This window comes from Pseudophaeobacter sp. 1A09344, from assembly GCF_041008745.1.
Taxonomy (GTDB): domain Bacteria; phylum Pseudomonadota; class Alphaproteobacteria; order Rhodobacterales; family Rhodobacteraceae; genus Phycobacter; species Phycobacter gallaeciensis_A.
Genome location: NZ_JAXGFS010000020.1, coordinates 1 through 44,023, shown reverse-complemented (window position 1 = coordinate 44,023; position 44,023 = coordinate 1). Strand labels below are relative to the sequence as shown.

Annotated in this window: 44 protein-coding genes; 22 read left to right on the top strand and 22 right to left on the bottom strand. The window is 61.3% G+C overall.

Features of this window, described 5'->3' with window-relative positions:
* On the top strand, positions 1-308 hold a 308-nt coding region (locus tag SM765_RS22215; RefSeq protein ID WP_368981900.1), incomplete at its 5' end, for a hypothetical protein.
* A gap of 89 nt (positions 309-397) precedes the next feature.
* Here the strand turns inward: SM765_RS22215 and SM765_RS22210 are convergent.
* The 10 genes from SM765_RS22210 to SM765_RS22165 all read right to left on the bottom strand — a co-directional run bounded on the left by SM765_RS22210 (position 398) and on the right by SM765_RS22165 (position 9,749).
* Positions 398-748, bottom strand: coding sequence for a RidA family protein (locus tag SM765_RS22210; RefSeq protein WP_065271736.1), 351 nt, complete (start codon positions 746-748; stop codon positions 398-400).
* 55 nt (positions 749-803) lie between these two features.
* Positions 804-1,907 carry an NAD(P)/FAD-dependent oxidoreductase gene (locus SM765_RS22205; RefSeq protein WP_274838796.1) on the bottom strand — a complete coding sequence of 368 codons (1,104 nt, stop codon included), beginning with the start codon at positions 1,905-1,907 and terminating at the stop codon, positions 804-806.
* Positions 1,904-2,929, bottom strand: coding sequence for a histone deacetylase family protein (locus tag SM765_RS22200; RefSeq protein WP_065271738.1), 1,026 nt, complete (start codon positions 2,927-2,929; stop codon positions 1,904-1,906). Before SM765_RS22200 ends, SM765_RS22205 begins: the two co-directional genes overlap by 4 nt.
* A complete protein-coding gene (locus SM765_RS22195; protein ID WP_274838795.1) occupies positions 2,926-3,417 on the bottom strand; it encodes a GNAT family N-acetyltransferase in 492 nt (163 codons plus the stop codon). The genes SM765_RS22200 and SM765_RS22195 overlap by 4 nt, the downstream gene beginning before the upstream one ends.
* Positions 3,417-4,343, bottom strand: coding sequence for a 3,5-dioxohexanoate:acetyl-CoA acetone transferase (kce, locus tag SM765_RS22190; RefSeq protein ID WP_065271740.1), 927 nt, complete (start codon positions 4,341-4,343; stop codon positions 3,417-3,419). The genes SM765_RS22195 and kce overlap by 1 nt, the downstream gene beginning before the upstream one ends.
* A 3-nt stretch (positions 4,344-4,346) precedes the next feature.
* On the bottom strand, positions 4,347-5,684 hold the full coding sequence (locus SM765_RS22185; RefSeq protein WP_274838794.1) for an aminotransferase family protein: 1,338 nt from the start codon (positions 5,682-5,684) through the stop codon (positions 4,347-4,349).
* 39 nt (positions 5,685-5,723) lie between these two features.
* Positions 5,724-6,803: an ABC transporter ATP-binding protein gene (locus SM765_RS22180; RefSeq protein WP_065271742.1), complete on the bottom strand. Its 1,080-nt coding sequence runs from the start codon at positions 6,801-6,803 to the stop codon at positions 5,724-5,726.
* Positions 6,804-6,868: 65 nt separating this feature from the next.
* The gene (locus SM765_RS22175; RefSeq protein WP_065273615.1) at positions 6,869-8,011 is read right to left on the bottom strand and encodes an extracellular solute-binding protein; all 1,143 of its coding nucleotides are present in this window, start codon (positions 8,009-8,011) and stop codon (positions 6,869-6,871) included.
* Between the two features lie 68 nt (positions 8,012-8,079).
* A complete protein-coding gene (locus SM765_RS22170; RefSeq protein ID WP_342455910.1) occupies positions 8,080-8,865 on the bottom strand; it encodes an ABC transporter permease in 786 nt (261 codons plus the stop codon).
* Positions 8,866-8,882: 17 nt separating this feature from the next.
* On the bottom strand, positions 8,883-9,749 hold the full coding sequence (locus SM765_RS22165; protein ID WP_065271743.1) for an ABC transporter permease: 867 nt from the start codon (positions 9,747-9,749) through the stop codon (positions 8,883-8,885).
* A gap of 98 nt (positions 9,750-9,847) precedes the next feature.
* Between SM765_RS22165 and SM765_RS22160 the strand changes: the two genes are divergently transcribed.
* Positions 9,848-10,822: a LysR family transcriptional regulator gene (locus SM765_RS22160; RefSeq protein WP_274838793.1), complete on the top strand. Its 975-nt coding sequence runs from the start codon at positions 9,848-9,850 to the stop codon at positions 10,820-10,822.
* Between the two features lie 24 nt (positions 10,823-10,846).
* On the opposite strand, the gene SM765_RS22155 is transcribed toward SM765_RS22160, so the two are convergent.
* The gene (locus tag SM765_RS22155) at positions 10,847-11,203 is read right to left on the bottom strand and encodes a hypothetical protein (protein ID WP_274833860.1); all 357 of its coding nucleotides are present in this window, start codon (positions 11,201-11,203) and stop codon (positions 10,847-10,849) included.
* A 128-nt stretch (positions 11,204-11,331) separates the two neighbouring features.
* Positions 11,332-12,204, bottom strand: coding sequence for a MurR/RpiR family transcriptional regulator (locus SM765_RS22150; protein WP_065271746.1), 873 nt, complete (start codon positions 12,202-12,204; stop codon positions 11,332-11,334).
* Between the two features lie 150 nt (positions 12,205-12,354).
* Here SM765_RS22150 and SM765_RS22145 point away from each other — a divergent pair, with 150 nt between their 5' ends.
* The 7 genes from SM765_RS22145 to SM765_RS22115 all read left to right on the top strand — a co-directional run bounded on the left by SM765_RS22145 (position 12,355) and on the right by SM765_RS22115 (position 20,543).
* Positions 12,355-13,140, top strand: coding sequence for an N-formylglutamate amidohydrolase (locus SM765_RS22145; protein ID WP_274838792.1), 786 nt, complete (start codon positions 12,355-12,357; stop codon positions 13,138-13,140).
* On the top strand, positions 13,133-13,729 hold the full coding sequence (locus SM765_RS22140; RefSeq protein WP_274830970.1) for a TRAP transporter small permease subunit: 597 nt from the start codon (positions 13,133-13,135) through the stop codon (positions 13,727-13,729). The genes SM765_RS22145 and SM765_RS22140 overlap by 8 nt, the downstream gene beginning before the upstream one ends.
* On the top strand, positions 13,729-15,231 hold the full coding sequence (locus SM765_RS22135) for a TRAP transporter large permease (RefSeq protein ID WP_368981899.1): 1,503 nt from the start codon (positions 13,729-13,731) through the stop codon (positions 15,229-15,231). The genes SM765_RS22140 and SM765_RS22135 overlap by 1 nt, the downstream gene beginning before the upstream one ends.
* Positions 15,232-15,279: 48 nt before the next feature.
* Complete coding sequence (locus SM765_RS22130) at positions 15,280-16,314, top strand: TRAP transporter substrate-binding protein (protein WP_065271750.1); 1,035 nt, start codon at positions 15,280-15,282, stop codon at positions 16,312-16,314.
* 132 nt (positions 16,315-16,446) lie between these two features.
* The gene (locus SM765_RS22125; protein WP_065271751.1) at positions 16,447-17,799 is read left to right on the top strand and encodes a glutamine synthetase family protein; all 1,353 of its coding nucleotides are present in this window, start codon (positions 16,447-16,449) and stop codon (positions 17,797-17,799) included.
* Positions 17,800-17,879: 80 nt separating this feature from the next.
* Positions 17,880-19,262, top strand: coding sequence for an aldehyde dehydrogenase family protein (locus SM765_RS22120; protein WP_274830972.1), 1,383 nt, complete (start codon positions 17,880-17,882; stop codon positions 19,260-19,262).
* A gap of 135 nt (positions 19,263-19,397) precedes the next feature.
* A complete protein-coding gene (locus SM765_RS22115) occupies positions 19,398-20,543 on the top strand; it encodes an iron-containing alcohol dehydrogenase (RefSeq protein WP_274838790.1) in 1,146 nt (381 codons plus the stop codon).
* An 87-nt stretch (positions 20,544-20,630) separates the two neighbouring features.
* Here SM765_RS22115 and SM765_RS22110 read toward each other — a convergent pair whose 3' ends face one another.
* From SM765_RS22110 to SM765_RS22070, 9 genes are all read right to left on the bottom strand, one after another.
* Complete coding sequence (locus SM765_RS22110; RefSeq protein ID WP_368981898.1) at positions 20,631-22,361, bottom strand: ABC transporter ATP-binding protein; 1,731 nt, start codon at positions 22,359-22,361, stop codon at positions 20,631-20,633.
* Positions 22,358-23,299: an acetamidase/formamidase family protein gene (locus SM765_RS22105; RefSeq protein ID WP_274838789.1), complete on the bottom strand. Its 942-nt coding sequence runs from the start codon at positions 23,297-23,299 to the stop codon at positions 22,358-22,360. The genes SM765_RS22110 and SM765_RS22105 overlap by 4 nt, the downstream gene beginning before the upstream one ends.
* Before the next feature lie 2 nt (positions 23,300-23,301).
* The gene (locus tag SM765_RS22100; RefSeq protein ID WP_274838788.1) at positions 23,302-24,927 is read right to left on the bottom strand and encodes an ABC transporter substrate-binding protein; all 1,626 of its coding nucleotides are present in this window, start codon (positions 24,925-24,927) and stop codon (positions 23,302-23,304) included.
* A gap of 30 nt (positions 24,928-24,957) precedes the next feature.
* Positions 24,958-25,878 (bottom strand): ABC transporter permease, encoded by a 921-nt coding sequence (locus SM765_RS22095; RefSeq protein ID WP_065271757.1) that lies wholly within the window; start codon positions 25,876-25,878, stop codon positions 24,958-24,960.
* The gene (locus SM765_RS22090) at positions 25,878-26,783 is read right to left on the bottom strand and encodes an ABC transporter permease (protein ID WP_425537325.1); all 906 of its coding nucleotides are present in this window, start codon (positions 26,781-26,783) and stop codon (positions 25,878-25,880) included. Before SM765_RS22090 ends, SM765_RS22095 begins: the two co-directional genes overlap by 1 nt.
* Positions 26,780-27,352, bottom strand: coding sequence for an ANTAR domain-containing response regulator (locus tag SM765_RS22085; protein ID WP_065271759.1), 573 nt, complete (start codon positions 27,350-27,352; stop codon positions 26,780-26,782). The genes SM765_RS22090 and SM765_RS22085 overlap by 4 nt, the downstream gene beginning before the upstream one ends.
* A complete protein-coding gene (locus tag SM765_RS22080; RefSeq protein WP_274838787.1) occupies positions 27,349-28,452 on the bottom strand; it encodes a transporter substrate-binding protein in 1,104 nt (367 codons plus the stop codon). The genes SM765_RS22085 and SM765_RS22080 overlap by 4 nt, the downstream gene beginning before the upstream one ends.
* A gap of 275 nt (positions 28,453-28,727) precedes the next feature.
* Positions 28,728-29,135 (bottom strand): diacylglycerol kinase, encoded by a 408-nt coding sequence (locus SM765_RS22075; protein WP_274836440.1) that lies wholly within the window; start codon positions 29,133-29,135, stop codon positions 28,728-28,730.
* Entirely contained in the window at positions 29,132-30,778 is a 1,647-nt protein-coding gene (locus SM765_RS22070; protein ID WP_274869702.1) for a phosphoethanolamine transferase, read from the bottom strand. Before SM765_RS22070 ends, SM765_RS22075 begins: the two co-directional genes overlap by 4 nt.
* A gap of 311 nt (positions 30,779-31,089) precedes the next feature.
* Here SM765_RS22070 and SM765_RS22065 point away from each other — a divergent pair, with 311 nt between their 5' ends.
* From SM765_RS22065 to SM765_RS22040, 6 genes are all read left to right on the top strand, one after another.
* Positions 31,090-31,905: a UDP-2,3-diacylglucosamine diphosphatase gene (locus tag SM765_RS22065; RefSeq protein ID WP_274838785.1), complete on the top strand. Its 816-nt coding sequence runs from the start codon at positions 31,090-31,092 to the stop codon at positions 31,903-31,905.
* A gap of 12 nt (positions 31,906-31,917) precedes the next feature.
* Entirely contained in the window at positions 31,918-33,147 is a 1,230-nt protein-coding gene (locus tag SM765_RS22060; RefSeq protein WP_274833888.1) for a BtaA family protein, read from the top strand.
* Positions 33,140-33,787, top strand: a complete 648-nt coding sequence (locus SM765_RS22055; protein WP_274838784.1) for a class I SAM-dependent methyltransferase — start codon at positions 33,140-33,142, stop codon at positions 33,785-33,787. Before SM765_RS22060 ends, SM765_RS22055 begins: the two co-directional genes overlap by 8 nt.
* Positions 33,788-34,041: 254 nt before the next feature.
* Positions 34,042-34,329: an ArsR/SmtB family transcription factor gene (locus SM765_RS22050; protein WP_274838783.1), complete on the top strand. Its 288-nt coding sequence runs from the start codon at positions 34,042-34,044 to the stop codon at positions 34,327-34,329.
* Complete coding sequence (locus tag SM765_RS22045) at positions 34,326-35,384, top strand: permease (RefSeq protein ID WP_274838782.1); 1,059 nt, start codon at positions 34,326-34,328, stop codon at positions 35,382-35,384. Before SM765_RS22050 ends, SM765_RS22045 begins: the two co-directional genes overlap by 4 nt.
* A 35-nt stretch (positions 35,385-35,419) precedes the next feature.
* Entirely contained in the window at positions 35,420-35,656 is a 237-nt protein-coding gene (locus SM765_RS22040; protein ID WP_065271767.1) for a thioredoxin family protein, read from the top strand.
* A 296-nt stretch (positions 35,657-35,952) separates the two neighbouring features.
* Here SM765_RS22040 and SM765_RS22035 read toward each other — a convergent pair whose 3' ends face one another.
* Positions 35,953-36,969 carry a GntR family transcriptional regulator gene (locus SM765_RS22035; RefSeq protein ID WP_274833898.1) on the bottom strand — a complete coding sequence of 339 codons (1,017 nt, stop codon included), beginning with the start codon at positions 36,967-36,969 and terminating at the stop codon, positions 35,953-35,955.
* 140 nt (positions 36,970-37,109) lie between these two features.
* Here SM765_RS22035 and SM765_RS22030 point away from each other — a divergent pair, with 140 nt between their 5' ends.
* The 7 genes from SM765_RS22030 to SM765_RS22000 all read left to right on the top strand — a co-directional run.
* Entirely contained in the window at positions 37,110-38,657 is a 1,548-nt protein-coding gene (locus tag SM765_RS22030) for an NCS1 family transporter (RefSeq protein WP_425537324.1), read from the top strand.
* Between the two features lie 49 nt (positions 38,658-38,706).
* A complete protein-coding gene (locus SM765_RS22025; protein WP_274838780.1) occupies positions 38,707-40,053 on the top strand; it encodes an amidase family protein in 1,347 nt (448 codons plus the stop codon).
* Between the two features lie 11 nt (positions 40,054-40,064).
* A complete protein-coding gene (locus SM765_RS22020) occupies positions 40,065-40,946 on the top strand; it encodes a polysaccharide deacetylase family protein (RefSeq protein WP_274836431.1) in 882 nt (293 codons plus the stop codon).
* 62 nt (positions 40,947-41,008) lie between these two features.
* Positions 41,009-41,338, top strand: a complete 330-nt coding sequence (locus SM765_RS22015; protein ID WP_274836430.1) for a hypothetical protein — start codon at positions 41,009-41,011, stop codon at positions 41,336-41,338.
* Positions 41,335-42,300 (top strand): CobW family GTP-binding protein, encoded by a 966-nt coding sequence (locus SM765_RS22010; protein ID WP_274836429.1) that lies wholly within the window; start codon positions 41,335-41,337, stop codon positions 42,298-42,300. The genes SM765_RS22015 and SM765_RS22010 overlap by 4 nt, the downstream gene beginning before the upstream one ends.
* A gap of 15 nt (positions 42,301-42,315) precedes the next feature.
* Positions 42,316-43,500, top strand: a complete 1,185-nt coding sequence (locus tag SM765_RS22005) for an ABC transporter substrate-binding protein (protein ID WP_274838779.1) — start codon at positions 42,316-42,318, stop codon at positions 43,498-43,500.
* A gap of 330 nt (positions 43,501-43,830) precedes the next feature.
* Positions 43,831-44,023: hypothetical protein (locus tag SM765_RS22000; RefSeq protein ID WP_274836427.1), on the top strand; the 193-nt coding region annotated here is incomplete at its 3' end.

The following is a 44,023-nucleotide window of genomic DNA, read 5'->3' as shown; positions in this document are numbered from 1 at the left end:
GTAGCGCCTCAGCGCCGCCGGTGAAGGGGGTTCTAGTCCTAACTCCAAATACCCGCAACCCCAAAATCAACAAAAACACATTTTTCAGGGAGAAAGATGAAATAACACGCAAATACAATGAGTTAGAAAGAACCATATCGACGCGCACGGTGCTGCACGCGGTGTCGCCCCTTGGGAATCTCGAGCAAATCACGGCGCCTTTGGACGATTCCAATTTCCCCCACAGGGTTACCCACAGACTCGCCCGCCCCAAGCCTGGTTTTGGGCTCCGAATCCAAGGAATTGGGTGGAATCATCGGCCGTCCTGAGACACCATTTCCGTCAGATGCAAAAAGCCCGGCCAATTTGGCCGAGCTTTCTGTTTGATGCATTCAGTAATTGGCCAAAGGCCGAAGGATCAGGCCTTGGCCGCGGTCACGATGAACTCGACCAGGAAGTCTGGGGTGGCCAGCTTGGCTTCGCCGCAGGCGCGTGCAGGCGTGTGGCCTTCGGGCACCCAAGCGTCCCAGACTTCATTCATTTCGGCAAAGTCCTTCATGTCAGCCAGCCAGATCACCGTCTGCAGGATCCGGGTCTTGTCGCTTCCAGCTTCGGCGAGGAGTGTGTCGATCTGCTCAAGACAATCCTTGGTCTGCTGCGCGACGCTGGCACCAGCGGTGCCGACCTGACCGGCCAGATAAATGGTGTCACCATGGGTGACGATCTGGCTCATGCGGGGGCCGGTGTGTTTGCGGGTAATTTCGGTCATTGTCCGTCCTAATCTGTTCGTAGGGTCTGAAGTTAATCTGTGATCCGGAATCCGGTCATCCGTCAAAGCGTGCCGGGCTGAGCGCCGCGACGACTTCGGGTTCGATAGCGGGTGTCGCGCCGCTGCACAATGCAACCGTGAGAGCGGCCAGCGCCGGAGCTGTCTGCACCCCGTAGCCGCCCTGCCCGGCCAGCCAGAAGAAACCATCCGCCCGGGGATCGAAACCGACAACGGGGGTCCGGTCGGGCGCGAAGCTACGCAGGCCCGCCCAGGAGGTTTCGACCCGCGTCACCGGGACGGTCACCGCCTGCTCGAACCGGTAAAGCCCTTCGGCGAGCACCATGTCATCGGCCCAGGCATCATGCGGCTCGACCGGATCCTCATCGGCAGGCGAGACCATCAGCTTGCCCGCCTCTGGCTTGGCGTACCAGTTTTCCGCGGCCGAGGCGAAAAGCGGCCAGCCTGTGGGATCATAGCCTTCGGGGGCAGGCAGGATCGCGGCAGAGCGGCGCAGCGGTGCCACATCAACCGGCAGGGCTCCCGCCAGCGCCGCAACCTGCGACGCCCAGGCTCCGGCAGCATTGATCACAATGGGCGCAGTATATGTGTCATCACCCGCCTGCACCTGCCAATCCTGACCTGTATGGGTCAATGCGCTGACCCGCGCCCCGGTCACGATCTGGCCGCCCCGCCGTTTCAACAGGCTGGCATAGCCTGCCAGCATCCGGTCAACGTCGATATCCTGCGCATCCCATTCAATCAGCGCACCCGCAATCCGTTCGGGGCGCAAGATGGGAACCAATTCAACCGCTTGCTCTGGTGACAACCGCTCCAGCCCGACAGCGCCTGCCGCATAAGTCTCAAGCGCGGGCAGTTCGCTTTCGTCGGCCACCAGCATCTCGCCGCGCGGTGACAGAAGTGAGCGATCCGAAATACCTTCCGGCGCTTCCAGCACCGGCGCCGAGGCCGCGTTGAGGGCGCGCAGCGTGTCATTGCCATAATTGCGGATGAAGATAGCCGCCGACCGGCCGGTGGCGTGATAGCCGGTCTGCGGCTCTGCCTCCAGAACCAGCACCGACATATCGCGGGCCAGTTCAGCAGCTGCCGAAATCCCGGCAATCCCGCCGCCGATCACGATGACATCAAAGTTCGCGCTCACGCTTCCTCCTGAAACCCAGTGAGGGTTCGTGTCAGGTTTTCGCCAAGCGAGTCGGAGAGGTAGCCCCCCTCCTGCACAAAGAGAACCGGCAGGCCGGTGGCCGCAATCGCCGCGCCGATGCGGGCAAAGCCCTCTTTGGTCACCGCCAGCCCCTCGAAGGGATCGTCGATCGAGGCATCCAGCCCCAGCGCCACGACCAGCACATCGGTGCCAAAGCTTTTCACACGCTGAAGGGCGGTGGCCAGGGTTTTCAGGTAATCCTCGTCCCCGGTGCCGCGCGACAGGGGCAGGTTTAGGTTATAACCCAGCCCCTGACCTTCACCGCGTTCCTGTGCATGGCCCCAGAAGAACGGGTAGAACCGCGCCGGATCCGCATGGATCGAGACAGTCAGCACATCGTCACGACGGTAGAAGATACCCTGGGTGCCGTTGCCGTGGTGCACGTCCACATCCAAGATGGCCGGGCGCAGGCCAGCGGCGCGCAGCCGCTCTGCCGCGATGCCGGAATTGTTGAGAAAGCAAAAGCCCCCCGCCAGATCGCCAAAGGCATGGTGCCCCGGCGGGCGCGACAGCACATAGGCCGAGCGTTCGCCGCCGAGGATCAGATCGGCGCCGGTCACAGCCGATTGTGCCGACCAATAGGCCGCCTCCCAGGTGCCCTCGGCAATCGGGCAGGCGGTATCGGCTTGGTGGAACCCTGCCTGCCCCACAGCGGATTTGGGATACCCGTCGGTCCGGGCTGCAGGGTGGATGTTGGGAATGACCTCTTCACCGGCTCCGGGAATACGCTGCCAGCGGGTATAGATGTTCTCCAGAAAGGTCAGGTACTCCGCCGAATGCAGCGCAGCAATCGGGCCAAGACCGGCATCCTGAGGCGCCTGAAAGCTGCACCCGGCTGCCACTGCGCCTGCATGCAGAACCTCGATCCGCTTCGGTTGTTCCGGATTGGGCAGAATGGCGCCGTTGGCCATGAAATGCTTTGGATCGTGGTTCCACTGGCGTTCGTCAAAAACCGCTTTCATGTCTCTCCTCTCAGGGCCGCGCATCCGGCCTCATCCAGTATCATTTCCGTCTGCGACACGGCGGGTTTGAACCCGAGCCTGTCGTAAAACCTGCGCGCATCCGGGCTGTCGTCATAGACGTTGAGCTTCAGAAACCGTGCATCCCATCTGCGCTGCGCCTCTTGCAGCACCGCTGCCAGCAGGCGCTGACCCAGCCTTTGCCCGCGCACATCCGCCGCAACCCAAAGGTCGGCCACATAGACCCCGGCCGCCCCGCGCACGGTGGAAAACACCGGCGAGAACAGGCTGGCCCCGACCGTGCGCGCCGCCACAGGCGGACCTGCCTCGGCCAGTAGCGCGCCAAAGGCGGGATCGGCGCCAAAGCCCGCGCGCATCAGATCAGCCTCCCCCGCAACGTGGCGATCGCCCAGATCCTGCGACAACTGCGTTAGCGCCCAATGCAACGCAGGCACATCCTGCGCCCCTGCCGGGCGAAACCGGATCTCCATCAGATTGCGGTCCGGTCCGCGCCCTTCAGGGCCAGCATCTGGCGTGCTTCGTCGGGGCTGGCGACCTCGCGGCCCAGGTCCTCGACGATGCGGCGGATCTTGGTCACCTGCTCGGCATTGGTCTTGGCCAGCTGCCCACGGGAAATCATCAGGCTGTCTTCCAGCCCGACCCGCACGTGGCCGCCCATGGCTGCCCCCATAGTGATCAGCGGCATCTGGTGGCGACCCGCTGCCAGCACCGAGAACATATAGCTGTCGCCAAACAGCTTGTCGGCGATCAGTTTCATATGGGTGAGGTTCTCCGGATCTGGCCCGATGCCGCCCAGAACGCCGAATACGAACTGAATGAACAACGGCGCCTTCACGAGACCCCGGTCCACGAAATGTTTCAGCATATAAAGATGGCTGACGTCATAGCATTCGAACTCGAACCGAGCGCCGCGCTCTTGGCCAATCTCGGTCAGGATCCGCGCCATGTCGCGCGGTGTGTTCTTGAACACCAGATCGTCCGAGTTTTCCAGGAACGGCTTTTCCCAGTCGTGTTTCCATTCGGTGATCCGCTCGGCCGCCGGGTAAAGCGCGAAGTTCATCGTGCCCATGTTGAGGCTGCACATCTCCGGCTCGGCCATCTTGGGGGCTGCCAGCCGGTCCTCCAGCGTCATCACGGCGCTGCCCCCGGTCGAGATATTCAGCACCGCGTCGCTGGCCTGCTTGATGCGGGGCAGAAACGCCTTGAAATGTTCGCTGCTGGCCGAGGGCTGGCCGGTTTCGGGATCGCGCGCGTGCAGGTGCAGAACAGCTGCGCCTGCCTCTGCCGCGCCCAGCGCGTGCTCGGTGATCTCATCCGCCGTCACCGGCAGATAGGGCGACATCGACGGCGTATGGATCGAACCAGTGATGGCGCAGGTGATCAGAATCTTGGACATGTCTCAGCCGACTTTCAGTGCGGGGTGTATTTCATCGGTGAACTGGACCAGCGAGGCATCAAGGCCTTCGATGATCTCATCCAGATGGGTGTCATTCACGATCAGCGGCGGACAGACGAGGATATGATCGCCCTCCACCCCATCGCGGGTGCGGCGGGAATAAACGATCAGCCCCTTGTCATAGGCAATATCGACAAACCGCTGGTAGGCGTTCAGCCCCTTGGGCAGCGGCGCCTTGCTGTCGCGGTCCGACATGAATTCAAAGGCGGTGAGCAGCCCCTTGCCGCGTACATCGCCAATGATTTCGTGCTTCTGCATCAGACCGTGCAGGCGTGCGATCAGCTTGTCGCCCATCTCGGTGGCGTTCCGGCACAGGTCCTGTGCCTCGATCTCATCCACCACGGCCAGACCAGCAGCGCAGGCCAGCGGATTGCCGGCATAGGTAAACCCATGGGCAAAGCCGCCCGCATCCAGCACCGGGTCGACCAGACGTTCATCGGCGATCATCGCGCCCAGCGGCACATAGCCCGAGCCGATGCCCTTGGACATCACCACGATATCAGGTTGTGCGTTCCAGTGCTCACAGCCAAGGAAGGTCCCCGTGCGCCCGGCGCCGGTCATGACTTCATCCATGATCAGCAGCACGCCGTAGCGATCACAGATCTCGCGGATCCGCTCCATATATCCGAGCGGCGGCACCAGCGCCCCAGTGGAGGCGCCCCCGACCGGTTCCAGAATAAAGGCAAGAACGCTGTCCGCCCCTTCGGCGAGGATCTTCGCCTCCAGCATGTCGGCGTAATGCAGACCGGTTTCGCGGTCGTTCGGGTCGAGACCATCCAGATAGGCGCGCGGTGCGGGCACCTTTGGCATTTCGCGCATCATCGGCGCAAAAGGCTGCGACAGGGTGGTATAGCCGGTGACGGCCAGCGCCCCCAGGGTGCAGCCATGATACGACGGGCTGCGCGAGATCACTTTCCAGCGGCTGTCCTGCCCGGTGGCCAGAGCGTATTGGCGGGCCATCTTCATCCCGCTTTCCACCGCTTCCGAGCCGCCAGACACGAAGAACACCTTATTCAGACCCTTGGGCATGCGCCCGGCTAGACGTGCAGCCAGTTGTTCAGAGGCTTCGGTTTCGAAATGCAGCCGATAGCCGAAGGTGGATTTCTCCATCTGCCGCTGCATCGCGGCCAGCACGTTTTCATTGGAATGCCCGATGTTGCAGACCATCGCCCCGGATGAGCCATCCAGATAGCGCCTGCCATCCTTGTCCCACATATAGACCCCACGGGCCTGTTCCAGCACCGGTTTGCGGCCTCGGCCCTGATAGAAAAGATTGCTCATGCTGTGATCCTGCTCGCGAACGTATCTTGCGTAATACCGTCAGGCGCCAGCCAGCGCCGCGCAATCCTGCGGGCGGAATGCGGCGATGACAGATTGTCCTTCGGCAAAGGGGCGACCGTCGATCATGTTGATCGCCTGTAGCTGGGTGTCCCCAACGCGCAGGAAATACCGGACGGTCTGCCCCTGATAATCGACGGTCTCGACCACGGCCTCGGCGGTGACGAGGCCAGAGGTATCGCTGCCCGGCGCCATCAGCACCAGCTTCTCTGCGCGCAGGACCAGCTTTGCTGCGGCGCCTTCGCTGGCGGCGGCAGCCTTGTCCGCGGGCACGGGAACCTTGCCGAACAGCGGCACGTCCAGCAGCGCGGCCTTGGCGTCGCGGGACACACAGGTGCCAGCCAGAATGTTGGAGGCGCCAAGGAAATTGGCGACGAATTCGCTGGCGGGGGTATTATAGACTTCTTCGGGGGTGCCGACCTGCTCGATGCGACCGGCGCTCATCACCACGATCTTGTCCGACATGGCCAGCGCTTCGGACTGGTCATGGGTCACAAAGACGGTGGTGACACCGATCTGGGCCTGAATGCGCTTCAGCTCGACCCGCATGTCTTCGCGCAGGTTGGCATCCAACGCCGAAAGGGGTTCATCCAGCAGCAGCACTTCGGGTTCGATGACGATGGCACGGGCCAACGCGATCCGCTGCTGCTGCCCGCCCGACAGTTCCTTGGGATAGCGGCTGCCCACGTCGGGAAGCTGCACCAGATCCAGTGCCTCCTGCACCCGGCGGGCCACATCGGATTTGGGTACATCACGGTATTTCAGGCCAAAGGCGATATTTTCGGCCACGGTCTTGTGCGGGAACAGGGCGTAGTTCTGGAACACGATCCCCAGGTTGCGCTTGTGGATCGGCACGTCGTTGACGCGCTTGCCACCGATCAGGATTTCGCCCTCGCTCGGATCCAGCAAGCCCGCGATCATCCGCAGGTTCGTGGTCTTGCCGCAGCCCGACGGCCCCAGCAGCGTCACAAAAGCGCCTTCGGGGATTTCAAGATTGGCCTGATGCACGGCCGTGAAGGTGCCAAAACGTTTGACGATATTGTTCAGGGTGACGGAACTCACGGGGCGCTCTCCGGATGGAAGGTTCATAGGTGCCCCCTCCCCGGCAGGGGAGAGGGCGGGAGGGATCAGTAGCCCTTCTGGACGCGGCCGAAGGTTTTCGACCAGTCGGCTTCGTGACCGTTCCAGAAGTCCGGATCGGCAAAGGTCAGACCGTCCAGCGTGCCGGTGGGGTCAAAGGCCGGCAGGGTCGGGATCTTGTCACCAAGATCGACCTTGGTCGGATCCAGCGCGGTCGGGTAGTTCTGGCCTTCGGCCACCGCGATCGAGGTTTCCGGCGCCAGCATGAAGTTCAGCAGTTCTTCGCAGGCTTCCATCGGCGAGCCTTTCATCACGAAGAGGCATTCCTGCCAACCGAACCCGTTGGGCGGATCCATGTAACCGATGTCGTGGCCCTGCTCCTGCAGCGCAAAGATGCGGCCGGACCAGGCTTCGGTCACGTAGATCTCTTCTTCGGCCAGAAGGCTCATCAGTTCGGCGCCCGAACCCCAGTATTTCAGGCTCAAATCACGGTGGGTGCGGACCGCATCCCATGCTGCCTCTTCATCCGAAATCTCGTTCGGGTTCTGGCCGGTCTGCAGGGCCGCGTACCACATGCGGGTGCGCCAGTCGCTCCAGCCTGCGATCTTGCCCTTGTAGGCTTCCTCGATCAGGATCTTGGCGCCTTTTTCCTTCATCTCGTCGTCCGAGATATGCTTGCGGTTATAGGCCAGACCGGTGGTGCCATAGTCATAGGGCACGCAGGACAGTTTGCCGCCCGACACGCCGCGGAACACATCGACCAGTTTCGGGATCACGTATTCGAGGTTGGGGATGTTGGCCTCATTGAGCTCCGAGCTGAGGCCCAGCGCGTGATAGCGTGCATAGTCGAAGACGCCCGACAGGTGCGCGATGTTGTATTCGCCCGGCTGGCTGGCCTTGACGCGCGACAGGTATTCGTCGCCACCGCCGAATGTGCCGTCGACAACCTTGATGCCGGTCTTGCCGGTGTAGGGATCAAAGGCGTGCTTGCGGAAGGCTTCGCTGACAACGCCGCCCCAGCCGTCGAACCGGACCTGCTCGGTGGTCGCCGCATGCGCGTATTTGGCAAAGGGCGTGGACACGCCATAGGCCAGACCCGCCGCGCCGATCAGCCCCAGAAAGCTGCGGCGATCCAGATCACCGTTCATATAGCGCTCGCGGGCGCGCTCATACCGGGTGGTATTGTCCATTTTCTTGGTCATTTCAGTCTCCATGTTGGTCTGTATTTTGTTGGTCTTATTTGGGGAGGGCGCGGTTCTTACGTGCCGCTTTTGCGGGCCATGGCCCGGGCGATGGCTGCACCGAGGAGCGGCAGGCCAACGGTCATCACGATCATTACGGTGCCCAGCGCGTTGATCTCCGGGCTGATCGAGTTTCTCAGCATGGCGAAGATCTGCGTCGGCACGGTTTCCACGCCGCCGGGCTTCCAGAACAGTGTGCCGGTGATGTCGTCGAAACTGATGGTAAAGGCGAAGAGCCCCCCGGCCAGAACAGCGGGCAGCATCAGGGGCAGCGTGATCTGAAAGAAGGTCTGCACCGGCGAGGCGCCAAGGCTCATCGCGGCCTCTTCGACGTCGCGCTTGATCGACACTAGCCGCGCCTGCACCACGAGGATCACAAAGGGCAGCGTGAAGATCACGTGACCTGCCAGCAGGAGGCCAAAGCTTTTGTTGATGCCAAGGAAGTTCAGGAACAGCAGCAGCGCCACCGCCAGCACCACCTCGGGCACCAGGATCGGCGCGATCAGAAGGGTCGAGATCGCATTGGCCCCCGGCACCCGGTAGCGCACCAGCGCAAGACTGGCCAGAACGCCGAGCGTTGTCGAAATCAGTGCGGTCAGCAGACCGAGGATGATCGAGGTACGAAAGGCGCGCAGGATCGCATCGTTCCCTGCCAGTTCCACGAACCAACGGAAGGAAAATCCGGTCATCGGGAAATTGCCAAACTGGCTGGCGTTAAAGCTGAGCAGCACAACCACGGCCACTGGCAGGAACATGAAGATATAGACGAGGACAGCCCAGCCCCGGATCAGGCTCCAGCCCATGTTGAAACGACCTTCCATCAGCCCAGCCCCTTCATCAGCTGGGCCATGCCCAGGTAGCGGTTATAGATCATCACCAGCGCCCCAAGCACCGCCAGAAGCATCAGCGACAGGGCCGAGCCAAGAGGCCAGTTCAGCTGGGTAATGATGGCTTCGAACACGAGGTTGGCGAACATGGCATCGCGCGGCCCGCCCAGAACCAGCGGGGTGATATATGTGCCCGCGCCCAGCACGAAGCAAAGCAGACCACCGGCGGCCAAACCCGGCAGCGATAGCGGCAGGGTGACTTGCAGGAACGCCTGCCAGCGGGTCGCGCCCAGAGAATTGGCGGCGTTTTCAAGATTGGTATCGATGCCGTCGAGGCTGACGAAGATATTGAGAATCATGAAGGGCAGCAGGAAGTGCACCAGACCCAGAATGACCGTCACCTCGTTATAGAGCATCTGAATCGGCTCATCGATGATGCCCAGCGCCAGCAGCGCCGAGTTGAAGGCGCCGGATACACCTAGAATGTTGATCCAGCTCATCGTGCGGATGATGTAGCTAATCCAGAAGGGCAGCATCAAAAGCAGCAAGAGCACCGCCTTATTGCCCTGCGAACGGGCAATAAAATAGGCCGAAGGGTAACCCATCAGGGCGCAGGCCACGGTGGTGATCGCCGCGATGCGCAGGGTGCTGATCAGAATATCCCGGTAGAAAGGGTCGCTCAGCGCCTCTTGCCAGTTATCAAGGTAGAAACCCGCCACATCGGCGCCAGTGGCGGTGCGCAGCCAGAAACTGTAGACCAGAATAAACAGCAGCGGGACGAACAGTAACAACGTCACCGCAGACAGGGCGGGGAACAGCAGAATCCAAGGCTGACGCGCCTCTCGTTTTTCGACGGACATGGTCTTTCCCTGTTAACGCCCGCTTAATTCGGGCTTGACGGAAGCATGCAAAACCTGATCACCATAGATCAAATAGATAATCAAAATTGTGAATATAGATGGAATCTATGGAAAGCGACGGGCGCTTTGCCCCCGAGCGTATTGCCCGCGAGTTGGACTGGAACCTGCTGCGTACCTTCGTGGTACTGGCAGAAAGCCACTCGATCACCGAGGCGGCACAACAACTGCGGCTGAAACAGCCTTCGGTTTCTGCCGCGCTGAAGAAGCTGGAGGACCGCATCGGGCGCAAGCTGATCGACCGCTCGCCCGGGCATTACCAGCTGACCGATGCCGGGCGGCTGCTCTATCGCGAGGCATTGGACATCAACGGCTCCATCCTGCGGTTGTCCACACTGATGCGGGAGCTGACGGATGAGGTGCAGGGCCACGTCAAGATCGTCATGGCCAGCCACGTTGTCTGCCCGCTGTTTGACGAGGTACTGGCCGATTTCCACATCGCACACCCCAAAGCCACCCTGTCGATCGACGTACGCACCAGCGCCGCCGCCATCGCCGAGGTGGCTGCAAAACGGGCCTCATTTGCACTGTGCCTAGTGCGGGATCACAACCCAAAGCTGGAGTACCGGCGTCTGTACCGGGAATTCTTTGGTCTGTTCTGCGGCCCGCGCCATCCGCTGTTCGGGCGCAAGGATCTGAAATTGTCGGATCTGGCCGGGCACAGTTCGGTCAGCTTTGAAACCGACCGGCTGCACGATGTGCTGAAACCGGTGACAGTAATGCGGGCGCAGGCCGAACTGGGCGACAAGGTTACCGGCCTGTCCAGTCACCTTGAGGAAGTTCACCGCATGATCGTGGCCGGTGTCGGTATCGGCCCCCTGCCCGTCCACGTGGCGGCGCGGGATGTCCGGGATGGGCAGCTCTGGCAGGTCCCGCCATATGATGATCTTCCCGCCATCGACGTGCATGTGGTCTGGAACCGCCACGCCGCAAAAAACCGGGCCGAGGAATTGCTGATCGACGGCTTACTGGAAGCGATTGCAGCCACCCCGATCGAGCAGCGAACCTATCGCTGAATCAGTACTGACCTTGAAACCCGCTTAAAGCGACAAGCGCCACGCGCCCTTGTCGTCCTTGCAGAACTTGCGCTTTGGCTGCAAAGCCTTCTCCCTACCCTTCATGTGCGCTTCATGCTGCAACATGATGCAGTTGGCATTCCGGTTGATGATCGTCACCGTACCATGAGCCTCGGTTTCGGGATTGCTCCACGCTTCGACCGTGCCGGTCTTTGGCTGGCTGACGCTGTAGAGGACAGCCTCAGCCTGGATCATCATCTCCATATCCAAAGGCGACAGGCCCGATTCCGCAAGAATACGGCTCAGCGGCTTGCCGATGGAGGGGACGGCAGCCAGAACCGCAATGCTGGCGATGGCAACAACTCTGACAAACCTGTTCATACGTTCGGACCTCGCTATAACACTTTTTGATCTCGGCGCACCCGAAAGGCGCTGAATATCAATACACTGCGGTATCCTCCGGCGCATGTCCATCCCATCCACCGGATGGCTGACAGCAATTGTCGCTGTCAGGAAAACTTGCGGAATAGCCGCGTCATATCGAACAGTTCATCCAGCCGTTCATAGCGCTCGCGGGTTTCATCCCAGCCTTCTTCCTGGGTGGCAGAGATCATCGCCTCCAGCAGCATCATGGTGGAGATGTTCGAATCCCATGCCGACGGGATTTCAACCCAGCAATTGAACGTATAATGGGCAACCGAGGTGATCGGACTGGCCCATTGGTCCGTGATCAGGATGATTTTCACCCCACGTTCGGCCGCCAGTTCCGCAAGCCGTTGCAGGTTGGTTTCATAACGCCGTACGTCGAACATCAGCAAGGTGTCACCCTCGACCATGTCCAGCACGTAATGGGGCCAGGTAGCCGAAGACGAGGTCATATGCGTCACGTGCTGACGGATCGCCTGAAAATGGGTGAAGGCATAGTCGGCCAGCGCCCGGGTGATCCGCCCGCCCACCACATAGAGCCGCCCTTCGGTATCGGCCAGCTGGTGCACCGCGCGGTCGAATTGTTCATAGTCGAGGTTTGAAAAGGTCTGACCAAGGTTGTCCGTCACAGCTTGTGCAAATCTGTTCAGCAGATGTCCCTCGGGCGCCTCGGATGCCCAGTTCGCGCGTCGTTGCGTCGGGCCGGACACCTGCGCCTCCAGCTCTTTCAGCAGCGCCTGATGGAACTGCGGGTAGCCCTTGAAGCCGAGTTTTTGGACCATCCGCGCCACCGTCGGGGTCGAAACCTCGGCATTCGACGCGACGATGGTGATCGAGGCCAGCCCCGCCGCAGGATAGTTTTCGAGCAGAGCATTGGCGAACTTGCGCTCGGACTGGGTCAGCGTCGAATAGTGTTCGCGGATCAGCTCTCGCACACTGGCGGCGGGTTTGGACAAGGGGGCACACCTCTATTTCGGTCGATCAAAAAACGGGCATTCGCCGCATCCTACATCGTGCGGAAAACGACCGCAGAAAAAACTGCCTGAAACGATATTGACAGAAAATGCCCCACGTGAAAACATTTTTCCAAAATCGGGGAGTACTGAATGTCACCGGGCGATTCCAACGCTCTGAGCGAGGCTACCGAAGTCTTCAACGCCGACGGCGCGGGGGAGGTGGTGATCCTGTGCGAGCACGCCAGCCACCACATTCCTGCGCGCTACAAAGGACTTGGCCTCGCTGAAGCCGACCGCACCAGCCATGCTGCCTGGGACCCGGGCGCCCGGGCGGTGTCGCTCGCCCTGTCCGACGCTCTTGATGCGCCGCTGGTGGCCAGCCGGGTGTCGCGGCTTGTCTACGACTGCAACCGTCCGCCCGAAGCCGCCTCGGCCATGCCGGAAAAATCCGAAGTGATCGCGGTGCCGGGCAATTGTGACCTGACGCCCGAACAACGCGCCGAGCGTGTTGACACGGTCTATACCCCGTTCTGTCAGGCGGTCAGCGACGTGCTGGCAGCGCGCAAGGCCAAAGACCTGCCGACGGTTCTGGTCACAATGCACAGTTTCACACCGGTCTATTTCGGCGAACACCGCGCCGTTGAAATCGGCATTCTGCACGACAGCGACACCCGTCTGGCCGATGCCATGCTGGCCGAAGCCCCTCGCCTGCCGCAGCGTAGGATCGCCCGTAACGATCCCTACGGCCCAGAGGATGGCGTCACCCATTCCCTGCGCCTGCACGGCCTGGAAAACGGGCTCGCCAATGTGATGATCGAAGTGCGCAACGATCTGCTGCGCACCCCGCAGGATAAGGCTGCCATAGCCGAAGACCTGCTGGTGCTGCTGCGCCCCGCGCTTGCCGCGCTCAAGGCCGGGAGGCAGGCCGATGCCTAGTTTCATTCTGCGATATGTCCGCATGATCGATGCGCTGAACCGGTTCATTGGCCGGTTCGCGATGTATCTGATCTTTGCCCTGATCGGGGTCCTGCTGTGGTCCTCGGTCTCCAAGACCTTCTTCAACCCGTCACTCTGGACACTGGAGACCGCACAATTCGTGATGGTCGCCTATTACATCCTTGGCGGGCCCTATTCGATCCAGATGGGATCGAACGTGCGGATGGACCTGTTCTATGGCGGCTGGAGCACCAGAACCAAAGCCTGGGTCGATGCCTTCACCGTTCTGTTCCTGATGGTCTACCTCGGGATTCTGCTTTACGGCGCGGTCAGTTCCACCGCCTATAGCCTTGGTTATTTCGGGATGGAGCCATTTTCCTTCTTTGGTGACCTCATCTGGACGCTGGTGAGCGAAGGGCCGACCGCGGCGGGTGAAAAACTCGGCTATCTCGAACGCAGTTCCACCGCCTGGCGGCCCTTCCTGTGGCCCGTAAAATTCACCCTCTGCTTCGGTGTCTTTCTGATGCTGCTGCAATGCCTTGCCGAATTGTTCCGGGATATCGGACGCCTGCGCGGAGTGGACCTCTGATGCCCTATGAAATGATCGCCCTCGTGATGTTTGCCGGCATGATGCTGATGCTGATGACCGGCCAGCGCGTCTTTGGCGCCATCGGTTTTGTCGGCGCGGTTGCCGGTCTGCTCCTCTGGGGCACCGGCGGTGTCGAGATCCCGTTTTCCGCCGCGATGAAGCTGATGAAGTGGTATCCACTGCTGACGCTGCCGATGTTCATCTTCATGGGCTACGTGCTGTCGGAATCGAAGATCGCCGACGATCTGTACCGCATGTTCCACGTCTGGATGGGACCGGTAAAAGGCGGCCTGGCCATCGGCACCATCGGCCTGATGGTTCTGGTCTCTGCCATGAACGGCCTGTCGGTCGCCGGCATGGCCATCGGTGCCACCATTGCGCTGCCGGAACTTTTGCGGCGCGGCTATGACAAGATTCTGGTGACGGGCACCATTCAGGCTGGGTCCAGTCTGGGCATTCTGGTGCCGCCTTCGGTCGTACTGGTGCTTTATGCGATGATCGCACGACAGCCGGTGGGTCAGCTGTGGCTGGCCGGCGTGGTGCCGGGCCTACTGATGGCCACCATGTTCATCGCCTACATCTATTTCCGCGCCCGGATGCAGCCGGACCTTGGCCCGGCGATGACACCCGAGGATCTGGCCGAATACGACCGCGTCAGTGACCATCCGCTGCGCCTGAACCATATCGTTCTGGCCGCGCTGGTGCTGATCCCACTGGTGGTGAAGCTGGACTTCGTAGCGCCGAAATCGGCCATCGGTCTGGCGCTGGCGGCAGCGGCGCTGTCCTTTGTCACCCGAAAGAGCCCGCTGTTCTACACCGACCTGTTCCTGAAAGAGAAATACCGCCTCTTGTTCTCGGGCGTGCTACCGCTGGCGATCTTTGCCGCGATGATGATCCCCTTCGTCAACGGCTGGACCTCGCTGGTGGAAAGCTCGGCCATCGGTGCCATGACCGCCTTTATCGCTGCGGTGCTGAAGGGGCGCATGAACAAGGAGGTGTTTGAAACCTCCGTGCGCTCGACGCTGGGCATTTCCTGCATGTTCATGTGGATCATCCTTGCTGCGCTGGGGTTCGGCGCGATCTTCGACGGACTGGGCGCCGTGAAGGCGATCGAGGATCTCTTCACCACGCAGCTTGGCCTTTCCCCCTGGATGATCCTGATCCTGATGCAGCTCAGCTTTGTCATTATGGGCACTTTCCTGGATGACACCGCGATGCTGGTGATCGTGGCGCCGCTTTATGTGCCGCTGGTCGGGGCGCTCGGCTTTGATCTGATCTGGTACGGGGTGCTTTACACCATCACGACGCAGATCGCCTATATGACACCGCCTTTTGGCTACAACCTGTTCCTGATGCGCGCCATGGCGCCGCCGGAAATCGGGCTGAAGGACATCTATGTCTCTATCATCCCCTTTGTCGCTGTGATGATCGTGGCGCTGTCTCTGGTGATGCTGTTCCCGCAGATCGCCCTGTGGCTACCGGAACTGGTCTACGGAAAATAACCAAAAGAGCCCTGTTCGGGGGCCCTATTTCAACAAGGAGAAAACGAGATGACGACAAGACGTAAGTTTTTGACCACCGCCGGTGCAGGCGCAATGGCGGCGCCGCTCGCCACACCGGCACTGGCGCAATCCACAATCAAATGGCGCATGCAGACCTATGCCGGTGCGGCTCTGGCCGAACACGTGGTGAAACCCGCCATCGACATGTTCAACCAGATCGCAGGCGACCGCATGCAAATCGAGCTGTATTTCGCCGATCAGCTGGTGCCCACCGGCGAATTGTTCCGCGCCATGCAGCGCGGCACCATCGACGCGGTGCAGTCGGATGATGACTCCATGGCATCGCCCACCGAAGTCACCGTCTTTGGCGGCTACTTCCCCTTCGCGTCGCGCTACTCGCTCGACGTGCCGGTGCTGTTCAACAAATATGGCCTGAACGAAATCTGGGACGAAGAATATTCCAAGGTTGGCGTGAAACACATCTCGGCCGGTGCATGGGATCCCTGCCACTTTGCCACCAAGGATCCGATCCGCAGCCTTGAGGACCTCAAAGGCAAGCGCGTCTTTACCTTCCCGACCGCTGGTCGCTTCCTCAGCCAGTTCGGCGTGGTGCCGGTCACCCTGCCTTGGGAAGACATCGAAGTCGCCATGCAGACCGGCGAACTCGACGGGATCGCATGGTCGGGCATCACCGAAGACTACACCGTTGGCTGGGCCGATGTGACCAACTACTTCCTGACCAACAACATCTCGGGCGCATGGGCTGGCTCCTTCTTTGCCAACCAGGGCCGCTGGAACGAGCTGCCGGAAGACCTGCAGACCCTGTTCCGCGTCTGCTGTGATCAGTCGCACTACTACCGCCAGTGGTGGTACTGGGGCGGCGAAGCAGATCTGCGCGTCAACGGTCCGAAGATGGAACTGACCTCGATCCCCGATGCCGAATGGGCCACCGTTGAAGAAGCGGCCTATAAATTCTGGGATGAGATCGCAGCCGAAAGCCCCACCAAGGCGAAGGTTGTCGAGATCATCAAGAAGTACAATTCGGACATGACCAAGGCCGGCCGCCCCTACCGCTACGGCTGATAGGCCCCGGTCTTTGACCTTTCATCCGGCCCGCCCAACGCACGGGCCGGATACCCTAAACAGGAATTCGCCCGCAGGGGCCGGACGGAAACGCGTCCGCCCCTGCGGGCCGCAACACACAAAGGGCCCCTCATGCTCTCCTTCGACACGCTTAAATCTCAGGTTGCCGACGGCACTGTTGACACCGTTCTGGTGTGCCTTGTGGACATGCAGGGACGCCTGATGGGCAAACGGTTCCACGCCAAACATTTCGTCGCCAGCGCCTGGGAAGAAACCCATTGCTGCAACTACCTCTTGGCCACCGATCTGGAGATGGCGACGCCCGACGGCTATGCCTCCACAAGCTGGGAAGGCGGCTATGGCGACTATGTGATGAAGCCGGACCTTTCCACCCTGCGCCCGATGCCCTGGCTGGAAGGCACGGTGATGGTGCTTTGCGATGTGCTGGACCACCACACCCACAAGGAAATCCCCCATTCCCCCCGCGCGATCCTGAAAAAGCAGATCCAGCGGCTGGCCGATATGGGCTATGACGCGATGATGGCCACCGAGTTGGAATTCTTCCTGTTCGAGAAAAGCTTTGGCGAGATCGCCAAATCCGGCTTCCGCGATCTGACGCCGATCTCGGCCTATAACGAAGACTACCACATCTTGCAGACCACCAAGGAAGAGCACGTGATGCGCCCGCTGCGCAATCACCTGTGGGATGCGGGCATTCCGGTCGAGAACACCAAGGGTGAGGCCGAGGCCGGTCAGGAAGAGCTGAACATCAAATATGATGCCGCGCTCAACACCGCCGATCACCACACCATCGCCAAACACGCGGTGAAGGAGATCGCCTGGCAGCAGGGCCATGCCGCGACTTTCCTGCCGAAATGGCACCAAGACAAGGTCGGCTCATCTTCCCACGTGCACCAGTCCCTGTGGAAGGATGGCAAACCCGCCTTCTATGACGAAAACGATGAACTGGGAATGAGCCAGCTGATGAAACACTACATGGCCGGGATGCTGAAATACGCCCCCGATTACATGTATTTCCTGGCCCCCTACATCAACAGCTACAAACGCTTCATGAAGGGCACCTTTGCCCCGACCCGGATCATCTGGTCGGTGGACAACCGCACCGCAGGCTTCCGTCTTTGCGGCGATGGTACCAAGGCAGTGCGCGTCGAATGCCGCGTCGGCGGCTCGGACATCAACCCCTATCTGGCCATGGCCGCGCAGCTGGCTGCAGGCATCGCGGGCATCGAGGAACAACTGGAACTGGCCCCCGCAGCCAAGGGTGACGTCTATCAGGGCGAGACCGGCATGCTGCCCGGCTCCCTGCGCGACTCCCGCGAGGCGCTGAATGGCTCGACCCTGCTGCGCAAGGCCTTTGGCGACGATGTGGTCGACCACTACGTGCGCGCCGCCGAGGTGGAAATCGAAGACTTTGAACGCGTGGTGACCGACTACGAAATCGCACGCGGATTTGAACGGGCCTGACGCCACGGCGCCTTGCTCCGGACCCCGAAATACTGACACGGCAGGGGAAAGCCCCCTGACAGCAAACACAAGAGGATGGCATGAGCCAGACACTGAAATGTATCTCGCCGATCGACGGATCGGTTTTTGCAGAGCGTGAAACCCTCTCGCGCGAGGACGCCTTTGCCGCCGCCGAGCGTGCCCGCGCCGCGCAGGCCGCCTGGGCCGCCCGCCCCCTGCAGGAGCGGATCGACCTGGTGATGGCCGGTGTCGCCAAGGTCGGCGAGATGAACGACGTGATCGTTCCGGAACTCGCCCATATGATGGGTCGCCCCGTGCGTTTTGGCGGCGAATTCGGCGGCTTCAACGAGCGCGCCTCGCATATGGCGGAGATCGCCAAGGAAGCGCTGGCCGATATCGAAGTGGGCGAAGACGAGACCTTCAAACGCTACATCAAGCGCATTCCCCAAGGCGTCGTCTTTGTCGTGGCGCCCTGGAACTACCCCTATATGACCGCGATCAACACCGTGGCCCCGGCCCTGATCGCCGGCAATACCGTGGTGCTGAAACACGCGACGCAAACCCTGCTGGTGGGTGAACGCATGGCAGAAGCCTTCCACGCGGCGGGCGTGCCTGCGGATGTGTTCCAGAACGTGTTCCTGGATCACGACACCACCTCTGAACTGATCGCGGCAAAGGCCTTTGATTTCGTGAACTTCACCGGCTCGGTCGGCGGTGGTCAGGCGATGGAGCGCGCTGCGGCTGGCACCTTTACCGGCGTTGGCACCGAACTTGGCGGCAAGGATCCGGGCTATGTCATGGAAGACGCGGATATCGACGCAGCAGTCGATACGCTGATCGATGGGGCCATGTTCAACTCGGGCCAGTGCTGCTGCGGGATCGAGCGGATCTACGTGCATGAAAGCGTCTATGACGCCTTCCTCGCCAAGGCGCTCGAGATCGTCAAAGGCTACAAACTGGGCAACCCGATGGATCCCGAAACCTCCATCGGCCCGATGGCCAATGTACGGTTCGCCAAGGAAGTGCGCGAGCAGATCGCCGAGGCATTGGAGATGGGCGCCGTGGCCCAGATCGAAACCTTCGCCGAGGATGACGGCGGCGCCTATCTGACGCCGCAGATCCTGACAAATGTCACCCACGACATGCGGGTGATGCGCGACGAAAGCTTTGGCCCTGTCGTGGGCATCATGAAGGTCTCCTCGGACGAGGAAGCCATCAAGCTTATGAACGACAGCGAATTCGGCCTCACGGCATCGCTCTGGACCTCGGATGTGGACCGCGCCCAGCGCATCGGCGATCAGATCGAGACCGGCACCGTGTTCATGAACCGCGCCGACTATCTGGACCCGGGCCTGTGCTGGACCGGCTGCAAGAACACCGGGCGTGGCGGCGGCCTGTCGGTGATCGGCTATCACAACTTGACCCGTCCGAAATCCTATCACCTGAAAAAGGTGACGGGCTGATCATGACAAGCTTGGCTCCCTCCACACCCAAGGGCGGCGACCGCCCGGGTGGGCGCGAATGCGCCCGCCGTGGGGGCGGGCGGGCGCAGCCCGGGCCGCAAGCGCCCCGGGCCATTTATCTCGAAAGGTAGCAACATGTCTCTCGTTGGAAACTGGTCCTATCCGACCGCAATCAAATTCGGCGCTGGCCGGATCAAGGAACTCGCCGAGGCCTGCGCGCAGGCTGGCATCAAGAAACCGCTGCTGGTCACCGACAAGGGACTGGCGGATCTGCCCGTCACCCAAGGCACGCTCGACATCATGGAGGCTGCGGGCCTTGGTCGTGGTATGTTCTCCGAGGTTGATCCCAACCCCAATGAAAAGAACCTTGAAGCAGGCGTTGCCGCCTATAATGCAGGCGGTCATGACGGCGTGATCGCCTTTGGCGGCGGCTCCGGTCTCGACCTTGGCAAGATGGTCGCCTTCATGTGCGGCCAAAGCCGCCCGGTTTGGGATTTCGAGGATATCGGCGACTGGTGGACCCGCGCCGACGCCGACGCCATCGCGCCGATCATCGCGGTGCCCACAACTGCCGGCACCGGTTCCGAAGTGGGGCGCGCCTCGGTGATCACCGACAGCGTCACCCACCAGAAGAAGATCATCTTCCACCCGAAGGTGCTGCCCACCGTGGTGATCTGCGATCCCGAACTGACCGTCGGTATGCCGAAATTCATCACCGCAGGCACCGGGCTTGATGCCTTTGCCCATTGCGTCGAGGCCTTCTCCTCGCCGCATTACCACCCGATGTCCCAGGGTATCGCGCTGGAAGGCATGCGTCTGGTGAAGGATTACCTGCCCCGCGCCTATGCCGACGGCACCGATATCGAAGCGCGCGCGCAGATGATGTCCGCCGCAGCCATGGGCGCCACCGCGTTCCAGAAGGGCCTTGGCGCCATCCACGCCATGAGCCACCCGATCGGCGCGCATTTCAACACCCACCACGGCACCACCAACGCGGTCTGCATGCCTGCGGTTCTGGACTTCAACGCCCCGGTGATTACCGACCGGTTCAACCAGGCGGCGGCCTATCTGGGTATTGAAGGCGGCTTTGACGGCTTCCGCGCCTATGTGCAGGAACTGAACGACAGCCTCGGCATCCCGCGCAAGCTGTCGGATCTGGGTGTCACCGAAGCCTCGATCCCCGAACTGGTCAAGGGCGCGATCATCGACCCGTCTTGCGGCGGCAACCCGATCGAGCTGACCGAAGAAAACCTTACAGAGCTTTTCAAAGCCGCCCTGTAAGGACGCCGTCCATTCGCACGTTCGGCCAAGGCGCCTCCCTGTCTTGCAGGGGGGCGCCTTTCCGTTTCGGGACCCGTGCCAGTCTCGTCAGACAGCGGCCCTGTGTCCGGCGCCTAGATCGCGCAGGATCAGTTTTTCGGGCGACTGGCCGACTTGCAGCACAGGCGTTCCACTGGCATCACCAGCCTGCCGTTCTGGCAGAGGCCGCGTGGGATCCGGGACTGGCACTGCGGACAGCAAACGGCGGGTATAGGGATGGCGGGGCGAATGCAGCACCGCATCACGCGCGCCTTCCTCGACCACCTGCCCCAGACGCATGACCATGACCCGGTCCGCAACCTGTTCGATCACCGCCATGTCATGGCTGATGAAAAGGAAGGCTAGCCCGTCCTCGTCCTGCAGGCTTTGCAACAACTCCAAGATCTGCGCCTGAACCGAAACATCCAGCGCCGAAACGCTTTCGTCCGCGACAAGGATCTTTGGCGACAGTGACAAGGCCCGCGCGATGTTGATCCGCTGCCGTTGCCCGCCGGAAAACTCATGCGGATAGCGCTGCATCATGTCCGGCGACAGGCCGACACGGCGAAACAGCTCTGCCGTGCGGTCACTCATCTCCGATCCACTGGACAGGCCGTGAATGACCAGAGGTTCAGCCACTTGCTCGCCAACGGTCATCCGCGCATCCAGCGAGGCACCGGGGTCCTGAAACACCATCTGAATGTCCCGGCGCACCGGCTTCAGCGCGCCTGGGCCCATGCCATAGGTCTGCTGCCCCAGAACCGAGATCGAGCCCTGCCATGGCACCAGCCCCAACAGGGCCTTGCCAATTGTTGATTTGCCACAGCCGGATTCCCCGACCAGCGCCAAGGTTTCCCCGGCACGCACGGTAAAGGACACCTGTTCCACCGCGTGGACCCGCGCCTGCACCCGGTTGAGGATACCGCCGCGCATATCGAACCGCACCGACAGATCGCTGACCTCCAGCACCGGGGCGCCGTTTTGCACCTCGGGGCGGGGCGGCGCGGTGCCAAGACGCGGAACCGCAGCCAGCAATTCCCGCGCATAGTCGCTTTGCGGAGCGACAAAGAGATCGCGCACAGGGGCGCTTTCCACCTCTTGTCCGTGGCGCAGGATCACCACCCGATCCGCCATTTCCGCCACCACGCCCATATCATGGGTAATCATTAGCACAGCGGTTCCATGATCCTTTTGCAAGGCGCGGATCAGATCGAGGATCTCTGCCTGCACCGTCACGTCCAGCGCGGTGGTCGGCTCATCGGCGATCAGAACCTCGGGATCGCAGGCCAGCGCCATGGCGATCATCACCCGCTGCCGCATGCCGCCGGACAATTCGTGGGGGTATTGCTTCAGTCGCCGTTCCGGTTCCGTCAGCTGCACATCCTGCAGCAATTTCAGCGCCCGCGCAGGGGCTTCGCCGCGACTGCAGGCACCATGTTCCAGCAGCACCTCGGCCAACTGGTCCTGCACCGTCATCAGCGGGTTGAGCGAGGTCATCGGCTCCTGAAAGATCATCGCCACCCGCACGCTGCGGATATCGCGGTAGCCACGCGGGCCAAGGGTCGTCAGCTCCAGATCGCCGAGTTTCACCGAGCCGCCCGCGATGCGGCACATCGGCTCTGGCAACAGCCCCATGATCGCCAGCGCGGTCATGGATTTGCCGGAACCGCTTTCGCCCGCCAGACAGAGCGTTTCGCCCCGCTTCAGATCAAAAGACAGCCCATCCAGAACCGTCTTCGCCCCCGAAGGGGTGGCGACCTGAACACTCAGGTCGCGCACTGTCAGCACGGTCTCGCTCATTCGAACACCACGTTCGGGAAGTAGAAGCTGACCACCCAGTTCGGCATGTCGACGATTTCGGAAATCCGCAGATCGCCGCAGACGGAACACAATAGGTAGGCATCTTCGGCCGACAACCCCTTGGTGCGGCCCAGAAGGTCGACCATGGCGCTGACAGCATCCTTCGCGGCCTGCATCATGTCATTGCCGATGCCTGTGGTGACTTCATACCCTTTGGCATCCAGATGGCGCGTCACCGGCCCCGGCGTGGAAAAGCGCGGGAAGTTCAGGGTTTCCCCCTTCACCACGTCTAGCGTGACCTCCACATCCATCGGCGATTCAATCGCGGTGCCGCAAACCTCGCCATCGCCCTGCGCGGCGTGGGTATCCCCGATGGAGAACAGCGCCCCTTCGCATTCCACCGGCAGATACAGCGTGGTGCCTGCCGCCAGATCACGGATATCGAGATTCCCGCCCATGCGGCGCGGCGGCACCACCGAATGCAGGCCTGCCTCGGCCGGGGCCAGACCGATAGTCCCGGCAAAGGGTTTCAGCGGCACCTTGGCCAGATCGGTGAACAGCGACGGCGCCAGGGTTTCCGCATCGTAATCCCAGACCTTGAGATAGGGATCGGTGAACTGATCGGCGAGCAGGCCAAAGCCCGGAATATTCGCGGTCCAGCCGAACCCCGAGGGGTGGAAGGCTTCGATCTTGACCTTCAGCACATCGCCGGGTTTGGCCCCATCGACATAGATCGGCCCGGTGACCGGGTTGATCTTGCCAAAATCCAGATTGGGCACATCGGCGCTGGTGCTGTCCTTGTTGAACTGCCCGCCCGAACTGTCGAGACATTGGAAATGCAGGCGCGATCCGGGAGCCACCGTTTCCACGGGCGGGAGCGAATTGTCCCACCCGTGATGGTGTGCACCGTGGATCGTGTAATCACAGTGCTTACACATTTTTATTCAGCATCCTTCGAGTAGATGTAGTCATAGTTGACCGGAATATGGACCGGATCAACGAACAGGCTGTCGTCGCCCGCGATCCTGTCCGAGGTCAGGGTGAAGCGTTGCTCGTTGAAGACCGGCACCCAGGGGGCATCCGCCATCACATCCAGATAGATGGATTTCCACGCCTCGATCCGGGCGTCAGCGTTTTCCGCACCGGTCATGGCGTCCGCCTCGGCAGCGCGGGCGTCCAGTTCCTCGTTGCAATACCAGGACCAGTTCCAGCCGCCCTGAACCGCGCCGGCACAACCCAGGATCGGACCGTAGAAGTTCGACGGATCCGGGAAGTCGGCGATCCAAGCCATGCCGCCGGACCAGATCATCGGCGCCTGATCCGCCTCACCGCCTGCGGCGATCACATTGGCCTGTGCCAGGCTGCGGATCTCGGCGGTGACACCGATTTCCTTCAGGTCCTGCTGGATCGCCTGTGCAATCCGCGGGTTGGGATCGACGTTCATCACGTAAAGCTCGGTGGTGAACCCATCGGCAAAACCAGCCTCGGCCAGCATTTCCTTGGCGGCGGCGGGATCAAAGGCATAGCCTTCGTAATCCTCGGCGTAGCCCGGCATCGACGGCGGCAGCGGCTGGTTTGCCGGAACCGCACGGCCGTTGATCAGCTTGACGATACGGTCCTTGTTGATCGCCATGTTGACGGCCTTGCGCACGGCGACATTGTCGAACGGCGCCATCTGGGTGTTGAGCGTGATGTAACCGGTGTGCAGCTGGCCGCCTTCGATAACGTTGTCCTTCTGTGCCGGATCGTTCATCACCTGCAGGAACTGCGCGGGTGGGATGCCGTCGCCGGGCACATCCGCCTGCCCCTGTTGCAGACGCAGCAGGGCAACGGTGGGCTCCAGTCCGATTTCAAAGGTCACCTGATCCAGCTTGGGCAGGTTGGCGCGGTGATAATCGGCGAACCGTTCGAACACCACGCGCTGGCCCGGCGCCCATTCCGCCAGTTTGAAGGCACCCGAGCCGACCGGCTGGCGACCAAAATCTTCGCCTGCCGCCTCGACCGCTTCCTTGGGCACGATGGAGGCAAAGTTCAGCGCCATCACATGGCCAAAGGTCGCGTCGGGACGGGACAGGGTGATCTCGATGGTCTTGTCGTCGATCACCTTGACGCCCGAAAGCCCCTCGCCTTCGCCCGCGTTCCAGCTGTCAAACCCCGCGATCATGCCAAAGAAGCCTGCGCCAGGAGAACGGGTTTCGGGGTTGGTGACGCGCTCCAGCGAGTATTTCACATCCTCGGCGACAATCTCGCGGCCGTTGTGGAACTTGATCCCGTCCTTCAGGGTGAAGGTATGAGTCAGGCCGTCCTCGGAAATGGCATAGTCCGACGCCAGTTCGTTGCGCAGCGTGGTTGTGCCCGGCTCATAGCCCATCAGCCCGTCGAACAGCGATTTGATCATCGACCAGTTCTGCCAGTCATAACCGATGGCGGGGTCCAGCGTGGCGACATCGTCCTTGTAGGTGACGGTCATGGTGCCACCCATCGGGGCATCTGCATTCACCTCTGCGGCTACCATATGGCCGCACAAAGCCAGTCCGGCGACACCGGTTAAAAGAAATTTCTTCATGATTTCAGTCCTCTGTTGGTTTTACCGTTTCTATTTGGTCTTGATACGGGGATCGATTGCCGGCGCCACGAGGTCCGCCAGAAGGTTGCCCAGAACGATCGCGGTGGCCGAAACCATGGTCACACCCATGATGACCGGAATGTCCACGCGCTGGATCGCCTGCCAGGCCAGCTGGCCGATCCCGGGCCAGCCAAAGACGCTTTCCACAACCACGATGCCGGACATGAACAGCCCGATGTCGATGCCGATCATCGCGATGATGGGAAGAATGGAATTGGGAATGACGTGCCGCAGGATGATACGGGCCTTGCCCAGCCCCTTGGCCCGCGCGGTGCGGACAAAATCCTGGCCCAGCACGTCGATCATGCTGGAGCGCATCATGCGGCTGTACCAGCCCGCACCGAGAAACCCGAGCGTCACCGCAGGCAGCACCACATGGCCAAAGGTGCCGTAGCCGCCAATCGGGAACCAGCCCAGCTTCACCGCAAAGACATAGAGCAGCAGAATGCCGATGACGAATTGCGGTGCGGAGATGCTGACAAAGCTGAAGATCATCAGCCCGTGGTCTGCGGGCTTGTTGCGGCGCAGGGCCGCGACGATACCGATGGTCAGGCCGAACACCAGCTCGGTCACGATGGCCGCAACCATCAGCAACAGGGAGGCAGGCAGGCGGGCAGCGATCAGCTCCGAGACTTCGGCGCGTTGCAGATAGCTGCGCCCCATGTCGCCCTGAAACAGCGCCGTCAGGTAGTTCCAGTACTGCACGACAAAGGGATCGTTCAACCCCAGCTGATCGCGGATGTTCTGCACCGTTTCGGCGGTGGCCGACCGCCCGGCGATCTGCCGCGCCGGATCGGCCGGCACAAGATACAGCAGGATAAAGGTCACCAGCGTGATCCCCAGAAGGATCAGCGCGCTCTCCATCAGGCGGCGGACAAGATAGGCCTGCATCAGTGGCGTCCTTTCAGGGTCGGATCAAGAATGTCGCGCAGGGCATCGCCCACCAGATTAAAGGCCAGCGCCAGCAACAGGATCGCAATGCCGGGGAAGAAGACCAGCCAGGGGGCGGTGGTGAAATAGGTCTGGTTTTCGAAGATGATATTGCCCCAACTTGGCATCGGGGGCTGCACGCCCACGCCAAGGAAGGACAGCGTCGCCTCAAGCAAGACCGTTGTCGAAATTCCCAGGGTGCCAAAGACAACGATGGACGACAAAAGATGCGGCAGCAGGTGTTTGAACAGGATGCGCAGGTGGCCAGCGCCCAGCGCCCGCTGCACGGTGATGAAATCACGCTCGGCCAGCGACCGGGTCTCGGTATAGATCACCCGTGCCATCTGTACCCAGTTCACCATCGCGATGACCAGCGCCACGATCAGCAGCGAGGGCTGAAAGATCGCCGCCAGCACAATCGCCAGCAGCAGCGCCGGAAAGGCCATCATCAGATCGGTAAAGCGCATCAGCACCGCGCCGATCCAGCCGCCGAAATAGCCTGCGGTAATGCCGACACCAGCGCCCAGCAGGATCGCGATCCCATTGGCAAGGATACCGATGATTAGTGAGGTGCGCGTCCCCAGAATAAGCCGCGAAGCCAGATCCCGCCCCAAAAGATCCGTGCCCAGCGGGAAATCCGCGCCCGGCGGCAACGGCGCCCCGGCCAGACTTAGCCCGTCAAAGCTCTGCTCAAACGGGTCATGCGGCATGATCCACGGCGCCAGCAGCGCGGCACCAACCATCAGGATGATGATCACCATCCCAAAGGCCGAGCGCGGCCGGGTCATCAGCTCATAAATCACACGCCGACTGCGTGCACCGCGGCCTGCTGTCATCTGGCCCTCTGTGGCTGCTGTCATCGTCATGCCTGCCCCCGCATGGCCGGGCGTGCCAGAAACCGGACGGCAGCATCTTCTAGGGCAACGCGCTCGACCATGGCAAAGGCACGCAGTTTCTTCAGGGCCGTCGCCTCATCGACGCCCTCAGAGCGCATGATGACAAGGACCGCCTGCAACAACTCCAGCCGCATCGAGGCGCGCCGGTTGCTTTCGGCTTCGCGGCGGCGGGTTTCCATGCGTTCCTTGAACCGAGCAAAGCCCAGCACCAGCGCCGAGTAGATATTGGCGGTGGCATTGACCGGCAGATAGGCGTCCAGACCCTGCCGCACGGCCCATTCCAGGCGTCCCGGCGTTTCCGAGCCGATCAGCCCAAGGATCGGCATAGGCGCAGATTGCGGCGACCAGGGGAATTGCCCGTCCTCGGCCCGGTCAAGGTCCAGAACCAGCAGGTCAGCGCGGACATCCGCCACTTCCAGCGCGGGCCAGCGCCCTTCGGCCTTGATGCCAAGCGTGCCCAGACGTCGGACCAGTTGATCCCGCATTTCAGCGCTGGGATGCAGGACAAGAGCGTATTTTCCGGCGAAGCTATAGGTCATTTTACGATCCTCAAACTGGGCGTCTGGAACGGCGGGGCGGATACAGGGGGCACGCAGGTCAGATAGGGGTCCGCAGCGACGGGGCCCTCGGCAGAAGACAACAGATGAAACTGTGCGTTCTCGGCCTGCGCGATATGCGGTGTCAGCGATGCGTGTCGGGTGATGGGGTCGATCTGCACCGGCCCCAGAACCGTTTCATGGCGCGCATCGCAGGCCGCATGGAACACCGCCCTTGGCGCGGTAGTCCCGGTTTTCGCGACGGTTTCCGCCAGAATGCGAACGCTGGCATAGGAGGTGGCAAAGACGCAGGAACAGCGCCCGTTCGGCGATATTTCCCGGGCACGGCGCACGAAATCCTCGGGGCCAAGCGGTTCGAAATAGGTCCCGGCCGAGATGATCCCGTCGCCATACTGGCCCAGCACATCAAGATCCGCTTCGGATTGGTTGCAGGACAGGATTGTCGGCCGCTGTCCGGTGGGCAGTCCGCGCAAGAACGCCTCATTCGACGGACCGATCAGCGAGTTGACGACAACATCCGGTTGCTCAGAGATGATCTCGGAGAGGGCCAGATCGGAGTCCACATCGCCAAGTGGTACGAAACGCTCGCCGACGATCTCAACCCCGGCGGCGCTCAGCCGTTCGCGGGCCAGACGCAGCGTTTCCCAGCCCCAGACATAGTTGGAGCCAAGCAGGTAGGCACGGCGCGTGCCTTGGCTCAGCACCCGGTCCAGCAGCGGGATCATATGATGGTTCGGCGCGCCGCCCATGTAGACGACGTGATCGTTGCTTTCGAAGCCCTCATAGGGGCACGGGTACCACAGCATCGCGCCATAACGCTCCAGCACCGGGATCATGTCCTTGCGGCTCCAGGAGGTGATGGCGCCCACCACGTGTGACACACCACCAGCAAGGATATCTCGGGTCATCGCCTCATAGGCCTCGGGGCGGCCCGCCGGATCACAGGTCACGGGCGCAATTCGGGCAATGCCCTCGCGCTCCAGATCCGCGATGGCCAGCTCGGCCCCCGCCAGTCCGGCCTGTCCCAGCGCGGCGTAGGGTCCAGAGGTCGAGAAGACCAGACCAAGATCGAATTCCAGCATAGTACCCCACAAACGAAAAAGCCCCGCCACCCTGCAAGAGGGTGATCGGGGCTCAATTGCCAACGGCGATCAGGTCGCCATGTAGGCCCAATAAGGCTTAACAGGACCGGGAAGTCAAACTCTTCGTGGCCGTTTTGTGACGGCTCAGACGCGGGCGCCGATTTTTTGGGCAGCCGCGAAGGCGGACCTTTGGCGCCTGTTTCTACCGGTCCCATGACGCCGCAGACTGCCGTCCCGCCTGACCCATGATACCTTTGGCCGCACCGGAGTTGCGGCTAGCCAAACAGCGACAGCAGGATCCCCCCGACACACAAGGCATTGGAAATGATCAGCAGCGCAACCGCCAGAGAGCCAAGGTCCTTTGCGTGTTTTGCCTGCACCGACCATTCGGGCGATATACGGTCGGTCAGCACTTCGATCGCGGTATTGAGCGCCTCGACCGCCAGCAGGAGTGCAAAGAGAATGGCAAAGGCCGCAAGCTGTAGAGCAGAGGCCCCAAGAACCAGCAGCAGGAACCCCGTCCCAGCCCCCGCGACAAGCTCCAGCCGGGCGGCGGTTTCCCCCATCAACCGCTGCAAACCGCCAAGGGAATACCGGGCAGCGGCAAAGACATGCGCAACGCCGGTCACAGCGGGCGGGATTTCTTGCGGGGCTGCGCCCTGCGATTGATCACTTACCGTCATGTTGCGGGCCTCGCGATACGGCAGCGCGACGCCAGATCCAGCTCCGGCTGCCGGACCTCAGTGCGGATGTCGAGAAGGCCCAGAACCGTATGAAACAGATTGTCCTGACTGACAGGCTGATCAGTCATATCCTTCAGACAGGCGCCATCCAGATGCATCGCTTCGCGATAGCTTTCCGGCAGCCACATCAGGAACGGCACCCGTGTCTGCGCCTCCGGCGCCATGAACATCGGCGCGGCGTGGAGGTATAGCCCGCCCTCCCCCAGGGATTCACCGTGATCCGAGATATACATCAACGCCGGTAGAGCATGGTCCTGCGCGTTCAGCATTGAAATCGCCTTGGCCAGGATGTGGTCGGTATAGGCGATGGTGTTGTCATAGGCGTTCACGATCTCTTCCGGCGTGCAATAGTCGAACTCGGCTGTTCTGCAATCAGGCGTGAAGCGGGCAAACGCCTCGGGGTAGCGCCTGTAGTAGGCAGGTCCGTGGCTGCCGATCATATGCAGCACCAGCACGGTGTCTTCCTTGATCGCCCCGATCTGCTGCGCCAGCGCCCCAAGAAGCGCCGCATCGCTGCATTCCCCATCGGCGCAGGCCGCCGGATCAAGCGTAACATCGACCTGCCGCGCCCCGGTGCGCCGGGCGATCCGCTGATCCCCGGTGTTGTTGTCGATCCACACAGGCTGCACCCCGGCATGATCCAGCACATCCAGAAGGTTCTCCTGCCCCATGAAGGCGCGATGGCTGTAGTCACTCCGGCCCAGCGCGGAGAACATGCAGGGCAGCGACACCGCCGTCGATGTTCCACAGGACGAGGTTTCGCTGAAATTGAGGAGATCAAGCCCCGCCAGCTGCGGCGTGGTGTTCCGCGCATACCCATTCAGCGCGAAGTTCTGCGCGCGGGCGGTCTCTCCGGCGAAGATCACCAGCAGAACCGGTTTTTTAGCCGCCAGCAGGTCTTCCCCCTTGGCTGCATCCTGTCCCAGCGGTGCGACCTCTGTGTTGCTGGCCCGGATTTCCATCTTGGCGTAGCGGGCGATGGCGCCAATGGTGGCGCCGGGCTGGTAGCTGCCCATCAACTCGTGATGCTCGCGGATGACCGAGGCATTTGCCTTGAGGTTGACGAACAGGAAACCGAACGTCACCGCGAAGCTTGCGACAGCAGTCAGCGGCAGCTTCCACAGGATATGGCGGAACTTCGGATAGGTGATGCGCGGCCAGAACAGCAAGGCGGCGGGCAGTACGCCAGTCAGCCCCATGTAACGCAGATAGGGCAGCGTGATCAGTTGCCGGGATTCCGCATAGGTGGTGTTCATCACGTTCTGGATCATCAGCTTGTCGATCATGATGCCCAGGTGCCCCTGATACCATGAGGCCGCCGCCGCCAGAAGAATGAGAATGGCAGCCACCGGGCGCTGCACGCGCGGCCAGCTGAACGGGCTGAGGGTAAAGAACGTCAGCATCCAGACCGCAGCCCCGAACAGCACCACATTCATCGGCGCGCCCTCGAACAGCGTCGAGAGGTGCCTCCAGAACGCCGCGTTGAAGGCCACCAGCATATAAGTGGCGACCAGTATGTTGAGCATCGTCGGCGACAGCTCCGGTCGCCTGACCTGTGACAGGCGGGCGTTCAGCCTTCTCACGGCTTCGGCAAATCGTCCATGCAAGGGGCATACCTCCGGTAAAATATATCTGGTCTGGGCCGTCTTCAGCTGCTGTCGCCTGGGACGCTTCGTTGCCTCGATCACCGGAAATCTCCGGCCATTGCGGCTGGCGCGGGGCGGACGAAAGAACTGATGACAAGCCTTTGCCTGCGCCACCGGATGCCGCAGCAAGCTTTCAGTAACCTTACATCTCTCCGGGTCGGCCGAAACGCGCCGGGCCAGGACCGTCATGCTTCTGTCAATTAGCTGCGGTACCTCTGGCGCCACGCGCAGCAGCACGGGCGAGCACGATGAAGTACCGCACCCTCTTTCTGTCTGACATCCATCTGGGTACCCCGGGATGCCAGGCCGAACTGTTGCTGGAGTTCCTCAACAGTCACGACGCGGACAGCTATTACCTGGTGGGGGACATCATCGACGCCTGGCGGATCCAGCGCAAAGGCTTCCTGTGGCCGCAGGCCCATAACGATGTGGTGCAGGCGATCCTGGCAAAGGCGCATGATGGCGCCGAGATCTATCTGATCCCCGGCAATCACGACGAATTCCTGCGCTCCTACCTCGGGACGCATTTCGGCGGCATCGAGGTGGTGCAGACGGCAGATTTCGTCGCCGCCAACAACAAACGCTATCTGGTGACCCATGGCGACCAGTTCGATTCCGTGGTGGTCAATGCAAGGTGGCTGGCCCACCTTGGAGACCGAGCCTACGATTTCATGCTCTGGCTCAACACCCGCATCAACCGGCTTCGGCATCTTTGGGGCGGGCAATACTGGTCCTTGTCCAAATGGGCCAAGCATCAGGTCAAACAGGCGGTCAATTTCATCAGCGAATATGAAAACGTCCTGACTGCCGAGGCCCGGCGCGGTGGTTATGACGGGGTTATCTGCGGCCATATCCACAGCGCCGCCCTCCGTGATATTGGCGAGATTTCCTACGTCAACACCGGCGATTGGGTCGAGAGCTGCACCGCCGTGGCGGAACGGGAAGACGGGCAACTGGTGCTGATCGACTGGACCCGCTCTGCCCGGCGCGCCCATCACCGCAGCCGCCGGGCGCGGCGCAAGGACAAACAGTTCGAAAAAGACAGGCAACTTGAAAATGTATGAGAGGTGCCCCCGATGAGCACGACCGCACAGGCGCGGCTGGATGCTGCCGTTCTGCAAGATGGCGATGCCGCAACCGGACGGCTGGAGCGCCTGTTTTCACGCCTGTTCCTGGGCCTTGTCTACCCGCAGATCTGGGAAGATCCGGTTGTCGATATGGCAGCCCTGGAAATCAAGCCGGGAGACAATCTGGTCTGTATCGCATCCGGCAGCTGCAACCTGATGTCCTATCTCACTGCAGGCCCCGCGTCGGTTACCGCCGTCGATCTGTCGCCTGCCCATGTGGCGCTGGGGCAGCTGAAACTGACCGCAGCGCGCTGCCTGCCGGATCATGCGGCGTTCTACCAGTTCTTTGCCCGAGCCGATCTGGCCAGCAATGTCGCGCTCTATGACCGCTACATCCGCCCCAATCTTGACCCGCACACGCGGGATTTCTGGGACGCGCGGCAACCGATCCGCCCCCGGATCTCCGTGTTTCAAAACCGGTTTTACCGGCACGGTCTGCTGGGGCGTTTCCTCGGCACCGTGCATCTGGTGGCCCGCCTTGGCCGCGTAGACTTCGCGCCGCTTCTGGCCGCGCGGACGTTAGAGGATCAGCAGGGGTTTTTCGATGAAGAGATCGCGCCGCTGTTCGACATGTGGCTGGTGCGCAAACTGGCCGGGTTCCGCGCCGCCCTGTTCGGCCTTGGCATCCCGCCGGCCCAGTATGACAAGCTCGCCGCTGACGGTGGTGGCGACGTCCTGCCGGTACTGCGCGAACGGGTGCGCAAGCTGATGTGCGATTTCCCGATCCGGGAGAATTATTTCGCCTGGCAGGCCTTTGCCCGGCAATACGACCCCGCCCCGGATGGATCATTGCCACCCTACCTGAGCCGGGAAAACTTCGAGGCTCTGCGGCAGAGTGCTGGCAACGGACGGATCGTGAATCGCTCCCTGACCGATCTGCTGGAGGCAGAGCCGGACGGGTGCAAGGAAGGCTACGTGCTGCTGGATGCGCAGGACTGGATGAATGATACGCAGTTGAATGCGCTCTGGGCGCAGATCACCCGCACGGCAAGACCGGGCGCACGGGTGATTTTCCGCACCGGCGGCAGCGCCGATATACTACCTGGACGGGTCCGGCCCGATCTTCTGAACCAATGGACCTATGACGCTGAAGCCTCGGCCGAGGGTACGGCAGAGGATCGTTCGGCCATCTACGGCGCCTTCCACCTCTACCGCTACAAAGGGCCTTCCCATGTTTGATTCAGCGCCCGATACCCACGCTGATCTGATGGATCAGACCTACCGCCATCAACGGATGATTTATGATCTGACCCGCAAATACTACCTGTTCGGACGCGACCGTTTGATTGCAGACCTCGCCCCCAAGGAAGGTGCACATATCCTGGAGGTGGCCTGCGGCACCGGGCGCAACCTGCATCTGGCGGCCCGCAGATACCCGCATTGTGCCTTTTACGGGTTGGATATTTCGTCCCAGATGTTGCGTTCGGCACAGGCGAAATTGAAAGACCGGGCACAGCTGGCTCAGGCAGACGCCTGCGATTTTGACGGTGCCGCGCTGTTTCAGCGCCCCCGGTTCGACCGGATCTTTGTCTCCTACGGGATTTCGATGATCCCGGACTGGAAGACCGCCCTGCGCATGGCGGCCGCGCATCTGAGGCCCGGCGGTGAACTGCATGTGGTGGATTTCTCGGATCAGTCCGGATGGCCCGACTGGTTCGAAACCTCGCTGCGCCGATGGCTGGCGAAATTTCACGTCAGTCCACGGCTGAACCTTGAAACCACCCTGCACAGGATTGCCGCAGAGACCGGCGGCACGGCAGAGCATCGCCAGCTTTACCGCGGCTATGCGCAGTACGGCGTGCTGCGCAGGCCGCGTTGACCTGAAAGTCAGCCCCCGGCCCGGGTCCCTGGGCCTGCTGCGGGCCGCTGTCGCGGTCGGGCAGCACTGGTGGGAAACCCATCACAGACAAGGCATTCCGGGTTGCACAAATGGTTGTCACCGCGGCGATGCCGCGCCCCAAAGAAGCAGACTTCGCTGAGCAAGCACCACAGGCTGAGATCCAGAGATTCACCCAATGGGGCCAGTTGACGTGGATCAACGCGCATATGCGGTAGGCCGCATATACATGCGTAATGCAAGAGATACTAAACGCCATTTATGACACGACCCGCCGCGCCGCCCTCGCCATCGTTTGGGATGGCGGCGAGCACTGCGTCTGTGAGTTGATGGAGCGGCTTGATGTAAGCCAAAGCCGCATGTCGCGACACATGAAGGTGCTGCGCGAAGCTGGCCTGGTTATCGTCCGGCGAGACGCTCAATGGGTCAGGTATCGTCAGAACCCGAATATCCCGGCAGAAATCGCGGCTGTGATCTCCGCGGTCTTGCTGGCGGAAAACTCTCTCAAACAGGAGATGGCATGACCACAGATACCCAAGGACTCTCCGCGAAGCATACGACACCGGATTGGCTGTGGTATGCGGCTGTTGTCGGGGCCGCGGTCGTTGGCTGGCTGGTATACGGGCAGTTGATCCCGTTTTCTGAATGGGTCACCAGCCTTTTGCCCGTTGCTCGTGACAGTCACACCGGCGAGGCGATCGCCTTCTTCGTATATGACGTCCCGAAAGTGCTCCTCCTTCTTACCGGCATCGTCTTCGTGACGGGTGTCCTGCGTAGCTGGTTCAGCCCCGAAAAGACGCGTACCATCCTGGCTGGCAAGCGGGAGTTCTTCGGCTATCCGCTGGCCGCCTTTCTTGGTGTTCTGACACCGTTTTGTTCTTGCTCATCCGTGCCCCTTTTCATCGGTTTCGTCTCCGCAGGGGTTCCCTTGGGCGTGACGTTTTCGTTCCTGATTGCCGGCCCGATGGTCGGCCCGGTCGGACTTGGGCTGCTCTATGCTCTGGTGGGATGGAAAATCGCCACGATCTACCTTGTATTCGGTTTCACGATCGCAACCGTCACCGGCTACGTGATGGGAAAGATGCGACTGGAACGCTATCTGCAGGACTGGGTGCGCGACCTGAATGCAGGTCCTGTTGGTGCCCTCCCCGAGGAGGCGGTTACTTTCGTCGACAGGTTGAAAACCGGCGCAGAGCAAGTCCGTGAAATTGTCGGCAAAGTCTGGATCTGGGTGCTGATCGGGATCGGAATTGGCGCGCTGATCCACGGGTATGTCCCCGAAGCGATGATGCTGAAAATCATGGGCGGTGAGGCATGGTGGTCAGTGCCGGCGGCGGTCGCCTTGGGCGTGCCGATGTACACCAATGCCGCCGGTGTCATTCCCATAGTCGAGGCACTGCTTGGCAAGGGCGCGGCCCTTGGCACGACGCTTGCTTTCATGATGTCGGTGATCGCCCTGTCGCTGCCCGAAATGATAATTCTAAAACAGGTGCTGACCCTGCGGCTGATCGCGATTTTTATCGCCATTGTTGCCGCCGGTATTCTCGCCACTGGCTATCTGTTCAACTTCCTTCTGTAAACGCCCCCATAGATCCGCTCTTGAAAGGACATCCCGTGAAATCTGTCAAAGTCTACGGTCCCGGCTGCAAGCGCTGTGAAACCACAGAGAACATGGTCCGCGACGCAGCAGCGAAACTGGGCGTTGAAATCACCCTCGAAAAGGTGACGGACGCGAAATCCATCGCAATGGCAGGTGTCATGTCGACACCCGGGCTCGCGGTGGACGGCAAGCTTGTCCATGTGGGCGGACTTCCCGACCCGGCCAAGCTGGAGCAATGGCTAACCGCCTGAGCAGCCGGATCTAAGCTTTAGCAGCCAATTTGCCTGGACACCGCGGACGATGCGCCAAGTCAACAGTCGCAAACCGGACGCAAAGCCAGTCGCAACGGGCTGGTGGTTTCCCGCCGTTGCGGAGGCGGCATGGGGCATCTCGCCAAAGGTGTAGTACACGTGACGTCCTCTGTGCAGCTCACTGAGGGCAGCCGTCCGATCAATCTGGCACCCCGCGCACAATGCAGCTTTTATCCTCCCGCAGCGGTGTGGTTGCCGCCCGAACCAAAGGTACAGGCTATTGCGTCCCGAAGTCGCTACTTTCCGTTGAGCAATGCGGTCTGGTTTATCGAGATCGTTCCTGGCGTCAGATAACTGGGCAATTCTGGTGGCAGTAATACCGAAAGGGTTTGCAACCTTTTGCAGGTACGTTCCCGTGCTTCCAGAAGATGAAATTCCAGTAAGGAGGCCGCGGCGGCTGCATCATTGCGCGCCAGAGCTTCAAGAACCGCGATGTGTTCTGAAATGAGACGGCTGGTCCCCGGCGACCGACCAAGAAGCAGGCGGAACATTTCATTGATTGCCAAGACCAGGCGCGATTTTTGAAGGGTCTTGAGCAAGTGGTCGTTGCGGCAGCCAGACAGCGCCTGCACATGCAAGGCATTTTCCATTTCAGAAATGTCCTCTGCGTCCAGATCCCCGTCTTGGCGGTCCAGCTCCCGTGCCCGCGCCAAGGCCCGTTCAATGTGGCTTTTTTCGATATGGGGCGCCGCCTCTGCCAGCGCCACAGGCTCCAGCAGGATGCGCAACTGATAGTGATTGCGCACGTCCAGAGCGGTCAGAACCGGCAACACCCATTTGGAGCGCTCATTCTTCTCTACGATGCCGGAACTGCGGAGTTGCGAGAGCATGTCGCGGACGACCGAGCGGCTGACGGAAAAGCGCTCGGTGAGCTTGCTCTCGTTGATTTGCAGAGGGCCGAAGGGAAGGGCGCGGATCAGCTCATCGCGCAGGACTGGCAGGATCTGATCAGGGTTGGACAGCGCTCTTGGAACGCTGCGGCTTGCTGTTGAATCGAACAGGGCCTGTTCAATCGAATCCCGACGGGGCGGGACAGAAGAATCAGTCCCGACCAGAAAGCCCCGGCCTTCGAAGCGGGTGATCATTTTTGCAGAATGGAGCTCGGCAAGCGCCTTTCTGATCGTGGTTCTGCTGGTGCCGAAATGCCGGGCCAATGGCTCTTCGGTCAGGACTTGCCCGGTCTCCAACCGCCCAGCCTCTATGGCATCTTTGATCGCTTGGGAAATCGATATGTATCTGGGAATTATGGACAAATTTTAAACTTCGCTTTTGCGTTCTGTTTCGGATTCCAGCCACTCAACTGACATGCGCCGAGCCCCTAATCCCCAACTGCAACCTATCTTAGGCCGCTGCACTGGGAAACAAAAGGCTTCCCTTTCTTTAAAATGATCTTATGAATACTAAAGATCATTATAATATGGGAGGACACGAAATGGCATATTCAGAAGCGGCGGCGCAGCCCCCGAGGGCGGATGAACAATCGCATCTGTTAGAAGCTTCAATTTTGCCGGTCTGGCTCAATCAGCGGACCATTGGTGGACTAGGCTACGTGTGGATCTGGATTGGTATGGCGGTCATTATCGCGACCTTCCAGCTCGGCGCGGGCGGGGTTGCCGGATTGCCTCTGGCGACGGTGATCGGAACCATTTTCCTTGCCAATCTTGTGCTTGGTCTGGTGATGGCGCTGACGGCAGACATCGGCACCGAGCATGGCATCAGCTTTGCGGTCTATCTGCGGGCGCCGTTCGGCACCGTCGGCACCCATCTGCCTTCGGTCACCCGCGGCATCGTGGCAGCGGCCTGGTTCGGCATCCAGACCTATCTCGGGGCGCTCGCGCTGAACGGCATCGTGTCCTACCTGGGCGGCTTCGACAGCTGGGTCTTCTGGTATGTCGCCTTCGGCCTGATCCAGATCATCAACACCGCGATGGGCATCCGGGCCGTGCAGCTGCTCGCCAGCATTGCGGCACCTGCGATCATCGCGATCTCGATCTGGATGTATTACACCCTCGAAAGCGTCGCCTCGGCGAGCGGCCATAACATCTGGACCTTTGCCGGTGACGCGGAAATGAGCATCGTCGCGCTCTTCGTGGCCAATATGGCGTTCTGGTCGGCGCTGGCGGTGGATATCCCCAATATCACCCGCTTTCTGAAGACGAACGGCGGCGAGAAAAGCTTCTTCCGTCGCAACCGCAACATCTTTGCGGCGCAGTTCATCGCCCTGCCGGTGGCGCAGAGCTGGATCGCGCTGATCGGGGCGGTTTCCTTTATTGCGACCGGAGACTGGAACCCGATCAACGTCATTCAGGCGCAGGGCACCGGGGTGACGCTGGTCGTGCTGCTCGCGATGGTCATCCTCGCGCAGTGGTCCACCAACACCAGTGCCAACCTGATCCCGGCCGCGCTGACCTTTGTGAACGCTGGCGCGCCGCGCATCACCTATGCGATGGGCATCATGATTGCGGGTATCGTCGGTACGCTCACCATGCCCTGGCTGATCCTGAATCACCTGTTCACCTACCTCGGCATGTATGGCGCGATGCTGTCTGCTGTCGGCGGCATCATGGTCTGCGACTATTTCCTGATCCGGGGTCGCCGCCTGAACGTGCCGGACCTCTACCGCGAAGACGGCCAGTTCCGTTACTTTGGCGGCTGGAACCCGGCGGGTCTGATCGCCTGGGCCGTTGGTGGCGGGCTGGCGCTGTATTTCATCCAATACGCTTATGTCGTCGGCTTCCCGGCTGCGATGGCGGTGTATTTCGTCCTGATGAAAGCCTGGGTTCTGCCGCGTCATCAGCAGGCCGAGATCAACGACCCGGACGATGCGAAATACCTCGCGACTTCGGTGGATCTGAACTGGGTCTACACGGCGGAAAACGGCATGCAGCGGGTCAGAACCGCAGACATCCCGTCGGATGCGATCGCTCGCGAAGACCTCTAAGCCGATCAATCCGGGCGGGGGCAGATCGCCCCCGCCCGTGGAGACCATCATGATATTTTTTGAAGAGCATCACTCAGCCCGGACAACGACAGTTCCGGTGACGGAACGAACGGCTGCCGCGCTGCACGCGCTGGAAGGCTGGCAAGAGACAGGCGCCTGCACCGCGATCACCGCAGAACGCGCGATGATGCAGGCCGCACAGGCCGAAGACCGCGCGTCCCGTGGTCAGGTATTAGGGCCTCTGGACGGGATGAGCGTCCTGTGGAAGGACATTATCGACCAGACGGGCGAGATCACCACTTGCGGTTCGGCGCTGCACAAATCCGCGCAGCCTGCAACGCAGGACGCGGCCTGTGTATCTCTGATCGAGGCCGCCGGTGGCGTATCACTGGGCCGGACCGGCCTCTCAGAATTTGCCTTCTCGGGCCTCGGCATCAACCCGCATTTCGGCACCCCGCCCTCTGCCCTGTCGGAGACGGTGCCGTTGCTGCCGGGCGGCTCTTCCTCGGGGTCTGCGGTGCTGGTCGCGGCTGGGCTGGCCGATCTCGGGGTCGGCACCGATACCTCGGGCTCCGTCCGGCTGCCTGCGGCGCTGAATGGCATCTTTGGCTTCAAGCCCAGTGCGAACCGTTATGATCGAATCGGCGTGCACGAGCTGTCCCGGACGCTTGATACCGTTGGCACATTCGCACGGTCCTTTCACGTGCTGCGCGCAGCCGATCACATCCTGAACACGAGGCCAGCAACCAGCCCCGACACGGCAAAAACCGATATCCTCGATCTGTCAGAGTGCCTCGGGCCGGTCTGGGACCCGGAGGTCACCGCAGCCTATCAGGCGGCGCTGAGCCGTCTGACTGCCGCCGGATGGACCGTGCGCGCCGCACATCTGACGGCGGTGGACGAGTTGCGCGCCCTGACTGCCGCTGAGGGACCGCTGGTCGCGATCGAGGCCCGACGGAAATATGCGGACCTGCTGGCCAGCGACGAGGCCAGCAAGATCGACCCGGTGATCCGCACGCGGCTGCAGCAGGCGCCGGTCCTGAGCGACGCGGACTATGCCGGTTACCTGCAGAAACGGGAGCAGTTGATCGTGGCGGCCCGCGCCGAGATCGGCGACAGGCTGCTCGCCTTCCCCACGGTGCCCTCGTTGCGCCATCCGCTGCCGGTCTATCTGAACGACCAGAAGGCGGCGCAGGAGCTGAACGCCAGACTGCTCGCGGCCACGATGATCGGGAGCCTGCTGGACTGGCCCGGCCTCGCGGTGCCACTGCGCGATGCAGCGGGCCGTGTCGAAGGCTCTATCCTGCTTTCCGCCGCCTCTGGCAATGATGAGGGGCTGCTGGTTCAGGCCGAGCAGCTCCTCCCCGCAATTACCCATCCAATCCTCAACATCTAAGGGAGAATGAAATGACAAAGAAAATTTTTGTCGCTTATGGCGTGGATGTCGATGCCGTTGCCGGCTGGCTCGGGTCCTATGGCGGCGAGGACTCGCCCGATGATATCTCGCGCGGGATGTTCGCGGGCGAAGTCGGCTCGCCGCGCCTGCTGAAACTGTTCGAGAAATACGGCATCAAGACCACCTGGTTCATCCCCGGCCACTCGATGGAAACCTTCCCCGAGGAAATGGCAGCGGTCGCCAAGGCAGGTCACGAGATCGGCATTCACGGCTATTCGCATGAAAACCCCATTGCGATGACCCGCGAGCAGGAGATGGCAATCCTCGACAAGTCGATCGAACTGGCCACCGCGCTAAGCGGCAAGCGTCCGACCGGCTATGTTGCGCCCTGGTGGGAATTCTCCAATGTCACCAACGAGCTGCTGCTGGAGCGCGGCATCAAATACGACCACTCGCTGATGCACAACGATTTCCACCCCTACCGGGTGCGGGTCGGCGACAGCTGGACCAAGATCGACTACAGCCAGCATCCCGACACCTGGATGAAGCCGCTGGAGCGGGGCGAGGAAACCGACCTGATCGAGATCCCCGCAAACTGGTATCTCGACGATCTGCCGCCGATGATGTTCATCAAGAAAGCGCCGAACAGCCACGGTTTCGTCAATCCGCGCGATATCGAGCAGATGTGGAAGGACCAGTTCGATTACGTCTACCGTGAAAACGACTATGCGGTTTTCACCATGACCATCCACCCCGATGTCTCGGGCCGTCCGCAGGTTCTGATGATGCACGAGCGGCTGATTGAATACATCAACAGCCACGAAGGCGTGCAATGGGCCACCTTCGACGAGATCGCAGACGACTTTAACGCACGCGCACCGCGCAAAGCGTGATCCAGACGGTGGGAGGGGCCACCCCTCCCACCAATAAATCACCAAGCCCGGAGGATATCGGCATGTGCGGATTATGCGGAATTTTTGGCACGGATGACCACTGGAGCGCCGCCGGGTTTGAAACCAGCGCCTCGGCAGATCCGGTGCTGCGGCGGCGGGACCGGACGGCGCGGATCGCAGTGGTCAACCGCATGCTCGCCCGCAAGCGCATCCAGCTCTCGGATTGGCAGGGGCAGAGCTACATCCTGCGCAATCTGACCGGCCGGCAGGCCATTGTCAGCAATGTCACCGAGGTCTGGGCCGCGCTTGAAGCGGAATTCGGCGGCGGCTTCGACCCGCTGGACCCGGCGAACTTTCCCGCCCCCCTCCCCGAGGCAGGAGCGCAGTCATGACGCGTCGCACAGCGGTTCCCATCACCCTGCTGACCGGCTTTCTGGGCGCCGGCAAAACGACCTGGCTGGCGCGCGCGCTGCAAGATGACACCGCAGGCCGCGTCGCCGTTCTGGTGAATGAGTTCGGGGCGGTCGGCATCGACCACCTGCTGGTGGGCACCATCGCGCCGGATACCGTGCTGCTCGATTCCGGCTGCATCTGCTGCCAGATCCGCGGCGAGCTGAAGGACGCGATCCTGAACCTGATGAGCCAGGCGCAAAACGGCGAGGTGCCGCAATTCGACCGGATTGTCATCGAAACCACCGGCCTGGCGGACCCGTCGCAAATCCTGTCGACGCTGACCTTCGATCCGGTGCTGCACAATCAGGTCATTCTGCAGGACGTGGTGACCGTGGCCGATGCGCTGAATGGTGCCGCGCTGCACGCGAAACAGCCCGAGTGGGTGGCGCAGGTGGCGGCGGCCAGCACGATCCTGTTGTCAAAGACCGACCTCGTGCCCGAGGATCGGCTTCTGGACCTTCAATTGCGGCTGGGGCTGATCAACCCGGCGGCACAGCTCCTCGATGCCCGGCAGTGCCCGACCTTTGCGGATATCGCCAGCGATGGCGCCAACGCTCCCGTCCCGGCGCAGACGCGTGCCCCTTCGCATAGCGACGGCACCGGCGCGCAGACCCTGAGCCTCAGCTTCGACGATCCGCTCGACTGGACCGGGTTTGTCGTCTGGCTCTCGGCGCTTATCCACCGCCACGGCACCAATCTGCTGCGGGTGAAATGCCTGCTCAAGACGCCCGAGGGCATCGTCCTGATTGATGGGGTCGGCCACACCTTGCACCACCCGCGTCACCTTGACAGTGCGATGCCTTCCGATCAAAGCTCGCACCTCGTATTTATCGGCCGTAACCTGGACATGACGTTGTTGCGTGCCTCGTTTGAAGCCTTTTTGAACGTGAAAACATCCTGACAGACATAAAGCAAAATGCCGGAACCACTGACATCGCCGCCTTTGCATACCAACCCACCCGTGCTGCGCGTGTTGGGAACCGGAGTGACGCTGATCGACACCGTCCTCGCCTCGGCAGAGGCTGATCTGGGTATCCGGCTTGAGTTCACCGCCTTGGACGGGATCGAAGCACAACGTCGTGGTGTACTGGCGCCAGACAGTTTCGACATCTACGACCAGTGGTTTCATGACCTTGATCTGGTCTGGCCTGCGCGTTCGCTACGGCCGATCGAGGTCGATCGGATCGACTGCTGGGACGAGATCTGGTCCTGGCCGGTGCTCCAGAGCGACCCCGACAGGACGGCGCCGCGCGGCACGCCGCGAGACCGGTTATTCGTGCAGGAAAGCGGCGAATTGGGGTCGGCAGCCTCAGGCCAGGTTTCCATGCTGCCAACGGTGTATAACGCCGACAGTTTTGCTATCGTCGGAGACAGCACCGCCCCCGAGCCCAGGAGCTGGGGCGATCTTTTGTCCGGGCAATGGCACGGCAGGGTCGCCATTCAGGCGGATGCAGCCATTGGCGTGCCCGATCTGCTACTGGCCTTGCGCGCACGGGGCGAGTTTCAATGCGATAATCCCGGAAACCTGACTCTCGGAGAAATCGGAAGTTTCATCCGCCTCGTCAAACAATATCAACTGTCGGGTCATTTCGCCGGGTTCTGGACCGATAGGACGCCTGGCGCAGATGGGACCGCCAAACTTTCGACCATGTGGTGGTCGAATTACCTCGCGCAAAAGGCCAAGGGTATCCCCATCCGAATGTGCGCACCGCGCGAAGGCTATCGCGGCTGGTGCGGCGGCATGGCCTTGTCCCGGCATCTCGATCAGCGTACCGAGGACCTTGCCTACGCTTATCTGAACTGGTGGCTGTCCGGCCCCGCAGGCGCGATTATGGCGCGCAATGGTGCCTATATGGCTGCCCCCAGCGCGACGCGCGCGCATCTATCATCGGTTGAGTGGGATTTCTGGTATGGTGGCAAACCTGCCGCTTGCGAAATCCGTGACGCGTTTGGGAATGTCGTCTATCACCCCGGAGAACGCCGCGAGGGCGGTAGTTATGAAACGCGGCAAAGTCAGATCGTGATCTGGAATTCCGTAATGGAAGAGCACAACTTCCTGGTCCGGCTATGGGACCTGATTACTGCGGACGCGCTGATATAGCGGCCCCCCTGTCTCGAAGCGGGTTGCCAAAGGCGGCAGGCAGTATTGTGGAGACTTTGGGGCCATACGATACACCGGACTCTGAAAATCCGTCTGATCCTCCTGAACATGTCGAAACCTAGTTTCTGAATTGATCTGGCCCCCATTTCCATCGCCAGTATCGCCCTCGTCGATCACCCTGGGGGAGTAGAGGCGCGGTAGGCTGCGACAATTCATATGGTCGTCTCCATGTTTCCTGAAGCGGATAAAGTTACCAGTGCCCGTTAAGGATGTCTCAAACAGCGCAGGGCGTTTTTTAAACCTGTGTATTTTTACCCAGGACTTAGCGACATGCCAAATATTTCGCCGCCGTTCACTGCTTTGTCTTTGTTGACCAATCAATCTCTGAAGTCCGCAAACAGCTTGGCAGAAGAGAGTGCTTACGACCTTCCCCCTTCTCCGTTGATGGCTCGCGGCTTTGCGGGCCCATTGTTTCAGGTCTATTTCCCAAAAAGTCCAAGCGCGATTGAAGACTGCCAGCGCG

What these genes read in the sequence shown, in the direction of transcription:
- SM765_RS22210 (WP_065271736.1), bottom strand. Translation starts at nt 748, where the DNA reads ATGACCGAAATTACCCGCAAACACACCGGCCCCCGCATGAGCCAGATC.
- SM765_RS22200 (WP_065271738.1), bottom strand. Translation starts at nt 2,929, where the DNA reads ATGAAAGCGGTTTTTGACGAACGCCAGTGGAACCACGATCCAAAGCAT.
- SM765_RS22195 (WP_274838795.1), bottom strand. Translation starts at nt 3,417, where the DNA reads ATGGAGATCCGGTTTCGCCCGGCAGGGGCGCAGGATGTGCCTGCGTTG.
- kce (WP_065271740.1), bottom strand. Translation starts at nt 4,343, where the DNA reads ATGTCCAAGATTCTGATCACCTGCGCCATCACTGGTTCGATCCATACG.
- SM765_RS22185 (WP_274838794.1), bottom strand. Translation starts at nt 5,684, where the DNA reads ATGAGCAATCTTTTCTATCAGGGCCGAGGCCGCAAACCGGTGCTGGAA.
- SM765_RS22175 (WP_065273615.1), bottom strand. Translation starts at nt 8,011, where the DNA reads ATGGACAATACCACCCGGTATGAGCGCGCCCGCGAGCGCTATATGAAC.
- SM765_RS22170 (WP_342455910.1), bottom strand. Translation starts at nt 8,865, where the DNA reads ATGGGCTGGAGCCTGATCCGGGGCTGGGCTGTCCTCGTCTATATCTTC.
- SM765_RS22165 (WP_065271743.1), bottom strand. Translation starts at nt 9,749, where the DNA reads ATGTCCGTCGAAAAACGAGAGGCGCGTCAGCCTTGGATTCTGCTGTTC.
- SM765_RS22160 (WP_274838793.1), top strand. Translation starts at nt 9,848, where the DNA reads ATGGAATCTATGGAAAGCGACGGGCGCTTTGCCCCCGAGCGTATTGCC.
- SM765_RS22155 (WP_274833860.1), bottom strand. Translation starts at nt 11,203, where the DNA reads ATGAACAGGTTTGTCAGAGTTGTTGCCATCGCCAGCATTGCGGTTCTG.
- SM765_RS22145 (WP_274838792.1), top strand. Translation starts at nt 12,355, where the DNA reads ATGTCACCGGGCGATTCCAACGCTCTGAGCGAGGCTACCGAAGTCTTC.
- SM765_RS22140 (WP_274830970.1), top strand. Translation starts at nt 13,133, where the DNA reads ATGCCTAGTTTCATTCTGCGATATGTCCGCATGATCGATGCGCTGAAC.
- SM765_RS22135 (WP_368981899.1), top strand. Translation starts at nt 13,729, where the DNA reads ATGCCCTATGAAATGATCGCCCTCGTGATGTTTGCCGGCATGATGCTG.
- SM765_RS22130 (WP_065271750.1), top strand. Translation starts at nt 15,280, where the DNA reads ATGACGACAAGACGTAAGTTTTTGACCACCGCCGGTGCAGGCGCAATG.
- SM765_RS22125 (WP_065271751.1), top strand. Translation starts at nt 16,447, where the DNA reads ATGCTCTCCTTCGACACGCTTAAATCTCAGGTTGCCGACGGCACTGTT.
- SM765_RS22120 (WP_274830972.1), top strand. Translation starts at nt 17,880, where the DNA reads ATGAGCCAGACACTGAAATGTATCTCGCCGATCGACGGATCGGTTTTT.
- SM765_RS22115 (WP_274838790.1), top strand. Translation starts at nt 19,398, where the DNA reads ATGTCTCTCGTTGGAAACTGGTCCTATCCGACCGCAATCAAATTCGGC.
- SM765_RS22110 (WP_368981898.1), bottom strand. Translation starts at nt 22,361, where the DNA reads ATGAGCGAGACCGTGCTGACAGTGCGCGACCTGAGTGTTCAGGTCGCC.
- SM765_RS22105 (WP_274838789.1), bottom strand. Translation starts at nt 23,299, where the DNA reads ATGTGTAAGCACTGTGATTACACGATCCACGGTGCACACCATCACGGG.
- SM765_RS22100 (WP_274838788.1), bottom strand. Translation starts at nt 24,927, where the DNA reads ATGAAGAAATTTCTTTTAACCGGTGTCGCCGGACTGGCTTTGTGCGGC.
- SM765_RS22095 (WP_065271757.1), bottom strand. Translation starts at nt 25,878, where the DNA reads ATGCAGGCCTATCTTGTCCGCCGCCTGATGGAGAGCGCGCTGATCCTT.
- SM765_RS22090 (WP_425537325.1), bottom strand. Translation starts at nt 26,783, where the DNA reads ATGACGATGACAGCAGCCACAGAGGGCCAGATGACAGCAGGCCGCGGT.
- SM765_RS22085 (WP_065271759.1), bottom strand. Translation starts at nt 27,352, where the DNA reads ATGACCTATAGCTTCGCCGGAAAATACGCTCTTGTCCTGCATCCCAGC.
- SM765_RS22080 (WP_274838787.1), bottom strand. Translation starts at nt 28,452, where the DNA reads ATGCTGGAATTCGATCTTGGTCTGGTCTTCTCGACCTCTGGACCCTAC.
- SM765_RS22075 (WP_274836440.1), bottom strand. Translation starts at nt 29,135, where the DNA reads ATGACGGTAAGTGATCAATCGCAGGGCGCAGCCCCGCAAGAAATCCCG.
- SM765_RS22065 (WP_274838785.1), top strand. Translation starts at nt 31,090, where the DNA reads ATGAAGTACCGCACCCTCTTTCTGTCTGACATCCATCTGGGTACCCCG.
- SM765_RS22060 (WP_274833888.1), top strand. Translation starts at nt 31,918, where the DNA reads ATGAGCACGACCGCACAGGCGCGGCTGGATGCTGCCGTTCTGCAAGAT.
- SM765_RS22055 (WP_274838784.1), top strand. Translation starts at nt 33,140, where the DNA reads ATGTTTGATTCAGCGCCCGATACCCACGCTGATCTGATGGATCAGACC.
- SM765_RS22050 (WP_274838783.1), top strand. Translation starts at nt 34,042, where the DNA reads ATGCAAGAGATACTAAACGCCATTTATGACACGACCCGCCGCGCCGCC.
- SM765_RS22045 (WP_274838782.1), top strand. Translation starts at nt 34,326, where the DNA reads ATGACCACAGATACCCAAGGACTCTCCGCGAAGCATACGACACCGGAT.
- SM765_RS22030 (WP_425537324.1), top strand. Translation starts at nt 37,110, where the DNA reads ATGAATACTAAAGATCATTATAATATGGGAGGACACGAAATGGCATAT.
- SM765_RS22025 (WP_274838780.1), top strand. Translation starts at nt 38,707, where the DNA reads ATGATATTTTTTGAAGAGCATCACTCAGCCCGGACAACGACAGTTCCG.
- SM765_RS22020 (WP_274836431.1), top strand. Translation starts at nt 40,065, where the DNA reads ATGACAAAGAAAATTTTTGTCGCTTATGGCGTGGATGTCGATGCCGTT.
- SM765_RS22015 (WP_274836430.1), top strand. Translation starts at nt 41,009, where the DNA reads ATGTGCGGATTATGCGGAATTTTTGGCACGGATGACCACTGGAGCGCC.
- SM765_RS22010 (WP_274836429.1), top strand. Translation starts at nt 41,335, where the DNA reads ATGACGCGTCGCACAGCGGTTCCCATCACCCTGCTGACCGGCTTTCTG.
- SM765_RS22005 (WP_274838779.1), top strand. Translation starts at nt 42,316, where the DNA reads ATGCCGGAACCACTGACATCGCCGCCTTTGCATACCAACCCACCCGTG.